Origin of the sequence: Sphingobium sp. ZW T5_29, assembly GCF_044987515.1 — a bacterium.
Classification (GTDB): domain Bacteria; phylum Pseudomonadota; class Alphaproteobacteria; order Sphingomonadales; family Sphingomonadaceae; genus Sphingobium.
Genome location: NZ_JBJDRM010000002.1, coordinates 227,548 through 275,785 on the forward strand (window position 1 = coordinate 227,548; position 48,238 = coordinate 275,785).

General features: G+C 60.3%; 42 protein-coding genes, 1 tRNA gene and 3 pseudogenes (1 of these 46 cut by a window edge). 24 read left to right on the plus strand and 22 right to left on the minus strand.

Annotated elements, in window-relative coordinates:
• From phbB to ACI3KQ_RS02445, 4 genes are all read left to right on the plus strand, one after another.
• On the plus strand, positions 1-25 hold the end of the coding sequence (gene phbB / locus ACI3KQ_RS02430) for an acetoacetyl-CoA reductase (RefSeq protein ID WP_404954436.1). Its footprint begins 698 nt before the window's first position; 25 of the gene's 723 nt are visible here — the last part of the coding sequence; its start codon lies beyond the left edge, outside the window; its stop codon occupies positions 23-25.
• Between the two features lie 4 nt (positions 26-29).
• Positions 30-317 carry a ribbon-helix-helix domain-containing protein gene (locus tag ACI3KQ_RS02435; RefSeq protein WP_404954438.1) on the plus strand — a complete coding sequence of 96 codons (288 nt, stop codon included), beginning with the start codon at positions 30-32 and terminating at the stop codon, positions 315-317.
• Between the two features lie 68 nt (positions 318-385).
• Complete coding sequence (locus tag ACI3KQ_RS02440; protein WP_404954439.1) at positions 386-2,830, plus strand: TonB-dependent receptor; 2,445 nt, start codon at positions 386-388, stop codon at positions 2,828-2,830.
• 287 nt (positions 2,831-3,117) lie between these two features.
• Positions 3,118-3,786 carry a TonB family protein gene (locus tag ACI3KQ_RS02445; protein WP_404954441.1) on the plus strand — a complete coding sequence of 223 codons (669 nt, stop codon included), beginning with the start codon at positions 3,118-3,120 and terminating at the stop codon, positions 3,784-3,786.
• A gap of 33 nt (positions 3,787-3,819) precedes the next feature.
• Here the strand turns inward: ACI3KQ_RS02445 and ACI3KQ_RS02450 are convergent, their stop codons facing one another.
• The 6 genes from ACI3KQ_RS02450 to ACI3KQ_RS02475 form a co-directional block, all read right to left on the minus strand.
• Complete coding sequence (locus ACI3KQ_RS02450) at positions 3,820-4,692, minus strand: FAD:protein FMN transferase (protein WP_404954442.1); 873 nt, start codon at positions 4,690-4,692, stop codon at positions 3,820-3,822.
• A 95-nt stretch (positions 4,693-4,787) separates the two neighbouring features.
• A complete protein-coding gene (locus ACI3KQ_RS02455; RefSeq protein WP_404954444.1) occupies positions 4,788-5,660 on the minus strand; it encodes a DUF4198 domain-containing protein in 873 nt (290 codons plus the stop codon).
• A gap of 10 nt (positions 5,661-5,670) precedes the next feature.
• The gene (locus ACI3KQ_RS02460) at positions 5,671-6,207 is read right to left on the minus strand and encodes a DUF2271 domain-containing protein (protein ID WP_404954446.1); all 537 of its coding nucleotides are present in this window, start codon (positions 6,205-6,207) and stop codon (positions 5,671-5,673) included.
• Positions 6,208-6,219: 12 nt separating this feature from the next.
• The gene (locus tag ACI3KQ_RS02465; RefSeq protein ID WP_404954448.1) at positions 6,220-6,864 is read right to left on the minus strand and encodes a PepSY-associated TM helix domain-containing protein; all 645 of its coding nucleotides are present in this window, start codon (positions 6,862-6,864) and stop codon (positions 6,220-6,222) included.
• Positions 6,865-6,987: 123 nt separating this feature from the next.
• Positions 6,988-11,649 (minus strand): NAD-glutamate dehydrogenase, encoded by a 4,662-nt coding sequence (locus ACI3KQ_RS02470; protein WP_404954449.1) that lies wholly within the window; start codon positions 11,647-11,649, stop codon positions 6,988-6,990.
• A 175-nt stretch (positions 11,650-11,824) separates the two neighbouring features.
• The gene (locus tag ACI3KQ_RS02475; RefSeq protein ID WP_404954451.1) at positions 11,825-13,102 is read right to left on the minus strand and encodes a hypothetical protein; all 1,278 of its coding nucleotides are present in this window, start codon (positions 13,100-13,102) and stop codon (positions 11,825-11,827) included.
• A 184-nt stretch (positions 13,103-13,286) separates the two neighbouring features.
• Here ACI3KQ_RS02475 and ACI3KQ_RS02480 point away from each other — a divergent pair.
• A tRNA-Thr gene (locus ACI3KQ_RS02480) sits at positions 13,287-13,362 on the plus strand.
• Here ACI3KQ_RS02480 and ACI3KQ_RS02485 read toward each other — a convergent pair.
• The 6 genes from ACI3KQ_RS02485 to ACI3KQ_RS02510 all read right to left on the minus strand — a co-directional run bounded on the left by ACI3KQ_RS02485 (position 13,333) and on the right by ACI3KQ_RS02510 (position 19,895).
• Positions 13,333-14,964, minus strand: coding sequence for a recombinase family protein (locus ACI3KQ_RS02485; protein WP_404954453.1), 1,632 nt, complete (start codon positions 14,962-14,964; stop codon positions 13,333-13,335). The two genes, ACI3KQ_RS02480 and ACI3KQ_RS02485, sit on opposite strands and share 30 nt — an antisense overlap.
• Positions 14,961-15,161, minus strand: coding sequence for a hypothetical protein (locus tag ACI3KQ_RS02490; RefSeq protein ID WP_404954454.1), 201 nt, complete (start codon positions 15,159-15,161; stop codon positions 14,961-14,963). The genes ACI3KQ_RS02485 and ACI3KQ_RS02490 overlap by 4 nt, the downstream gene beginning before the upstream one ends.
• A gap of 31 nt (positions 15,162-15,192) precedes the next feature.
• On the minus strand, positions 15,193-16,299 hold the full coding sequence (locus ACI3KQ_RS02495; RefSeq protein ID WP_404954456.1) for a hypothetical protein: 1,107 nt from the start codon (positions 16,297-16,299) through the stop codon (positions 15,193-15,195).
• A gap of 112 nt (positions 16,300-16,411) precedes the next feature.
• A complete protein-coding gene (locus ACI3KQ_RS02500) occupies positions 16,412-18,442 on the minus strand; it encodes a hypothetical protein (protein WP_404954457.1) in 2,031 nt (676 codons plus the stop codon).
• Complete coding sequence (locus tag ACI3KQ_RS02505; protein ID WP_404954459.1) at positions 18,439-19,191, minus strand: hypothetical protein; 753 nt, start codon at positions 19,189-19,191, stop codon at positions 18,439-18,441. The genes ACI3KQ_RS02500 and ACI3KQ_RS02505 overlap by 4 nt, the downstream gene beginning before the upstream one ends.
• A gap of 71 nt (positions 19,192-19,262) precedes the next feature.
• The gene (locus ACI3KQ_RS02510) at positions 19,263-19,895 is read right to left on the minus strand and encodes a hypothetical protein (protein ID WP_404954461.1); all 633 of its coding nucleotides are present in this window, start codon (positions 19,893-19,895) and stop codon (positions 19,263-19,265) included.
• A gap of 139 nt (positions 19,896-20,034) precedes the next feature.
• Between ACI3KQ_RS02510 and ACI3KQ_RS02515 the strand changes: the two genes are divergently transcribed.
• Positions 20,035-22,431: a hypothetical protein gene (locus tag ACI3KQ_RS02515; RefSeq protein WP_404954462.1), complete on the plus strand. Its 2,397-nt coding sequence runs from the start codon at positions 20,035-20,037 to the stop codon at positions 22,429-22,431.
• On the opposite strand, the gene ACI3KQ_RS02520 is transcribed toward ACI3KQ_RS02515, so the two are convergent.
• Positions 22,406-22,756, minus strand: a complete 351-nt coding sequence (locus ACI3KQ_RS02520) for a hypothetical protein (RefSeq protein WP_404954464.1) — start codon at positions 22,754-22,756, stop codon at positions 22,406-22,408. The two genes, ACI3KQ_RS02515 and ACI3KQ_RS02520, sit on opposite strands and share 26 nt — an antisense overlap.
• A 203-nt stretch (positions 22,757-22,959) precedes the next feature.
• Here ACI3KQ_RS02520 and ACI3KQ_RS02525 point away from each other — a divergent pair, with 203 nt between their 5' ends.
• The 12 genes and pseudogenes from ACI3KQ_RS02525 (at position 22,960) to ACI3KQ_RS02580 (ending at position 33,297) form a co-directional block, all read left to right on the plus strand.
• Entirely contained in the window at positions 22,960-23,769 is an 810-nt protein-coding gene (locus tag ACI3KQ_RS02525; RefSeq protein WP_404954465.1) for a hypothetical protein, read from the plus strand.
• Positions 23,770-23,868: 99 nt separating this feature from the next.
• Entirely contained in the window at positions 23,869-24,501 is a 633-nt protein-coding gene (locus ACI3KQ_RS02530; RefSeq protein WP_404954467.1) for a hypothetical protein, read from the plus strand.
• Positions 24,502-24,592: 91 nt separating this feature from the next.
• The gene (locus tag ACI3KQ_RS02535) at positions 24,593-25,129 is read left to right on the plus strand and encodes a hypothetical protein (RefSeq protein WP_404954468.1); all 537 of its coding nucleotides are present in this window, start codon (positions 24,593-24,595) and stop codon (positions 25,127-25,129) included.
• Between the two features lie 86 nt (positions 25,130-25,215).
• Positions 25,216-25,935: a MobA/MobL family protein gene (locus ACI3KQ_RS02540; protein WP_404954470.1), complete on the plus strand. Its 720-nt coding sequence runs from the start codon at positions 25,216-25,218 to the stop codon at positions 25,933-25,935.
• 151 nt (positions 25,936-26,086) lie between these two features.
• Positions 26,087-26,668, plus strand: coding sequence for a hypothetical protein (locus tag ACI3KQ_RS02545; protein ID WP_404954472.1), 582 nt, complete (start codon positions 26,087-26,089; stop codon positions 26,666-26,668).
• A 119-nt stretch (positions 26,669-26,787) separates the two neighbouring features.
• Positions 26,788-27,351: pseudogene (locus tag ACI3KQ_RS02550) on the plus strand (type IIL restriction-modification enzyme MmeI); the annotation flags it as partial.
• A 193-nt stretch (positions 27,352-27,544) separates the two neighbouring features.
• Positions 27,545-27,676 carry a hypothetical protein gene (locus ACI3KQ_RS02555; RefSeq protein ID WP_404954529.1) on the plus strand — a complete coding sequence of 44 codons (132 nt, stop codon included), beginning with the start codon at positions 27,545-27,547 and terminating at the stop codon, positions 27,674-27,676.
• Between the two features lie 32 nt (positions 27,677-27,708).
• Positions 27,709-28,440: a TetR/AcrR family transcriptional regulator gene (locus ACI3KQ_RS02560; RefSeq protein ID WP_404954474.1), complete on the plus strand. Its 732-nt coding sequence runs from the start codon at positions 27,709-27,711 to the stop codon at positions 28,438-28,440.
• A 740-nt stretch (positions 28,441-29,180) separates the two neighbouring features.
• Positions 29,181-29,975, plus strand: coding sequence for a phytanoyl-CoA dioxygenase family protein (locus ACI3KQ_RS02565; protein WP_404954476.1), 795 nt, complete (start codon positions 29,181-29,183; stop codon positions 29,973-29,975).
• Between the two features lie 87 nt (positions 29,976-30,062).
• The gene (locus ACI3KQ_RS02570; RefSeq protein ID WP_404954478.1) at positions 30,063-30,923 is read left to right on the plus strand and encodes an NAD(P)H-binding protein; all 861 of its coding nucleotides are present in this window, start codon (positions 30,063-30,065) and stop codon (positions 30,921-30,923) included.
• A gap of 299 nt (positions 30,924-31,222) precedes the next feature.
• On the plus strand, positions 31,223-31,951 hold the full coding sequence (locus ACI3KQ_RS02575; RefSeq protein ID WP_404954480.1) for a hypothetical protein: 729 nt from the start codon (positions 31,223-31,225) through the stop codon (positions 31,949-31,951).
• Between the two features lie 41 nt (positions 31,952-31,992).
• Entirely contained in the window at positions 31,993-33,297 is a 1,305-nt protein-coding gene (locus tag ACI3KQ_RS02580; protein ID WP_404954482.1) for an NtaA/DmoA family FMN-dependent monooxygenase, read from the plus strand.
• Positions 33,298-33,608: 311 nt separating this feature from the next.
• On the opposite strand, the pseudogene tnpC reads toward ACI3KQ_RS02580, so the two are convergent.
• A pseudogene (gene tnpC, locus ACI3KQ_RS02585) lies at positions 33,609-34,262 on the minus strand (IS66 family transposase); the annotation flags it as partial.
• 1 nt (position 34,263) lies between these two features.
• Positions 34,264-34,374 (minus strand): IS66 family insertion sequence element accessory protein TnpB, encoded by a 111-nt coding sequence (gene tnpB / locus ACI3KQ_RS02590; protein WP_404954530.1) that lies wholly within the window; start codon positions 34,372-34,374, stop codon positions 34,264-34,266.
• A 98-nt stretch (positions 34,375-34,472) separates the two neighbouring features.
• Here tnpB and ACI3KQ_RS02595 point away from each other — a divergent pair, with 98 nt between their 5' ends.
• Positions 34,473-34,700 (plus strand): hypothetical protein, encoded by a 228-nt coding sequence (locus ACI3KQ_RS02595; RefSeq protein ID WP_404954484.1) that lies wholly within the window; start codon positions 34,473-34,475, stop codon positions 34,698-34,700.
• Between the two features lie 5 nt (positions 34,701-34,705).
• On the opposite strand, the gene ACI3KQ_RS02600 is transcribed toward ACI3KQ_RS02595, so the two are convergent.
• Positions 34,706-35,728: a phytanoyl-CoA dioxygenase family protein gene (locus ACI3KQ_RS02600; protein WP_404954486.1), complete on the minus strand. Its 1,023-nt coding sequence runs from the start codon at positions 35,726-35,728 to the stop codon at positions 34,706-34,708.
• Between the two features lie 357 nt (positions 35,729-36,085).
• Here ACI3KQ_RS02600 and ACI3KQ_RS02605 point away from each other — a divergent pair, with 357 nt between their 5' ends.
• Entirely contained in the window at positions 36,086-38,524 is a 2,439-nt protein-coding gene (locus ACI3KQ_RS02605; protein WP_404954488.1) for a TonB-dependent receptor, read from the plus strand.
• Positions 38,525-39,552: 1,028 nt separating this feature from the next.
• Here ACI3KQ_RS02605 and ACI3KQ_RS02610 read toward each other — a convergent pair.
• The 3 genes from ACI3KQ_RS02610 to ACI3KQ_RS02620 are packed head-to-tail and all read right to left on the minus strand — an operon-like array spanning position 39,553 to position 42,174.
• On the minus strand, positions 39,553-41,214 hold the full coding sequence (locus ACI3KQ_RS02610) for a recombinase family protein (protein WP_404954490.1): 1,662 nt from the start codon (positions 41,212-41,214) through the stop codon (positions 39,553-39,555).
• The gene (locus ACI3KQ_RS02615) at positions 41,198-41,653 is read right to left on the minus strand and encodes a DUF2924 domain-containing protein (RefSeq protein WP_404954491.1); all 456 of its coding nucleotides are present in this window, start codon (positions 41,651-41,653) and stop codon (positions 41,198-41,200) included. Before ACI3KQ_RS02615 ends, ACI3KQ_RS02610 begins: the two co-directional genes overlap by 17 nt.
• Positions 41,653-42,174, minus strand: coding sequence for a DUF3489 domain-containing protein (locus ACI3KQ_RS02620; protein ID WP_404954492.1), 522 nt, complete (start codon positions 42,172-42,174; stop codon positions 41,653-41,655). Before ACI3KQ_RS02620 ends, ACI3KQ_RS02615 begins: the two co-directional genes overlap by 1 nt.
• 299 nt (positions 42,175-42,473) lie before the next feature.
• Here ACI3KQ_RS02620 and ACI3KQ_RS02625 point away from each other — a divergent pair, with 299 nt between their 5' ends.
• Together ACI3KQ_RS02625 and ACI3KQ_RS02630 are read left to right on the plus strand one after the other, a co-directional pair.
• Positions 42,474-42,713, plus strand: a complete 240-nt coding sequence (locus ACI3KQ_RS02625; RefSeq protein WP_404954493.1) for a TIGR02391 family protein — start codon at positions 42,474-42,476, stop codon at positions 42,711-42,713.
• Positions 42,714-42,874: 161 nt separating this feature from the next.
• Positions 42,875-43,471: a sce7726 family protein gene (locus ACI3KQ_RS02630; RefSeq protein WP_404954494.1), complete on the plus strand. Its 597-nt coding sequence runs from the start codon at positions 42,875-42,877 to the stop codon at positions 43,469-43,471.
• Here ACI3KQ_RS02630 and ACI3KQ_RS02635 read toward each other — a convergent pair.
• The 3 genes from ACI3KQ_RS02635 to ACI3KQ_RS02645 are packed head-to-tail and all read right to left on the minus strand — an operon-like array spanning position 43,428 to position 46,210.
• A complete protein-coding gene (locus ACI3KQ_RS02635; protein ID WP_404954496.1) occupies positions 43,428-44,513 on the minus strand; it encodes a beta family protein in 1,086 nt (361 codons plus the stop codon). The two genes, ACI3KQ_RS02630 and ACI3KQ_RS02635, sit on opposite strands and share 44 nt — an antisense overlap.
• A 12-nt stretch (positions 44,514-44,525) precedes the next feature.
• Positions 44,526-45,791, minus strand: coding sequence for a helix-turn-helix domain-containing protein (locus ACI3KQ_RS02640; protein ID WP_404954498.1), 1,266 nt, complete (start codon positions 45,789-45,791; stop codon positions 44,526-44,528).
• On the minus strand, positions 45,788-46,210 hold the full coding sequence (locus ACI3KQ_RS02645; RefSeq protein ID WP_404954500.1) for a DUF6932 family protein: 423 nt from the start codon (positions 46,208-46,210) through the stop codon (positions 45,788-45,790). Before ACI3KQ_RS02645 ends, ACI3KQ_RS02640 begins: the two co-directional genes overlap by 4 nt.
• Before the next feature lie 434 nt (positions 46,211-46,644).
• On the opposite strand from ACI3KQ_RS02645, the gene ACI3KQ_RS02650 reads away from it, so the two are divergent.
• Together ACI3KQ_RS02650 and ACI3KQ_RS02655 are read left to right on the plus strand one after the other, a co-directional pair.
• The gene (locus ACI3KQ_RS02650; protein ID WP_404954502.1) at positions 46,645-47,568 is read left to right on the plus strand and encodes a hypothetical protein; all 924 of its coding nucleotides are present in this window, start codon (positions 46,645-46,647) and stop codon (positions 47,566-47,568) included.
• A gap of 331 nt (positions 47,569-47,899) precedes the next feature.
• Positions 47,900-48,109: pseudogene (locus ACI3KQ_RS02655) on the plus strand (integrase); the annotation flags it as partial.
• Between the last annotated feature and the right edge of the window lie 129 nt (positions 48,110-48,238).

Here is a 48,238-nt window from a genome sequence, read left to right on the forward strand (position 1 = left end):
CAATGGCGGGCAGCATATGTACTGATCGCATGACCGCGAATGGAGACTTAGATGGTGATGCGCCGCCGCCTGCGTCCCCCTTCGCGGCGCCGGTGAAGCGCAGCATCACCATCGCGGGCCACCAGACGGCTATCAGTCTGGAGCCCATTTTCTGGGATGCCCTCCGCGTCCGCGCGGCGTCGGAGGGCTTGCCTATAAACGCGCTGATCGCCCGGATCGATGTTGCGCGTCTGGCGGTATTTGATCCGCCCAACCTGGCAAGCGCCGTTCGATGCTGGCTGTTCAGCTTGAAAGAAGATAAGAATAGTTCGCAATAGCGTTGACTCTGCGACCTACTATCAATAGCAGGCCCCTCAAGCCACATCAGAAAGGGGTTTCTGTTTCCATGTCCAGTTCCAAGTCTGCACCTTCATTCCTGGCGCTTAGTTGCGTCGGCGCTCTGGCATTTGCATCGGCGGCCCATGGTCAGGATGCGGCGCAAGGCCCCAATCTGGGTGGCATGACGGTTACGGACACGGCGATCGATGAATCGGCGGTGAAGGTGGAGCGGGCCGAATCGCCCAAATATGTCCGCCCGCTGCTCGACACGCCCCAGACCATCACGGTGATCAGCAAGGAAACCATTCAGCAGCAGAATCTGCTGACCTTGCGCGACGTTCTGTCCACGGTTCCGGGGATTACCTTTGGCGCGGGCGAGGGCGGCTTTGGCTATGGCGACCGCATCATCCTGCGCGGTCAGGACGCGAAGAATGACGTTACCGTCGATGGTGTACGTTCCGGCGCATTCCTGAACCGCAACGAAGTTTATAATATCGAACAGGTGGAAGTCACCAACGGCGCCAATTCGGTCATGAACGGCGGCGGATCTGTCGCGGGCACGATCAATCTGGTGACCAAGCGGCCGCTGGCTGATGATCAGACCATATTGAATGCGGGCATCGGCACCGACAATTATTACCGCGCGACGGTGGATGCGAACAAGCGGATCAATGACCTGGTCGCCGTCCGCCTTAACGCCGTCTATCATGAAAATGACGTGCCGGGCCGCGACGTCGAATATTACAAGCGCTGGGGCATCGCGCCCGCCATCTCCATCGGCATCGACGGACCGACCAGCCTGACGTTGCAGGGCGAATATCTGGACGACGATGCGATGCCGCAATATGGGCTGCGCTATTATCCCGCGCAGGGCGGCATCCTCGACGAGTTCGACCGGTCGGGCTATTATGGCTTTGCCAATGTCGACAAGCAGGACAGCAAGACCAAGTCGCTGCAGGCGATTTTCAGCCATGCGTTCAGCGATAGCCTGAAGATTCGCAACCTGACGCGCTATGAACATATCCGTCAGAACACGATCACGAGCCAGCCATCGGGGGACTTCTGTTTGTCGTCCGGGGTGCAGCCTGATGGCAGCGCCTGCGCGGCCACCGTTCCGCCCGGCTTCTTCATGCCTAACCGTGGCAATGGACGCGGCAACACGCGCTTCATCAATAACGAAACCGCTTACAACCAGATCGATCTGAGCGCCGATTTCGCGACTGGCGGCATCGAACATACGCTGGTCCTGGGTGCGTCGGCCCTGTGGGAAAAATATAATCAGCTGGGCGGCAACAGCCTGCGTGAAGCCGATGGCACCAACCCGTTTGAAACCGCCTATCCGCTGGTCAGCATTTCCAACCCCGGTCAAGTTGTTCAGGGTCCGGCAGGCTTCGTCTATGGCAGCAACAATTATGTTGGTCCCATCAACTTCATCCGGTCGGCGCGGAATTTGGGCGAGCAGACCAGCTATGCTGCCTATCTGTTCGATGCGATGAAGTTCACCGACTGGCTCGAACTCAACGGTGGCGTTCGCTACGAAAAGGTGAAGGGGTGGAACCGGACGTTCAATTATGAAGTGACTGGCCCCAATCGAGGACAGTTGGCTGTCCCGGTCGCAGGAACCAGCAATCCGACCTATACGTCGATCGACGACAACCTCTTCTCATACCGGGTCGGACTGGTCGTGAAGCCTACGCCTAACACCAGCCTGTATGTCGCCTATGGCAACTCCAAACTGCCCTCCAAGGCATCGGTCGATGGCTCGTGCACGGCGAACAACGAATTTGGTGGCAGCGGCACCTGCAACGTGAAGCCGGAAACGACCAAGAACTACGAAATCGGCGTCAAGGCGGACCTGTTCGATGCCAAGCTGCTGCTGACTGCGGCGATGTTCCGCAATGACCGTAACCAGATCAAGGTCCTGTCGGGCGATCCCCTGCTGCCCGACCGGGCTGCCGATGGTCGCCAGCGGGTCGAAGGCATATCGCTCGGCGCGTCGGGCAATATCACCAGCAACTGGACGATTTCAGCCAACTACATGTATCTGAAGAGCAAGATCAAGCAGGGCGTGTCGGACTATTGCCTGGAGAACCCAGGATCGACTGACCCGGCAGCGGGCGATTGCGCCAACAGCGTTCTGTTCCCCGATCCCACGCGTGGTTATGCGCTCACCAATACCCCCAAGCATTCGGGCAGCCTGTTCACCACCTATCGCTTCGGCTTCGGTTTGGAACTGGGCTATGGGATCACTTATCAGGGCAAATTCCTGCTGAACCAGCCCAATGCCGCGCAGCTCGCTGCCGGGACTTATGTGGGTTATAATGTGCCGAGCTACACCATCCACCGGTTGATGGTGAATTATCCCATCACCGAAAATCTGAACGCGCAGCTGAATGTCCAGAACTTCACCAACGAGAAGTATGTGACGACGGTGCGCAATAATGTGAACAATAGCTGGGCCATGCCTGCGCCGACCCGTTCGGCCGTGTTGAGCCTGAACTACAGCTTCTAAAAACGACCTTATCCCCGGCATTCGTCCCATGCCGGGGTGACGGGCGAGCGGCAGTATTCCCTCCTCCTCGGGCTGTCGCTCGCCCAACCTTTTTCGGACTGGCACATGGCTGGATCAAAAATGCAATTGTATCGCATTATGACTTGCGCCATGAGTCCGGCGATGGCGGTAGCCAGAAAGGGGATCGGTGCATGTTACGTGTAGCGGACAGGCTCATGGATCAGGAAGAAGAGGATGTTCTTCTTCACGCCCCCGAGTCTCCAATGCCCAGACCGGCGTCGATCCAAATGGCGAACATTGCCCCGCCGTCACGCTATGGGCAGTCGAAATCGCCCAACTGGGTGATCATCGCGCTGATCCTGGCGGTTCACGCCGTGCTGATCACCGCCATCATGCACGTGCGTCATCAGGTTCAAAGGCGTGAAGAGCTGCGCTTGTCGGTCGTCAACCTGACGCCGCCCGCGCCTCCACCTCCGCAGGACGCGCCGCCCCCGCCACCTTCAAAGCCGCAGATCGTGGCGCCTGCCCCGGTCGTTCGGCTGGCCACCCCGTCGCCGCAGATCGCCACTACGCCCATCGCGCAGCCGGTCGCGGTCAGCGCGCCGACGGCGATCGCGCCGGCACCCACCGTCGCTCTCGCCGCCCCGTCGCCTCCCAGCACGGTGCAGGGCGGCGATCTGAGCACCCAGATGGTGTCCGGCAAGCCGCCCCGATATCCCATTGAAAGCCGCCGCAAGCATGAGCAGGGGACCGTCGTCCTGGCTCTGACGCTGGGCACAGATGGCGCGGTAGAGGCAATCGCGGTCACGCGTAGTAGCGGCTTTGCCCGCCTGGACGATGCGGCGCGGGATGCTGTGCGCAAATGGCGTTGGCGTCCGATGGTTCAGCAGGGTCGGGCCGTCAAGGTCAAGGGCGTGGTTGAAATCCCGTTCGTTCTTCGACCCACATCAGCGTAAACTGGGTAGGGGCGCGCCGCTTTCTGCACCTTTTCAGTCCAGCATCGCGGCGAGGGCGGGCGTCATATATTCCTGCCCTCCATCATCTTCCCTGCGGATCAGCCGCGCGGCAATGCCATGCCGGGTTGCGAGCGCCATGCCGCCTTCATGACCCAGCACCGTGATAGCGGTCGCCCAGGCATCGGCCATCATCGCGCTTTGGTGCAGAACCGAAACGGATGCGACATCGTTCCCGATCGGCATGCCGGTGGCGGGATCGATGCTGTGGGACAGCCGCCTGTCGTCATCGACCCGGAACCGCCGATAGTCGCCTGACGTAGCGACAGACAGGCCGCAAAGCGCGATCCTGAGCGTCGGCAGGCCAAGGCCGGGCGGCGATTCCACATCGACCCACCAGGGTTGGCCATCGGGCCGGACGCCATCCCCCCGCAGTTCGCCGCCTATTTCGACAAGGAAATGGCGCGCGCCCAGATCGCGCAGGCGCCGGGCAACGGCGTCAACCGCGAAGCCCTTGGCTATCCCGGAAAAATCCAGCGTCACGTCGGCTGTGCGACGGGCCTGTTGCTGGTCGATCTCCAAAGCTGTCCAGGGTGAGGGGTGACTGGGCCGTGCAGATGAAGCGTAGGTGCCGGATGGTCCAAAGCCCCAATGGTCGACCAGCCTGCCGACAGCAGGATCGAACGCGCCGCCGGACAGCTTTGCCACGTCCAGTCCTGCGCGAAGCACCGTCATCATCTCTGGGGGCAGGGGGGTCCATAGGCCGATGCGTGAGAGGTTGAATCGGCTGATGTCGGACGCCGCTTCCCAATTGCTCATCTGGGTGATGATGCGGGCCAGCACGTCCGTGATTTCGTCTTCGCACGACGCAGGCGCATCGACGATATGGGCCGACCAGGTTGTTCCCATGGTCGGCCCGGACAGGTCGGTGACATACGCCCCCCGTTGCCGCCCGGTAAAATCATCGGGCGACAGGCTGGTAGGGATGGCGACGCGGACGCCGGTCAGGGCGCGAGCACTTCCAGTGTGGTCACATAGGATGCACGGCGCTGCGGCGGACCAGCGGGGCGTTGGGGCTTTTGAGCCGCCGAATCGGCCGCAGCAGGCGCACCCATGCCCTCGCCACCTTCACGACCGCCGCCGGTGCTGGCATTCAGCCAATACATGCCCGGTTGTGGCCAGGTGATCGTCAGCTTGCCATCCTTGTCGGTGACGAGATCCATCTGGCCCAGCGAGTCACGATAGCGGATTCCGCCCGGAATGGCCGTGACCTTCAGGCCAGCGGCAGGCTTGCCATCCAACAGGAACTGGAAGGTGGCAGCTTCGCCCGATACCAGGTCATTGGGATGCGTGACCGGCACCAGTTCGATGCCTGTGCCCGTGGGTTTGAAGATGGAGGCCGTCGGCGCGCCCAGCGTCACGAAGATTTCGTTGCGGTTGGACGCTTCGGTCGTCTGCACATTGGTCGCGCCTGCGGGGATGGCCGCCGCCAGATTGTCCTTCGTGGTGCCGCGCGGCAGGCGCTTCTGCTCGCCATTCAACGTGTAGCTGCCCATGACGCCCGTGGAAACGCTAGCGATCCGGTAGGTGCCGGGCTGTGTCAGGTGGACGTCAAAAGTCGACCGATATTTGCCGGTAGCGCCATTTTCGATCTTGCCTTCCGACCCGTCGGGCTGCGTCACCCTGACATTGTCGATGCGCATCGCATTATGTTCGAAATAGAAAAGGTCGTTGGATACGGCAGCATCCACCGTCACCCAGCTTTCGTTGCCGGACAGGGTGGTGGACGACGGCAGCATCCATTGGCGATGCGCCTGCGCCGCGCCGGAAAGAAGCAGCGCGCCAACTGCGCCCGCGATAATATGTCTGGCCTTCATGACATTTCCCCTATTTGCTGAAGGAGACGCTGACCGCGCCCAATTCGCTTTTACCCTTGGTCCGTACCGTCGCGCCCGGCTTGGGCGGCCAGCTGAACGGCAGGCGCAGCAGTTCGCGCCCGCCGACTTCGCGGGCTGCTTCCACGACCAGCGTGTAGTTGCCCGCGCCGAGCCGTCCCAAAGGCCCCTTGCCGTTGATGAAGCCGACTTTATGTTCGCCCGGTGCGCGGGTCGCGCCCGTCACGCCGTCCGCCGGAAAGCTCATCGTCCGGCCCGACACGCGCCACCACTGACGCATGTCGCGCAGCCACTTCGCGCCTTCGCCCTTCGCCTTGTCCACATCATACCAGACCGACAGGGTGCGCGGGGCCGCGCCTTCCTTTTCCAGCCAGATGGCGACATAGGGCCGGTGATATTCGGCGACCGACAGGCGGGGAATGGTGACGGTGACGTTCATCGTTTCGGCCTGCGCCGCGCCCGCGCCCGCGCCCGCCGCCGTGCCGATGGCGACGCCGCCCCCCAGGATCAGTTTATAGCCCCTCTGCATGACGTCGTTCCCTTAGTGGATGAAGATGATGGCGAGCACCGCCGGAATAGCCAGGCCCGCGGCCACCAAAGGCCAGGTGCTAGGCCGCTTGGCCGCATGAAGCTGCAACAGTAGCAGCCCGGTCAGCGCAAACAGAAAGCAGGCGACGGCGAAAATGTCGATGAACCATTTCCACGCGGTGCCGGTGTTGCGCCCCTTGTGAAGGTCGTTGAGATAGCTGACCCATCCCCGGCTGGTCGCTTCGCTGGATACCGCGCCGCTGTGCCGGTCAATGGAGATCCAGCCGTCGCCGCCGGGCCGGGGAAGGGGCAGGTAGATTTCATCGCTCGACCATTCCGCCTCACCTTCGCCGCTTAGCCCGATTTCCTTTTCGACCCACGCGGCGACATCAGACGGCAGCGGCTTCTTGCTGTCCGGCGCATCGTCGGCGGTGACGCGGTTTAACAATACCGGGGGCAGTTGTGCCGTTCTTTCGACCGTCTGGGGAGAAGCTTCAACGTCGGCGGCGTGGTTGAGCGTAATGCCGGTGAACGCAAAAAGCAGCAGGCCGATCAGGCTGATCGCCGAACTGATCCAGTGCCAGCTATGCAATTGTTTGAGCCAGAAGGTCTTGTGACCCTTCTTTTTCTTAGGCTGGGCGCGGACGGGGGCGTGCATGGGAGTGGATGCGGTCCTGATGAGAAGTGCGGCCTAGTAACGCGAACGACTCGCAATTGCAAACAGGGCTGTGTGGAAAATTATATTAAAATATATGCGGTCAGGCTGGAAAAGGGTGCCACCTCAGCGCCCCAGAAGGCCGCGCGCCTGGCCTGCAACCTCCGCCAGCATCGCGACATTTGCGAGCGGTGCGGAGCGGGCGCGCCGCACCAGTCCGCGGAACTGCGCGACCCGTGAGGCTTTTTCGGTCAACCAGCGTTCGACATGAGCGCTAATATCGTTCGTGCTCGCCTGCGCCAGAAATTCCAGCCGCACCTGCTGCATGTCGCGCGCGACGCCGGAAATCAGCAGCCGTTCCCATGGGTCGGAAGGGGTCATCCGGGCGGCGGTCGATTGCACCCAATCGATACCGAGCGCTTCGCCCAGATGGGTGAAAGCGCGGGTGAGGTCGACTTCATCGACTTTCAGGCGGCGCGCCAACGCGGCGATGCCGACTGCGCCGTCCAGTTTGAACAGGCCGACAGTCCGCCGCACCAGCGCATCGGGTGCGCCACGAGCCAGCAGATGATCCGCCACGGCGCTGGCGCGGCGCACCGCCTCACTGGTCAGCAATTCATCGACTCTGTTGGCCAATTTGCCCACGCCGTCGGCCAGGATCGCGTGGCCCTGGCCGGGCAGGGTGCCCGACGCTACGCTGCGCAATATGTCGGCGATCTGCGCCCGCATGCCGTTGGCGACTTCGCCGAACAAGCCAAGGCGTGCGCCTTCGGCCATCTCCGCTGCGTCTATGTCGGCCCACAGGCTGCCAATGTCATAGAGCCGCTCCGCGATCAGGAAGGCGTTGGCCAGATCGGCCAAGGAACAGCCTTCCTCCTCCGCCAGCTCGAACGGGTGGATCAGGCCCAGCCGGTTGATGACGCGATTGGCGACTTTGGTCGCGATGATCTCCTTGCGCAATGCATGGGCCGCGATCGCATCGGCTTCCTTCTTTTGCATCGCGGGCGGAAAGGCGGCGGCCAGTTCGTCCGCCATGCTGGGATCAGCCGCCAGGCCGCCATGCTCAATCGCGTCCTGCAACGTCAGCTTGGCGGTCGACAGCAATATAGCGAGTTCGGGTCGGGTCATCCCCAGTCCGTCCTGTCCCCGCCGCAACAACTGGTCGTTGGCCGCTAGCCCCTCTACCCGCCGGTCCAGCCGACCATCTTCCTCGAACGTTTCGATCAGGCGCACATAGCTTGCCAGTTCGGCAGCCCCGCCTGCTTCGGCGATGGATAGGCCCAGCGCCTGCAAGCGGTTATCTTCCAGAACGATGTCAGCCACGGCATCCGTCATGCTTTCCAGCAGCTTGTTGCGGGCGGCGAAGGAAAGGCGGCCCTCAGCCATTTCCTTGTTCAGCCCGATCTTGATATTGACCTCATTATCCGAACAATCGACGCCCGCGCTATTGTCGATGAAGTCGGCATTGATACGGCCGCCGCGCAGGGAAAAGGCGATGCGGGCCGCCTGAGTGACACCCAGGTTCGCCCCTTCGCCGACCACCTTGATCCGAAGATCCTCCGCGTCGATGCGCAGCCGGTCATTGGCCGGATCGCCCACATCGACATGGCTTTGTGAAGCCGATTTTACATAAGTGCCGATGCCACCGAACCACAGCAGGTCATTGGGGCTTTTCAGGATGGCCGCGATCAGCGCCGTCGGCTCCATTTCAGGCTCCGTCACGCCCAGCATCGCCTGTGCCTGCGGGCTTAGCGTTATGCGCTTGAGCGTGCGGGGGTAGACGCCGCCGCCTGGGGAGATGATCGACTTGTCATAATCATCCCAGCTTGATCGCGGCAGTGCGAACAGCCTTGCCCGCTCTTCCCATGATTTTGCGGGATCGGGGTCGGGGTCCAGGAAGATGTGACGGTGGTCAAAGGCCGCGACCAGTTTGATGGATTTAGAAAGCAGCATGCCGTTGCCAAACACGTCGCCCGACATGTCGCCGCATCCGACCACAGTCACCGGCTCGCTCTGCACGTCCACGCCCAGTTCGGCGAAGTGCCGCCTGACGCTGATCCACGCGCCGCGCGCCGTGATGCCCATCGCCTTATGGTCATAGCCATGGGAACCGCCGCTGGCGAAGGCATCGCCCAGCCAGAAATTGCGTTCCAGCGCGATGCTGTTGGCGACATCGCTGAACGTCGCTGTCCCCTTGTCGGCTGCGACGACGAAATATGGATCATTGCCGTCATGGATGCGGACGTGGGGCGGGTGGGTGACTTTTTGCGCGACGATATTGTCGGTGATGGACAGCAGCGCGCGGATGAAGATGCGGTAGCTTTCCGTGCCTTCCGCCATCCACCCTTCGCGGTTACGCTGCGGGTCGGGAAGCTGCTTGGGGTAAAATCCGCCTTTCGCTCCGGTCGGCACAATGACGGCGTTCTTGACCCGCTGCGCCTTCATCAGGCCCAATATTTCGGTGCGGAAATCGTCGCGTCGGTCGGACCAGCGCAGTCCGCCCCGCGCGACCGGACCAGCGCGCAGGTGGATGCCTTCGACACGCGGAGAATAGACCCAGATGTCGCGCCACGGCAGCGGAGCGGGCAGCCCCGGAACCTGGGCGCTGTCCAGCTTGAACGCCAGCGCTTCCTGGGCGGCGTCGCTGAAGAAATTGGTCCGCAGGGTCGCCGTGATGACGGCACGGAGCAGGCGAAGCACCCGGTCCTCGTCAATGGCCTTCACCTTTTCCAGGCCCGCGTCGATAGCTGCCTGCGCCTTGGCTGCGCGGTCGGCCCCATCCTTGATAGCAGGGTCGTGCAACGCTTCGAACAGCGTCACCAGATCATGCGCGACCGCCTGTTCCCGCCGCAATGTTTCGGCAAAGGTCGCCATGCTGTAAGCCATGCCGGTCTGGCGCAGATAGCGAAATAGCGCACGGAACAGGACGACCGCGCGCGGCGCCAGCCCCGCGGTGACGATGAGTTCATTGAACCGGTCGTTTTCCGCCCGGCCTTCCAGCACCTGGGCGATGGCTTCGGTGACGACCGATGCGCGGGCGATCACCGGATCCGCATCGCTGCCCGCAGGCAGTTCCAGGACGAAACGCTGGACATGGCCCAGTGCCCCGCCATCCACGGCGGTCGTCATCTCGTCGATCACGCGGAACCCGAAATTTTCGAAGGCGGGCACAACTTCGGACAGGGCGATCACGTCATGGCTGTAGAGTTTGAGACGCAGCCTTTCCGCTTCATCCTCGCCATTGCGATAGATGCGGATCGACTTGTCGCCCGGGCCTGACAACCCGTGTAGCAAACGGATGTCGATTGCCGCTTCGGCGGGGCCTGCGCCATTGCGATAGGCCAGCGGAAATCCCGCCGCGAAACGTTGCGCCAGAGCAGCGGCGCGACCCGGCTCCTCCATCTCGGCGAGCGCCTCCTCAACAGCGGGCAGCCAGCCGCGCACCATCTGTTTCAACTGCCGGTCCAGCGGCAGTTCGTCCGGCACCACGCCCCCGTCGCGCAGGTCGAGCGTGATGCGCAGCAGCGCCAGCCCGCTTTCCTCCAGCGCGATCGACCAACTGAGGACCGGCCCATTCGCCGCTTGCGACAGCATGTCCTGCACGGCCAGCCGCCGCGCCGTCGTCAATTCTTCGCGTGGGAGCCAGGCAAAGGCGTAGAGATGCCGCGCCAGCGCGCTGGTCCCCAGCGCCAATTTGGGGCGCGGCCGGTCGGTCAGCGACATGAAGGTCAGCGCCAGCCGCTCCAGCGTGTCATGGTCGAAGCCGATCAATATGTCGTGGGGCAGGGCGGTCAACGCGTGGGCCAGCACCTTGCCCGCATGGCCTGCCGGATCAAATCCGAACTTGTCCATCAGTTCCGAAAGGGCGGATCGCAGCAGCGGCACTTTGTCAGGCGTCGCGGCCAGCGCGGCGCTGGTCCACATGCCCGCGTGGATGGACAGTGCTACGACCCGCTTCCCTTCCCTAACCGGGACGATGATCAGATCCAGCAGGATGGGCCGGTGCACCCGCGACACATGGTTCGATTTGATGATGAGCGGGCTGCGCTTGCCTTCTTCGAACCAGGTGAAAGCTGCATCCCGCGATGCCGCCGCCAACAAGGGGGTGTCCTGCCGCGCGCATATGCCCAAGGGCGCCTGGGCGGAGCCGTCGCGCAGCCGCAGTTCATGCCCGATCTGCGTGAAATGACGCGCCAGAAACCATCGCAGCAAGGCCGCGCCTTCGCCATCGGGGACGGTGTCAGCGTCATGGGCCATCGCCTCCCGCATCCGGGGCCAATCGGTGACTGCCGCGCGGACATCGGTCAAAGTTTCGCGCAACTGCTTTTCCAGTTTGCGGCGACCCTTCGCATCGACGCGGTCTGCTTCGATATAGATCATCGATTCCCGGCGCGCGCCCGGTTCGTCATCATCCAAGACGGCGCTCAACTGGCCCTTTTCATCGCGCTCCACCGACAGGACGGGGTGCAGCAGCCGATAGATAGTGATGTCAAGCATCGCGAGGGCGTTGGCGATGGAATCCACCAGGAACGGCATATCGTCGTTGATTATGGCGATGCGCATATAGCGCCCGGTCGCGCCTTCTCCCAAGGTTTCGACCGCTAGAGCGAGTTGGCCGGGTTTGCGAAATTGTGCCGCGCGCGCCAGGAAATCCGCTGCGGCGGCTGCGATCTCAGGGCTGAAATCCTCACCCTCGCCGGGGATCGTTCCCTTGGCCAGGGCGGCCTTGAGCGCATCAAGGATGGAACGATTTACCTGCTTGGACCTGGAGTCTGCCAACGCCGTCATTCACAACCTCTTCCCGGCGGGTCTGGCCCGCTTATGTTGGAACGGAGAAGATTTGCGGATGCCGCGCTGCCTCCTCCGGCAAGCGGCAATATGCGTCAGCCGGGCTGGAGGCTCAACCCGGCATGGCAATAAAGTTGCCTGTGGCTAGAATAAAGATGCGGCTTGCGCGGCCTGTTCAGGCTGCTGCGGCCATGATGACACGCTGGCCGAGGTCGGAACCGTCCGGCAAGACTCCCACGATGGCGAGTGTGCCGTCCGCCTCGCGACGCGTGATTACCACCGCCAGCCCATCGACATCAGTGGCGATGGCGACCGGGTCGATAACAGCAGCCGCCTTCATCGCGGCGCGTGCTGTTGCTTTGCGGTCGGGACGAGCGGGTGCACTGCTGCGGCGCTGGCTGCGTTCGTCGCGGATCAGCGCCTTAAGGCCGCCGTCATAGCGGGCCAGATAGTCGGCGAAGGTGCCAACAGCGAGTTGAGCAGCCTTTGCATGATCCAGCGCGGCGGCGTATTCGGTAAGCCTGGTCTTGTCATAGGTCGCGCCAAAGACCAGCTTGACCACCGCCGTCAGAGGGCTGCGCGCCTGGACCTTGATCCCGGCGTCGCTCAATATTTCGGCATAATCGTCCGGCGATGCTTCAGCCGCCAGCGCGAAGTCGTAGGCGAGCCCGATGGCGCGATAGAGTGCCGTATGGCTGCGAGTTTCGCTGGTGCGCGCTTGCTCCACGCCGTCGCGGGCCAGTGCCAGCCAGTCGGCCAACGGCGCGTCGGCGGCAGGGCTTTCCATTCCTGCAAGGTCCAGCGTGCCGCCGTCATCCTCATCTGCGGCTGGCCCGTCCGCCCAGATCGGCGTCACCGCGCCGGGGGCAGCGGAAGTGCGCAACGCTGCGTCCACTTCGCGCCCAATCTCGTCGGTAACTTCGTTGCTGGCCAATTCCTTCCAGCTGATCACGCCGAAGACGAAATCGATCGTTTCATCGTCCGACGAAAAGGGCATCAATATGCCGCGGTATAATATGTCTGCCCCACGCTGGTTGACGAAGCCGGCTTCAAATCCGATCGGCGCGGCGTTCGCGATGATCTGGAGATAATGGTCGGTCAGCCGCGACACGAGCGACCGGGGAGGCACGTCGTTGATGAACTGAATGGGCCCTGTAATCGCGCATTCCCGGCGCAGTGCCGTGCCCAGATATACGATGGCGGGATTGTCGATTCCGGCGCTGAAATCCAGCAATACGCTGTTCGGACCGAAATCCTCCAACTCCGCGGGCGACAAATCCTCTATCGAGGGCAAAGCCCGATCCCCCAGCAGCGACGCCCAATAATTATAGGCGCGCACCTGCATCCGGCGCTCGTCCGAACCGATGGCCGCAGGGGTTTCGATGGCTGCGTCGCCGACATGATCGAAATCGTCCGGCTCGCTGACGATGTCATGCCCTCGCAGAGTGTCCATTGGGTCGGTCCTTAGCCCAGAATAAGCTTTTCCTGAGAATCGACACTGCCATGGGATGGTAAACATGCCGTGAAGATGACCGAAGGCCTGGGACGGCGATCATTCGGCACGGCGAAAAGATGGTCCGAACGAATGCATTGCCCGCTTGTCCTGCGCATCATCCGCTGTTATCTGCCCCACCAACGCCGCTTTAGCTCAGTTGGTAGAGCATCGCATTCGTAATGCGGGGGTCACAGGTTCGAGTCCTGTAAGCGGCACCATTCCCGGTCAAAGATGGGCACCGTGCCCATCAGACGCGGGACGCCGTTGCAGATACCATTCTCCAGCACGGCCTTCGGGCCAGATATGGTGATCTGTGCATTGGAAACGGTGACCTCAGACACCAGCATCCGAAGATAGTCCTTTCGCAGCGTCGCGTCGTCGTCGCGCAATTTGGCTGACAGCAATTCGCCAAAACTACTGATCGTTGCTGGAGTAATCTTGCGCGATCCTTTCGCAAGCTGCGTCTCTAGGGTATCGATGCGCACGGTCGCCGTAGCAAGCGCTGATCGATTCTCGTCCATCCGCTTGGCGAAAATGGGATCGCGTGGCCCCATTTGCCCGGTTTCCACCAGGATGAGCAAGCGCTCAATGGCTGTCCTCAGGCGGGTCTGCTCGGCTCTGGCGTGAGAAAGTTCCTGCTCCCGCTGCACGCGCTTCTGGTCGGAGAGGTTGAGCACGTCGGCAAGAAGCGATTGCAGCCGCCCAGGCGCGAGCAACTGCTTCTCCACGGTGTCCAGCACGAGGTCGTCGAGAACTTCCCGTCGCATGCTTGGGGTAGCGCAAGTCTGTCCCTTGTTCACGCGGTTGGCGCAGACATAATAGCTGTATCGTCCACCTTTTCCGGTGCGGATCGTCATGGCGCAGGCACATCCTGCCGTTCCGCATTTCGCGATCCCGGTCAGCATTGTGGTGCCAGCAACAATATGTGGAGGGTTGCGGCGCGGATTGCGAGAGGCACGTAGCGCGTTCACACGGTCGAATCGGGCCTGATCGATAATGGGCGGGCATGGCACGGCGATCCAGTCTTCCGGATCAGGCGCATTGCCGTCATCGTCCATGGTCTTGTCGTAATAGACTCCGGTATAGGTGATGCGGCTCAGGATCCCTGCAAGATTCCCGTTAGAGAATTTGGCTCCGCGCAGCGTCGTGCCACGCGTGTTGAGCGCCTTGACGATCCAACGTCCGCCACGCCCCATGTCGGCCCAGTCAAAAATCTGATCGACCACCGCTGCCTCGGCGGGCACTGCGCGCAGCTTCATCCGCTCCTTGTCGCCGTCTTTTTTGGCGACGTACGTCTCGTAGCCAAAGGGCACCGGGCCGCCATTATAGAAACCCTGGCGCGCATTCTCCCGTCGGCTCTTGGCGGTGAAGATGGATGCCTCGACAGCACCCTGTTCGGCGACGAAAGCCGTGAAGGTCTGTCCGAGACGCTTGGCGCGTCCCTCGCCAAAATTCTCGGTGATAGAAACGACTTCGACACCCTCGTCGGCAAGACCATCCAGTGCATTGAAGAAGATGCGCATATTACGCGCCATGCGGGAAAGACGGTAGAGCAGCACGATGCCCACGGGATTGGTGCCGTCGGTTGCCTGCGCGATCATCCGATTGAAGGCTGGACGTTTATCGGACTGGCCGCTCATACCGCTGTCGACGAATTCCTCGACGATCTCGATGCCATTTCTCAGGGCATAGGCCTCGATGGCATGGCGCTGTGCTTCGATGCTCTGCGCCTTCCCATCCTCCTTGTCGACGCTCAACCGCAGGTAGACATAGGCCCGCATTTTGGCGCTGCCTCTGGATCCACGGCCACGCTTCATCATCCATCCTCCGAAAACAGGGCAGCAAGGTCAGGACCGAGTGCCGCCAGCACCATCTGAATCTCTTCGCGGGCAATAGGCAAGTCAGAAGGGAACTGGCTGTAGATCGGAATGGGACGCATCACGCCGCGCACGGATTTTCCGCGCGCGGCGGCCTTGCGGCCGGCGACCGAGCCATTCTTCTGAAGGCGCTTGTCCACGCTCCTGTCTCTGCCCAGCCTGCCTTTTCTCTTAGGCCAGGCGGAAGTGGCGACGAATTTCCACGATGAAGGCCTCGGCTGCCGCCTCACGTTCCGTCCGACCCATGCCCGCAATGTCGGGCAGGCGCAGACGCTCGATGTTGTCGGTGTGCCTTTCGCGAGCGCCGACCGGCTGCTCATCATGGCCAAGGATATCATCGCTTTCGATCGGCTTGATTGGCTTGCGCTGGGCGGTGGGAGCGCTGGCCATCGGCACGATGCCGAGCAGTTCGAGTGCTTCTGTCGGCTTGAAACGGATGCCCTCGGCGACAGCGCGCTCGGCGATATCGAGTGTCCGCCGAAGTTCCGCTTCCCCCAAGCTCCGCAGCGCCCCCTTCACGGTCACGCCATAGGAAATCGGAGCCTTGTGCGGCGCTTCGAGGAGGTCGAAGAGGATAGGAAAGTCCTGCTGGAGCCGCGCACCGATGAGCATGCGGCTGACCTTGTGCTCGTTGAGACCGGCATAGCGTTCGGCCAGCGCGATCTGACTGATGCCGCAGGCGCGCTGGAGGTTGAGCAGGCCATGGGCCATCTCCATCTTCGTGGCGACAGCCGAGCCCAGCACATCGTCGCACATGGCGACCACGGCTTCCTCCTCCGTGCCGGGAAACACGACCGCCCGGATCAGGATAGTCTCGTCGCCGGGGTGCGCGGCCTTGATAGCCTCAAGGATGTAACGCCCGTTCTTGAGGTGATAGCGGCCACCCTTCTCCACCAGTTCGACGGGGCGGAAGGACAGGGGATTATCCGCCGTGACCGCGAGCGCGGAAGCATGTTCGGCGTGCTTTGGCGAATAGGCGCGAAGATGATATTCCCAGTCGCCGATCTCGTCGATCGAGACGAGAATTTCTCCGGGCACTTCCGGGGCAGGCTTGAACTGCTCCGTGTAATTGCCAGGATCGGCGTCCTCGGCGTCCTCGGCGTTCGCTGCGGCCAGAGCGGCCGAATGCTTGGCTAGCTCGAATGCGAAGGCTTCCGCATCGGCATGCAGGGCATCCTCATCCGGCGAGGACATGGGAGCGACGTTCCCGTTCCTTCCGGTTACGCCCTCATTGTCCTTGTCGAGAAAGGACGGCTGTTTATCATTGCTGTAAGTCATCGGCCTGGTCACCCGCGAGCCGATCGCATGAGCGCGATCAGGTCGTGGGAATCCGATTGTCACTGATTCGAATCTTAAGACTCCCTGACTCAGGAACGAGGTAGGCTGCCGTTCAGCAATTCCACGCGCCTTCCACGGCGATCGCCTGCCTATATTCAGCCTTCCGTCGCCGCTCTGATCCTTTCCGTCCCATCATCTCTTCACGCCAGACCATCTCGTAGAGAAAGGGATCATCTGTCGTGGGATTGAGAGTCGGGAGCAGCGCGGCGATCTCCCGGATCAGACATTCGCGATAGAGCGTCGCGCCGTGGCGAGACGCCATGCGGTCCGGCACCTGCACCATTGTGAAATAGGGCCGAAAGAGATCCTGCACGCGCTCGAGCGGATGTTGTGCTGGAAGGCCGGTGAAACAGTCCGCCGGTGACATAAGGCGCCCGGAGGGATGCGGTACGCGGCTCATTGGCACGCTCCATGCCTTAGCCTTCAACGCCTGACCCGGATCATATTGCAGGAACCGGCTGCAACGCCGCAGGAAATGCAGTTCGGCGTCGGGTTTCCACCAGGCATCGAACCGAAAGCCCTGCGTCCAGCCGGGTTCTCCTGCCGATGGGGCACAGTGGCGGGCGCGCTCGCGCGCACCGCCATACGCGCTCTTGAAGCGGTCGGCGAATTGCTCATCCGTCGGATCGACGGACTTGCTGGCCTTCTCGCCGGTCGCCATCCGCCGGTCCATATCATCCCATTGCTCGTCTTGGTCGAAATCCGCCTGATTGAGCGAAGGAGAGAGGAGACTGTGGACAATTTCCCGCGTCCACCGAACGTCATCCTGCGATCCAGCGCCTCCCGCTATGGCGCGGGCGCTGGGCAGGCAGATCGGGATGGCCATGATCGTGGCGAGGCTCATCACGTCGGATGATCGCTGATCCGGAATGCGGTAGGCCTTGCCCGCATTTTTGGGCACGCCGCGCATCCAGAAAGACCCCTCATGAGCCGCCATGGTCTCGACCATCTGGATCAGCATCACCGGCAGGATCATCGCGGGTTCCACCCCGCGATAGAACCGGATGGGACGACCGTTGCGGCCATTGCCATGCCGCACGCGGGGGTTTCGCCCGGTAAAAAGCGCACTATGCGTAAAGGCGCTGTCCACCTGTGCATGGGTGCGATCGCGATCAACCTTCGGCGCCTCCTTGTTCATCGTTGGGTGAAGGACGCGGGCGTGTGCGGCGGCGCCTGCTACAAATTTCGAGGTAGCATCCGGTGAGGACCGGACCTGGCTCATCGACGAAGAGGATCGCAAAGCTTGCCGGACGGAATTGTGCGATACGCCAAGGTCGGCGCGGAGGGCAAAGAGCAGATCGAAGCCGCGTTCATATTCGTTCATGATGCCGCAGGAGATACGCAGGCAGATCGCCCTGTTCCTGATGCGGCTGCGCTCATAACAGGGCGGCAGATCTTTCTGAGCGATTTGCCGGATCAGCATGTCCGCTCTGTCAATCTGGCGAAGCCAGATAGCGACGAAGAGATCGAAGCACTGTTTCTGCAACCAGATCATGCATTCGAGATAGCTGCTTGTGCTGACCAGGATGATCCTCGCCTGCAACACATCGGTGGTGTGGGCACGATCATAACCGACGTCGCCGCGATAGATGCGGGCCGGATCGGCAAGCGGGCTGAAGAGCGGCCTGTATCGCAGCACGACGAAATAGCGCAGCTGCGCCTCACTGGCAGGAACAGGCACGCCATAGAGGGTGATGATATTGCCCTCCCTGCCAAAGCCCTTCATCAGCCAGAGTTTCGCTACGATTGCCGGATCAGGGGGCGGCACGACATCTGGCGCGGCGCGCAGGGCGCCGAACAGATCCGTCACCACCTTGTGCTGGCCATGCAACTCGTCCCGCAGACCCGGCCAGGTCATGCGATTCGTGTGGGTCACGCGCGCTTGCAGGCGCCGGGCCCGCTCCTGCGGTGTAACCGCCGATTGCAGATCGAGTGCGTGGAGAATGTCTATGCGGCCGATTGCTTCGAACCTTTCGACGACCTTATCGCCCGTAACCAATAGGCCATCAAAGGCATCGGAGAGGTCTATCTTCTGAGATTGAGACAGACGCTCGCCATAGTTTGGATCATAGTGTGCGGTCATGAAGTATTCCTTTTTGATCGCCAGTAAGAGGCATAGGTCTTGCACGCGGCCAGATCGCGCGAGTCAGCATCGCGATCAAACCGTTCCAGATCTGCTTTTAGGCTCGTCATCCGTTCCAAAGAAGCGATTGCCCGCTCTACTATCATGTAGAGAGCCTCGATTGTTTCGGATCGGGACAGATCTTCCCTCATTCCTTCCAGTTTCCTGAAAGTAGCGACGAGCCTCCGCTCGATAGCGAACGGGCCGCTGAGCCGGTGCGTATGACCTTCCGGGTCGATCCATACGAACCAGCCATCGCTATCCGTCCAGCTCCGATGAAATCGCGCCTGGCTGTCGATCCACGACCATGCCTGGGCCCGGGTGGGACTGATGGGGGCGTCATCGGCCTCGGCTGCATCCTGCATCACCTGTTGCTGGGTGAGGGTCGGCGGTCCTTTCAGAATGCGCCTGCGGTCATCCGGCAGATTGCTGGTATCCAGGAACAGCCTGATATGCTCCTCATGGAGCGCGACGATCAGGCAGATTTCGGCGCATGCGGAACCGAGCCTGTCGATTTCCTGCACTAGCTCTCCCGCCGCGCGCCGTGTGTCATCGGCAGCGACCGCATTCCAGCCGGCAATGTCGTCTCCGATGACGGTCAGCCTGTCGCGCCTTTCGATTATCGCTCTGCGCGCTTTGTCGCGCAGGTCACGATCGGAGCTTTCCATGCCGGAGATGAGGTCGTCGATTTCCCGCTGAATTTGCTGCATCTCATCGATGATCGGCTGATAGTGGCTGAGCTGGTGCGCTACGCCATTTCGATCGATCCAACTGGACGGGCTCATGCCATGAACTCCCTGTAGCTGAGGTTGGCGCCATGCTGTTCCAGCCAGTCGGCCGCTTCCCCACGGCACAGATCGCCCGGCAGGTCTGCGTGACGGATGCGGCAGGTGACGCGAACCAGCCAGCGCTGGTCAGCCGTCATCGGCTGCTGACGCCAGGCCCCTTCGAGACGATACTCCTCATCCCGCGCGAGCCATTCCGCGCGCTCATCAACATAGGTGGCGAGGCGCCGTTGCCAGGTAACCAACAGCCCGCGTGCTGCGAGTTCACGTTCCTGCCTGTCCAGCAGGCGGACCATGATGGTGCCGAGCGAGGCTTCGGAATCGCTGTCAATCAGTTCGTCCGCCAGGGCGAGCATATGATGGCCGACGCCGGCCAGCAGACCGGCGAGCGCATCGGCATCACAGGCCCGCATTCCGACATTCACCATCACGCCACCAAGCGTGATCTTGTGGTGCATGTCGGTAGGATTGGTCGCCACCGTCTTGAAAGCTGGCTCGATGAGGTGCCGCCGCCGCTCGGCGACGGCGGCGCGCTGTTCGGCCAGCGCGGCGATGCGGGCGTCCGCAGCGCCGAGGAGGTGGTCGATGTCCGGCGGTCCATCGGTATTATCGTAAATTTGCGATGCCATGTCTGGTGCTCCTGTCTGAATGACAGGGTGCAGAATCGCGGATCCGCCGATCGAAACACTCCCTGACTCAGGGAATGTTCGCTCGGGACGAGGGGGTAGGGTTGGGGGGCTGAAGATTAGCGCAAGAAATGTTTCACCGATGGCGAAGACTACTCCCTCCCGCACTGCGGTTCAGGCTGCCCCCCAACCAGCCAAGAAGAAGCCGCACATCTATGTGCCTGCGCTGATCAGCGACAATTTCGGACGCTTGTCGATCCTTACGGCGGACACCGCAAATCCCTTCGTTGCTAAAAAACTGGATTCTGCGTCCCGCCGGTTGCAAATCCGAGCGGAGGAAAAGCTGGGGCGCGATCAGCATCGCGATTATGTCCTCGCGGAGAGGGGCCTGACGATCGAGTTCCGGGAGGCCGAGCAGGCGCGCCGCATGGGGCGACGGCTGATTGGAACGAAGGTCCGGCCGGAGAAGATCCGGCATCGACCGCCCAAGGAGCGCCAACGTGGATGGCCCCATGCATCGCGCGCTCTGCCGAAATATAGTGGCCTTGTCCTGGACCGTAAGGGCGAACGTGGCGTGTTCGTGCGTATCCGCTATTATTCGCGCAAGACCGCAGAGGCCGGCGTGTCATCCCGCGTTGTCAAATATGTATTCAATGGCGCGGAGCTGGATGCCGCAGGTCAGCCGTATTTCGTCTCAAACGTCGGGCGCGACGTGGACGAGGCACACTGCGCCTTCGACCATCTGGAGCAGGTCAACTGGGCGGCGCAGAAGAACGCCAAGCTGCTGATGCATGCCATCATGGCGGTCGATTATCGCCAGACGCCGGACGATATGATGCGGACTGGCGTAGTCTGGGCGGAGGAAGCACTGGGGCGCTTCGGCCTGCCTTATGTCGTGACCCTTCATGCGCCGCCTGAGGACGGGGACGAGCGCAACTGGCATCTCCACATCCTTTTCAGCTTCCGCCCGCTGGCACGAGTTGGCGATCGTCAGTGGGAGGTAGGCGAGATGCTGCGCACAGATCTGGACAATCCCCAGGCGATGCGGCTCATGCGCGAGATGTACGCGTCGGTGATGACGATCACCTCGTTCGAGAGCGGTATCAACCAGCCCTATACCGCCAAGAGCAATGCCGCGCGGGGACTGGTGCACGAACCGCAGGAGCATCTTGGCGGTGCGCGAACCAACATGGTGCGAAACGGCCATCACATCGCGAAGAACGAGGAAAATTTCGAGCGGGTGATGCGCTCCGAAGCAGCTGCGCTCGACGAGGATTTGCGCCATGTCGACGAGGCGCTGGCGAGGGAGCAGGAGGTTGCTCGCGGCATCAGGCAGCGCTGGTCGAGGATAGCAGCGACACTGCCTCAGGTCCCGCAGCGGATCATGGCGTCTCTCGTCAATATCGACATGCCGGTCATTACGCCGGTGCCGCCTGCATCCGTGCCGTTCGTCGCTCCGGCTCTTGAACTCCCTGTACGGAGCGAGGTGTTCCGCTTCGCTGGTCTTGTCGACGCCGTGGTGGAACCGGTGAAGGCGGCGCCAACGAATGTCGAGCGTTACTATCCGCCGAGCATTCCGGTGCGCTCAGTCATCCTGCCAGATATGCCGCCGCTCGAAATCGCAAATTTGCGATTGCCCATGCGACAGGCTGACGCTGCGTCACCGTTGCCCGCAATAGCCAATCCGGTCGTGCGGCCGCTGGTGCCGGCGATCAGTGTCCAGATGCCGATCTCTCCTTTGCTCGCAATCGACAGCGCGCCGGATCTGCGCATGGTTTCGCCGCCCCGTGCACATGTTCCTGCGCCTGTTCCGTACATTTTCTCATCGGGCCTGCCCGCTGTGCAGAGAGTGCCGCATATGCCGCAGCGTCTGTCGGAATTGCCGGTCGCGATCAGAGGGGCGCATATGCCGCCCGCTGTTCCTATCCAGCGCCCATCGTCCGTTGCCGACACCGCTACGCTTGGCCTCTCCATTGCGCGTATCAACGACGCGCTGGAGGATCACGGCCGGCGCGAAGAGGATCGGGCTGCGGTCGACAAGGCCCGGCAGATGGCGGTTGCCAGGGCTGCCGATGAAGAGCGTCGGCGGCAGGCGCTTGACAGCCTTCTGGCGCAGATCATCGCTGAGCGGCGTGCCATCAACAGACGTGACGGCAAGCGCCGGGTTGAAGCCGAACTGCTGGCGCGCCATGGCCTTGTTCAGGATGATATCGTGACAGAGGAGGTTCAGGCCCAACTGGACAATATTGCCAGGGAGCGGGCCTTAGAGGTGGGGCAACTGGCCGAGGTTGGACGAGAGGCCGTGGTAGCCCAGGGTGCGGCACCGCCGCAGGGCGGGCATGAGGCGGATGCGCCTCGCCGACAATCGCTGGCAGGTTGGCTCAGAGCGGCGACACATGCGGATCGGATCGCGGCACTCGATGATGACGAGCACTGGCCCCGGCGCAGGCGAGAGAACGAAGGCCGCCCGGCCGGATCGCAGATCGATACCGGCCGTAAAAAGCAGCTGCCGATCACGCTTCAGGGGCCAGATCTTTAACCCGGCCGCTGGCGATTGCATAGGCGTCGCACATCGTAACGCCTGACCCTTTGCTGGGATATACAAGGTCACGGAACTCCTTGCAGAAAGCGTGCGGCACATCGTCGCGCACATACCAACGGGCGAAAGGACAGAAGCCGCACAGGGGCAAATCATCAAGTGCGATGCCCACTGTGATCGTCACCGGTCCTCGCGCATCGGGATTGGGCCTCCACAGTTCCTCGATATCGGCGGCAGTCAAATCGCTTGGGTCGAAAGTCATCATCTTCTCCTTGTGATGAGCGTGCACCGGCACGCGGCGAAACAGCGTTAGCGCTGAATTCATGAGATTGGGTTGGCCTTGCTGCGGAGACGGCATTGCCATGCGGCCGCTGTGAAAAAGGCGCCTTCGCCAGGCTTGGCACCAGATTGCGGTCCATGACGGATTATCAGTGATCGGAAGATCGTTGGGGAAAATGGCATGACGCCGCCCAGCGGCTCCGGTCCGCGACCGCCGTCCGGCGGCGCGTTCTTCATGGAGAAAACGTTATGCGTCAATGGCAACGCCAGCCGCTTCAATATCCGTATGAACATATCGTCTGCTATGATCTGGAAACCATCGTGGATCAGGAGATGGAGGATGGCAGCTTCCCGCCATGGCCCAGGCATCGCCCGGTGGCCGGGGCATTCCTGACGGCCAGATGGTCGCAGGATCGCTACAGCTTCCGGTTCGACACACTGCTGTGCCGGGAAGGGACGGAGGAAGAGTTCTATCGCAAGGTCGACAGCCTGCTCCCGCAAGACTGCCTCGGCGTTTCGCTGAATGGCCGGAATTTCGACAATATCGTTCTTCGCCTGCAGGCCGAGCGCCATGGTCTCTTCAACCTGCGCAACATCGCCCGTCAAGCGGATGCCGGGCGCTTCGATGTCGCCCATCTTGACCTGATGGATGCGTTCGGCGGTGGTCGGGGCACGTCGCTGGCGGAACTGTGCAGGGCGCTGGATATCCCGGTGAAGACCAGCGTGTCCGGGGCTGATGTCGGCGAGCTTTGGCGGGCCGGCGATGTCGCGGGGGTCAAAGCCTATGTGCAGGAGGACGTTATCGCGACCTATGTCCTCCATCTGCACGCCGCCGCCTGGCGCGGAGGCGATGATCGGCTGCTGGCCTTGCCCCTGGCTGACCTCAGCCTCTGGATCGAGAGCGAACCAAGGCTGCACCATTTGCTGCCGTTCGCGACGTGTCGCCCGGCGCTCTGGGCGCGGTCACGCGCGCCAGCGCTGCGGGCAGAGGCGGCCCTTGCCGATGCCGAGCTTCGGCTGAGGCGCGAGCAGGACGAAGCCGCGTTCGCCGCCCACTAGATCGGCTTCACCACTTCCATCCAAAACCCATTCGCGCGCGCTCATCGCTCCGGCTGCTTCCGGAGCCGATTGCGTGCGCCCGCATATCAGGACATATTCATGACCGACGAACCCGTTACCTTTGTATCCCTCGCCTTGGCGAGCATCGCCATACCGCCTACCGCGAACGCCGATTCGCCGCCCGGAACGCATCTGGTCGGGGCCGGGCTGCTGATCGCCAAGCGCTATGGCTCGCGCTGGCGGTTCAGCAGCGAGGCGGCCACCGTTTCGGCCGGAGAGAAGGAGCAGAACCTTCTGATCTGGATGGCCGACCGCCTGCCCATGGCCGACACGATGATCGGCTGGCAGATCGATCAGCATTTGGTCCCGGCCCTGATCGATGCCGCGGCTCATGCGGACCCGGCCATCGCCCATCATTTCACGCTGCGGCTTGCGCGGGCGCTTCGCAACAACGTCGTTGATCTTTCGATCGACGGCCGAGTCGCTACCGCCAGGATGGCGGAAGACGCAGCCACAGCGCCCAGCATGGCCCCGGACGCACTGCTCGCAGCTTGGGGCATTGGTCGTCTCGATGCCGTGCGCGCAGACCTGGCGACCGAGGCGCTCGGCACCTGGTTGGCGTTCGTCCGGCAGGCGAAGGCGCTGGGCATGGAAGCCGAACAGGCGACACGCGACTGGATGCACCGCAGCAGCAGCATTCGTCCGGTGGATGACAGGCAGAACATGGGCTGAGCAGGAAACAGTGAAATCGGGAACCGTGAAAGAACGGAAAAATGGAATTCCCCGGCCGACAGGCCGTCACCTGAACACATGGAGTATCTGAATGACACATCCCTATCTCGCACGCGGTCAGGCATGGGCTTTGGCACTGCGGACCCTGATGGGCTATCCGCCCTATGAGCCGACACGCCACACAATGTCCTTCTGCACCAGCGGGCCGCGCGACTTCGACGATATACTGCATCTGACCGGGCTCGCGACGGAGATGCAGAAAGATATGCTGCATTTGACCTTTGCCGAACTGGATGACCCTGAGCCGTGCCTGGTATCGTTGGTCGTGCATCAGCCGCTCTGCGTCGAATGGATGTCAGGTTGCCAACTCTATGCGGCAAGCGAGCGGGCGCCGGTCGAATTGCTGCAGGGGGACAGGCGCTGGCGCATCGATGAGCGCAACCAGCTGGTGAGCGGCAAGCTGCCGGCCCGGCATCTCCTCGCGCGTGGCGAACAGACCGCCTGGGCGCGCTGGCGCAAGGCGGCAGCAGAAATGGATGGCGTGGCGCTGACCGGCAACAAGTTCGTGCCCCAGGGGAAGCCGCTCGCCGATGCCATGCCGACAGAGGCGATCAAGGTCGTCGGCTGAGCCATCAACTCAACCCCTTCCGCGTCGTCATGACGCTTTCCAGCGCCGCCCCCTGTGGGCGGCGTTGGCGTTTTAAGGAGACTCAAATGTTCATCACCCAGGATCAACTTCGCCAAGCCCGCCGCGAACTGGTGGCCCGTCCCCGCAGCATATGCCGTATCAAATGGCCGGATTTCAAGGTCCGGCCGGTCAGCGAGGAGTGGCAATATTTCGGGCGTGTCCCGGCTTACAAGTCCGCCGTCGCCAACGTCGCCTATATCTGGCGGGACAGCGAGCCAAGCGACCGCTTCGGTTCCATGCCCGCCCGTTTTGCCGAAAGGCGGTTCGAGCTGAAAGGATCGGGGCTGCTGCTGCCGGCCAGCGCGCCGCTCTGGGCTGCCGTCGACCCTTATACCATCTGGATGGAGGCGGATGCTGTCGCAGTAGCTACAGGCGATCCCACCGCCGTGGCAGCGTGGCACGTCATGATGGAAATCCCGCTCGACGTACGGCCAGAGAACTGGCGCTGGCTGTGCGAAGGCTTTCTGCGCAGCCAGCTGGTGCAGCAGGGCGCGGCGGTGGCCTGGGCCATCCATTCCGTCGGAGGGGACGATGGGGAGTGGATCATCAAGCCTCACATGCACGCCATCGTGACCGCCCGCTACTGGCGCCATGACAAGCGCCACGGCCGACGTCACCCCAACTGGATCGGCAGCTGGGCACAGCAGAAGCGCATGGAATTTGCCTGGCGCCGCCGCTGTTCCAGCATGCGCGATCTCGCGCGAGCGGGATTCCTTGTAAATGGTTGCTGGCCTCCGGCGGCTTGATAACCGGACCTTAAAGATCTGCCGCGCATGGTCGCTCGCGGAGCGGCGCGCCGGTGGGACTTGTTTCTACACACTCATGCGTCGAACCGGGAAAATTCGGACAGCCTGTCCGAAAAAATCTGTTCTGGCGCATGAGTAGGTAGCATCAGGAATGTCAGCAGCAACTGAGCCGAAGTCCGTCCTGACGCGCGATGAGGTGCGCGAGGCGATGCTCCAGATCAAATTCAAACCAGGCAGCGAGGTTTCCAAAGCCGCCGAGCATTTCGCGCGCCTGTGCAGATCCGATGCTGATGATATGCTCAATGAGGCCGTGAAGCGGGCGCTCTCGTCCCGGCAATGCCCCACGGGCATTGACGTCGAGCAGTTCTTAAACGGTATCCTGCGCAGCATCTCCTCCAGCCGCAGCATCGCACGCACCGCCGCGAAAAATGAAGTTTACGTGCCCATCCCGGAATTGCTTGCTGCTGTGGGCCTGACCAGCATGACATCCCCACCTCCAGATGAAATATTGGAGATCGAGCGTCAGCGGGCCGTCTACGCCGAAGTGATAGAAGAACTAGCGCGTCAATCTTCCGCCATAGCCATCCTCATTGATGCGATTGATCAAGGCCTACGGGGCAAGGATATCGAGGATCTACTAAGCATCTCGACGCATGAACTGGCAGCCCTGCGCAAGACTCTGAAGCGACGGGCGGAGAAAGCGAAAGCGGAGGTGCGGCTCGACCCGCAATGACGATCGCGCTGGAAGGTGCCCGCATCATGGTAGGGCGCGTGACAAAATTATGGCCCAAAGCGGCGCAACGTATTCACAAGCCGTTGCAGATGAAGCGAAAGGCAGCTTAAGCCATCCTAATGGGGGATAATTCCGAAGCCGAATCATTCATCACCCGCTGGAGGGACACGGGCGGGTCAGAGCTTGCCAATACGCAGAGCTTCATCAACGAGCTGTGCGCGTTGATCGGCGTTTCCCCGCCAGATGGCAGCCAAGCCGACGATGCGCGCAATGATTATGTGTTCGAGCGGCGCGTGTTCCAGGACAATGGCGACGGCACGACCAGCTTTGGACGCACTGATTTATACAAGCGCGGCGCTTTCATCCTTGAGGCGAAGCAGGGCAGCGATGCCGACCGGGCCGCAGCCGAGCGTGGCGAGGACGATCTCGACCTGTTCGGCCAGACCGCTTCGGTGCGCATGAAGCGCGGCACCGCGCGGCGTGGCACGCCTGGATGGGCAAAGGCGATGGTGCAGGCGAAGGGCCAGGCCCAGCGCTACGCCAAGGCTCTGCCGGTGGATCATGGCTGGCCTCCGTTCCTGCTGGTCGCGGACATCGGCTATTGCATTGAGGTCTATGCCGACTTCACCAGCACGGGAAAGGCCTATGCACAATTTCTGGATCGGGCGCGCTACCGCATAATGCTGAAGGATCTCGTCGGTCCGGACGTGGGGAAGCGTCTGGCCGCGATCTGGACCAGCCTAAGACGCTCGACCCATGCATCGAAGCGTTACGCGCGACGTTGCCGAACTGCTCGCCACTGTATCGCGCCGACTGGAGGCGCGCGGCCATTCTGCCGAAGCGGTCAGCGCCTTCCTCTCTCGCGTTCTATTCACCATGTTCGCGGAGCACACCGGTGTGCTCTTGCCGCGCGACAGCTTCAAGACGCTGCTGCGCGGGCAGTTCGCCCATCCCGAGCATCTTCATTACCAGCTATCCGCGCTGTGGAGTACGATGGACAAGCCTTGATCGGTTGAACCTACGGGGTTTAAGGCAGCGCAATGACAAAATCCCGTGATAGCGAACTTTCGATGGATCTCGGCATTGTGCGCCCAGGGAAGTCACCCCATGGCTCAAAGACCGTTGACAGAATACTTCAGGCAGCCGTCGACGTCCTGATCGAAGAAGGATATGCTGCTTTCACCTTGCAAAGGGTTGCTGCGAAATGTGACATGAAGATAGGTAACGTCACTCGTCATTTTCCCAAGAGAGAGGTGCTCGTTCAAATTCTTTTGCAAGATATTTTAACCTCGGGCGATAAGCTTCTAAAAAAGAATGTGTACAAGCCTAAGATATCTGCAGAAGATGCATTGGCTCTTATCATTACTGGAACAATGGAGGGTGCCAAGACAAAAGGTACGACCCATTTGATGACTGAGCTTTGGGCAATGAGCAATCATAATGACTTTGTCGCACGACGTTTGGAATCGTTATATGGTCATGTTCACACGTTGATTGGCTCATTTGTGAGGCAGTTAAATGCCTCCATTAGTGCCGATGACGCTGAAGCTTTAGCGGTGTTCATCAACGCCACTATGGAGGGTGCTACGGTGCTTGCGGGATATGGCAAGCCGTGGGAGCCGAGAATGCCTTTCATGAAAGCAATGGCTGCACATTCACTGATCGCGATGGTGAAGACAATTACCCCCGATGATATACAACGGCTTATTAGCCGATCTTTGCATGCTACAGCGTCCGAGATTAGTTCCGACGTAGAACTCCTGCCTGAATGACCGGCGTCATAGTTGCATGCTGACATCGTGGCCAGAGAGCCAACCGTGCGTTATTCCGGCATGGTCAAGCAATGCAGCGTTGGTTTGCTACCCCGCCCTGTGAACGCGTTAGTTTCGTCAGCTGCGGCGTAGCCGATACCGGTTTGAGGGCGATGGTAGCCGCATTGCAGCGCTAGGTCATGGGTTCTATCGGAGCAGGAGCGCGCGGTTGCAGTTGGGCGACCGCTCAACAGGCTCGAACAATCCCGCTCCAGCGCTTAACCGTCCAACAATCGCCGCCTCCCCGGCTTGCCGCGCGGGAGCCCTAACATCGAGCCGTGTTTAGGGCGCTTTGCGTCTCGATTTGGAGACTCACTTGACATAAAGTTGATATTGTTCAACATTGCATATCAGTTGTTACACACAAACACTTTAGGCGGTCCGGAAGCGTGGCCCATTCTTCACCGAACGACGGTCCACGGCGCATGGAGGGCGAAGAGCGTGAAGCGCAGCGCACGACAAACCTTTGCACGAGCTCGTCTACGTTGGTTCGAGAGTGCTGCGATACGGTTGATGCCGAGGTCTGCCGGGCTGCGTTCCGCTCGGCTGCGTCGGCACAGCTCTTCGGCGAGCGGCAAAGCCCTCCCACCTGGTCCGAAGCTAGCATGCTGCTTCTGCTGCAGCGCCATGGATGCCGCAAGTATCGCTGGTAGTTTTCCAATTTCGAAATGCAATCACGCCATAATCCGAGGAAGATTCCAATGAAGCTGCAACACTTGCCTAACACTGCCACTGTCGAGGAAGCTGTGGCGGTAATGCGGGAGCATGGGCACGTTATCATAGATGATTTGGTTCCGGTCTCTGTTGTAGACCAGATATTGGCTGACATGCAGCCCTATATAGAGGTCACGCCATTCAGCGAAAATGAGTGGTTCGGCAACGGCTCCCAGCGCATCGGCAACTTAATTGCTCGCTCGGAGACTGGTCGCGATCTCGTCATGAATCCGCTGGTGCTGGGGGTTGTGAAAGGAGTTCTTAGTCATTCGCCTCTTGTCCAGCTCGGTGCAACCGAGATGATTTCGTTGCGGTCTGGTTGTCCGGCTCAATATATTCATCAGGATGAACTGACGTTCGACAGCTTCCCGTTCCCGGACGATTATGTCGTATCCTGCAATACATTGTGGGCCGTCACGGATTTTACGGAAGAAAATGGTGCGACACGCGTCGTTCCGGGGAGTCACGCCCGCCCGCGCGCCGAGTATACGATGGAAGACACATTGCCGGCAGAGATGACTCGCGGGTCCGTGATGATTTTCACGAGCAAGCTATGGCATGCCGGTGGCAGCAATCAATCGCAGGAAGTTCGGCGCGCGCAGGCGATCAACTATTGCGTTGGTTGGGTCCGACAGGAGGAAAACCAGTTTCTGGCCTGTCCGCAGGATATCGCAAGGACCCTTCCAGACGATCTTCTGAAGTTGATGGGGTATCAAATTGGATTTGGTTATGGACATGCCGGTGCGCAAGCAGACCCGCTTGAGGCACTTCGACAGGGATAGCGAAGAGCGATTGTCAACGAGGGCCTGGGCGATTGAATCAGCAAAAACTTCGACATGCAGATTTGGATGCTGGGATGGATATCGAGAATGAAAATCGGGGTTAGTGGCGCCAGCGGCCAGTTAGGTAAGGCCGTTCTGAAGCGGCTGGGCGAATTGCCTGGCGGATATGAGGTTGCCGGGATTTCTCGTTCGCCACACAATGTGGGCTACGCGGATGAGGCGCGCTTTGGCGACTATGACGATCAAGACAGTTTGCGGGAAGCCTATTGCGGCTTGGACAGGCTGCTGATCATACCGACTCTGGATCTAAAATATGGCGCTCGGGCCCGGCAGCTGGTTCATGCGATAGACGCTGCGCTAAGCGCTGGCGTCGAACATATAGTTCTCATTTCTGACGCCGGAACGCGTGAAGATCCTGAACCTCATATTGGAGCAGCCAGTTGGGCGGGCGAACAGCACCTCATCAAATTGGCGCCTCGCTGGACGATACTTCGCGCAAATTATTTCATGGAGTCATTTGCTCAGGAGGTGGTTCTATCAACTGTCGCGGGACGGATGGCAGAACTTGGCGAAGGGCGCGTCGGGTTTGTAAGCCGGGATGACGTGGCGGCCGCGGCGGCAGGTATCCTGGTCGGAACGGGGCACTCAGGAGCCATCTACAATGCGACGGGATCTGAAGCGCTGTCCCTGGCTGACCGGGCTCAACTCATAGAAAAGGTAGGAGGCCAGCGCATTGATATCGTCCAAATTTCTTTGGAAGAACTTTCGATTGAACTTCAGCTTGCCAAATATCCTGAAGATTATCGTGGTCTTGTCGTGGATATCAAACGGAAGACGTCGGAAGGGGGATATGATATCGTAACCGGGGATGTAGAGAGACTATCCGGTCAGCCTCCGGTTGCTCTGGGCGATGTCCTAAAAAGCTATCTTGTCCAGAGCGTCTTGTGAGATGGTAATGGAAATTCATCAGCAGCTTCGCCTATGCTGTGGTCTCAGTCTTTCTGCTGCTGTCATTTGCCAAGACCCGACACTTACCCGTCCAGTCACTCCCTACCAACTGCCAGACTGCGGTTCGGCATTGGAGGTGTTTCTTTCACTGACGACTGCATCTGCCATCGAATATAATCCGTACATAAGGCGCGGAAGGCAAACATCCCGAGGACGCCGGGAGGCAGCTGGCAGGATACTGGCTCGGGGGCGTTGATGAAAGGCAGCCTATGCATACCGCTTTCTCACTGAAGGACTCGATGTTCAGAATCGAGATAGATGGCGACGTTGCGGACAGTCGTGCCTTGCTCGACTGGCGTCCCGAAGACCGCCTCGGCGTCGTTCTTCGTTCGCCCTTGAGCGCCTTGGGTGCCAGCATGCTGATGCAGCTGGTAACCGCCGCCTATTATGATGTGCGCCCTGGCCGAAGGAAGGGGCCGCATTACGCTGACATATATCTTTTCCACTCTGGTGGACGCTATGGCGACTTCTCAAGCTTTGACGTGACACCTCACCGTGAGCTCTTTCTTCCGGCGGATGCGGGAGTGCTGATCGAGGCAATCAACGATCGCGCTATAACACATCTGGCGGTCCCAGACGGCGATCAAACGCAATCGGTATTCCCGTGGATTGAGCCGGAAGCAGCGCGCGATCGCATCCGGCACTGCTTCGCCTACTCTGCCGGGGGACGAGTGCGGGATGCGGATATCGCGATCCTGTCGTCAGCACCCGACCTGCGTCAGGACGTCGAACTGGCGCTGAACCCCATGGCGCTTGTTGATAACATCGAGCGCTACATCGATGCGGGAGATGCGGATATTCAGCTCTTCTCAAGACGGTTGGCCCAGCGCGTACGCAGCCGGGTGAACGAAGCAAGCGAAATAGAGAAAGAAATTGCAAAAGCGCATCATAATAATAGCTGGAATAATGGCATGATTCGCCAGAGTTTTCGAAGAATAAGCGTCGATGATGCTCTGTCATTGCTTTGAATAAAGCCATTACTGCATTATGATATAAGGAGATTATAGTCATGGGACATGTAAAGTTTCATCTTGGATATTTCACGAAGTTCGGTGCGACATCTTGGCCTGGTGACGGCAAGGAGTTCGGATCGAACTGGATCGATGGATCTTATCATAAAGAACTCGCCCGGATGCTGGAGGCGGCGAAGTTCGACTTCATCCTGTTCGAAGACACCACGATTGTCGGCGACAGATATGCAGGCTCCATGGAACTCGACCTGAAGAATGCGACCCTGGCGCCCAAGCTCGACCCCCTCCCGCTGCTCCCTCTGATGGCGCAGGACACGTCGCACATCGGCCTGATCGCGACGGCGTCCACCACTTTCTACCCGCCCTATCTGCTCGCCCGGCTGCTCTCGACCGTGGACTCGCTGACGGGCGGACGCGCTGGCTGGAACATGGTCACGTCGAGCGAGAAGAACGCCGCCCTGAACTTCGGGATGGACAAACTGCTGCCGCCCACCGTCCGCTATGATATTGCGGACGAGTATGTCGATCTGGTTAAGCAACTGTGGGACTCGTGGGATGAAGGCGCCCTGGTCGCGAACACCGAGACCGGCGTCTATGTCGATCATACCAAGGTCCACACCATCGATTTCGTCGGCGAGCATTTCCGCTCGCGCGGTCCGCTCAACACGGTGCGCTCGCCCCAAGGCTATCCGGTGTTTGCCCAGGCTGGCGCTTCGGAACGCGGGCGCGCGTTTTCGTCCAAGAATGCGGAAGTCGTGCTGGGCATGATGACCGGCGGTGTTCCTGGCATGAAGGCCTATCGTGAGGACATCCGCAACCGCGCCGAGGCCCAGGGTCGCAATCCGGACGATATCAAGGTGGTCTTCCTGACGCCCGTCAATATCCTTCCCGAAGGTGTCGAGCAGCAGGAGATGACCGATGCCGAAAAGCAGGCATCATTCGAGCATAACATCGTCATGGCGTCGTCGTCACTGGATGTGGACTTCTCGCTGTACGACCTCGATGGACCCGTTCCGCAGGACATCGTGGCGGGCGGACACACCAGCGCGCTCGATCACATGAAGAAGGCCGGGCGCGAGGAAGGCAAGTCCCTCAGGGATCTTTTCTCCATGGGTCAGGGCGCGAGCGGCATGGACTTTAGCGGCACGCCGCAGCAGATCGCCGAGAAGATGATGGCGGTCATGGACGAGGTTGGCGGCGACGGATTCCTGATCGAGGGATCGGGCTATAATCGTCAGCTTCCGCAGCTGATCGATGAACTAATACCGGCATTGCAGCAGGCTGGAGCCGTCCGCACGGAATATACGGGTAATACGCTGCGTGATATTTTGCGCGAGTTTTAGGGTCGGCACAATATGCAGCGTATCCAATAAGAGGTAAAACTTGCTGCTTTCATGAAGAAGCGTGTCGAAAATTTGCTTTAAAGGGAATGAACGTCAAGATTGAACTAGATTGACGTTCATTTTCCGCGCTGGATATTTGACATCCTTGCGTCCCCGCCGATCTGCTGGAGCACATCGGCCAACACTATGCGCTAGAGGCGGCGGTTCGAGACCGGCAACATCACAACCGAGGGAGAAGCAAGCAGGACCCGCTTTGCCCTTGATCGACGCACTGCCAGGCGCCTGAGTAGGCATTCGGTGAAGGCCGCAGATCAGGCGGCTTTGCGTTGATCTTCGACTGTGCGCCAGTTCCAGGGCAGCAGTTCGTGGAGACGGTTCTGGGGGATGTCTGCGATCCGCGTGAGGACGTCTGCCAGCCAGGCCTGCGCATCGATGTCGTTGAGCTTCGCTGTGCCGATCAGGCTCAGCATGAAGGCCGTGCGTTGACCACCCCGGTCTGAACCAGCGAAGAGCCACGATTTTCTTCCCAGGGCTATGCCTCTGAGCGCCCGTTCCGCCGGGTTGTTCGAGAGGCAGACACGGCCGTCGTCGAGGAAGGTGGCGAAGGTCGGCCATGCCTTAAGCATGTAATCCATGGCCTCGGCCACATCGCTGTTCTTCGAGAGTTTTGAACGGCTCTTTCGCATCCATTCTTCCAGATCGGCCACCAGCGGGGCGCTGAGCTCCTGCCGAAGGGCAAGACGCTCCTGCGCCGATTTGCCGTTGATGGCGCGCTCGATAGCGAAGATCGCGTCGATACGACGGACCGCCTCCACTGCCAGCGGCGAGATGACGGGCGCCTTGTTGCGGCGCTTCTTGAGTTGCGCGGCGACATCGGCCAGCTCGAAGAAATAGCGGCGCGCGTGGCTCCAGCATAGAGCACGCGTGAGCGGCGCCGGCAGGCGGTCGGCATGGAACAGCGCATTATTAGCCGGCATGCCAAATGATCTTGCAAAGGTCGCCGCGGCGTCCCCTGAAAATATAGAGATCCCCGGCGAAGGGATCACGTCCAAAACTCTGCTGCACCTGCAGGGCCACCAGAGCGATACGCGCCTGACGATGCAACGCGCCTTCTTTCGTCCAAGTCCGACATAGCCAAAGCGATCGCCTGCGGCCGCAAGCGCTGGATCGCGATCATGCGTTACATTGTCGCGTCCGCATGGAATGCGGAGCTACATTACATCCACCGGACCGCTGCTCAAGCCATGGAAATGCAGCGGGGCTGCCGTTGTGACCACAGCATATTCGGCAGCGCGGACGCTCTTGGGTTATCGGAGAAGGAATTCCTTCGCCAGCGGCGCTGTCATGAACGCCTCGACGCGGCTTATGGCCGCGTCGAGGCGTTCATGACAAGTGATTACTGAGCGCTTCAATACGCGATAGTCGGCGGCACGCAGAGCGAGCGGATCGACTCCGGCGCGCTCTCCCAGGGATAGTCTCCACCGTTCATCACCGAGCTATACCCAAGCAACTGGCGGAGCGTTTGCGAGGTGTCCTTCATCACCTCTGGGTCGAGGACGAGCGGAAAGTTGATCGAAGGACGGCACCAGGGCGTGGTGATGCCGAAGTTGATCGACGCGCGCTCGCGGTTCTCGGAGATGTTCGCGCCCGTGCCGTGCAACAGCATGTCGGTGTAAATGATGAGCGAGCCCGCAGGCGCCTCGGCCGGAACAGACTCGTAAGTCGTCGCGCCTGAAGGGTCGATTTCGGGGTTCCAGAGGTGGCTGCCTGGCACCACGCGCGTTGCGCCGTTTTCTTCCGCGAACTCGTCAAGGCACCAGATGAACCGCGACTGGTTCGGGGTTGCATGACCCACCCCATTGCTGGCGTCGAGATGGATGAACTGCGCGCCGCTTCCCGGCCGCGTGACATTGGCATCCACGCTATGCACCAGATAGCTCTCGTTAAGGACCGTTGGTCCGAGGATATGCTTCGTTAATTCCAGCACTACAGGATGTTCCAGAATCTGGCGGAAGACCTCGTGACGATCGGGTAAGCGATTAAGGCGACGGTTCTTGGCGTCGGGATCGACGAAGAACTTGCTCACTCGGCTTTGATCGATCGCCTCTTCACGCTTGATCTCATCCGCGAGAACCTGACGCGCCGTGCGCACTACTTCCTCCGGAAACACGTCAGTAAGGATGGCATACCCAGCCCTCTTCAGATCGGCCTTGGCCGTTTCAAGGTCGGACGTTGGTTTCGGCAGAACCAGATTGGGATCGAGCGGCACGGTCTTCTCTGCAGACGCCAAGGTCAGTTTGTATTCGTCCATAGAGAGGGAGTCGCCAACTGCCATATCAATTCTCCGCTTCGTGTCTGCCAAACCGTCCGTACGGAGGGTCTGATAATTGCCGTCGATTAGCTTGATCCGATAGTTGATAAAATTCAACATTTGTCAAGCTTAATTTCGGAGAGAGAGGGCTTCGGACACCTCTCGCGACAGGTTATATCGTCGGCGTTCAACCATGCGCGCACAAATGCCTTGACAGCAGTTGAAAAAGTTCAACAATTAGGTTCAGAAGCTTGAATGCGGTGGTAACGGGAACCGGTTGCTTTGCGGCACTCCCTGTTACACCGGTGTCAGGCGGTGCGATATCGCCCCTGCGCAACCGTATAAAAGCCAATGACAAAGTCAGATTATAACTGATGCCCGCAGCGAAAACGCGTTTGGAAATTAAAGGGGAGAAGTATGGCGTACTTGCGAGCTAAGGCCGTTCGAACAGGACTTTTCTGTGCAACATCAGTAGCCATGATGTTGGGGGGCGGGGCGATTGCGCAAACGTCGGCAGAGGCCAGCGCGCCGCCCGCGGTTGCTAACGACGGCTCTTCCGATATCGTGGTCACCGCTCAGCGTCGGGAGGAGCGCGCCCAGGACGTTCCGATTTCGATCACTGCCTTTTCCTCCGATCGTCTGCAGCAGCAGGGGATCACACAGTCCCAGGACCTTCAGGGTGCCGTGCCGTCGCTTACCGTCGGGACGAGCGGACAGGGTTCGCGCGAGGCGCAATCCTTCACGATCCGCGGCCAGGGCGCTACCTTGCAGGCGTCGCCGGGCGTCGTGGTCTATCTGAACGAAGTTCCGCTGCCGTCGCCGATCTCGGTTAACCAGCAGGGTGGCCCCGGCAATTTCGTCGATCTTCAGAGCATGCAGATTCTAAACGGACCGCAGGGAACGCTGTTCGGTCGCAACACCACGGGCGGTGCGGTGCTGCTCGTGCCGCAAAAGCCGACGGCGGACTTTGGCGGCTATGTCCAGGCCAAGATCGGCGCCTATGACAATCGCGAGTTCGAGGGCGCGATCAATGTGCCGGTCGTAGATGACAAAGTTCTGCTGCGCGTAACCGGCGCCTATCAGGATCGGGACGGCTTTACCCACGATGTCGTCTGGAACAAGGACCGGGATGACCTTCACTGGTATTCCGGGCGTGTTGGCCTGGTCCTTCGGCCCACCGAGACGTTCGAAAACTATACGATGGCCTATGGCGCCTATTCCAGCAACAACGGCACCGGTCAGGTCAATCGCGGTTTCAACATCGCCGGATTGGAGCTCTATGGTTTCTGCCAGGAAGGCCCAACCGTTCCCGGCGTGATCGCGTCTTGTGACGTCTACCGTGCCGCCGCAGCAGAGGCGGACGAACGCGGACCCCGCAAGACGGCCTACAGCACCGATACCTACCAGAAGACGAAGACGTGGGGCATCACCAACACGTCCGCGCTGGATCTGAACGACAGCCTGACGCTGCGCAACATCATCAGCTATCAGCGGTTCCAGACGCGCTTCGCGGTGGACAATGATGCGTCGATCTTCCAGCAGGACGAATATGACGCACGCCAGTTCCCGGCTTCGGGACAGGTGACGCTGCCGGGCGACGGAACGCCGGTCGAATATCTCCCGCCCGCACCGACGATCCCGCGTGATCGATTCCGCACGATAACCGAGGAACTGCAGCTTCAGGGCAAGCTGCTCGACGGCAAGCTGAACTTCACGGTTGGCGGTTTCCTGTTCGATCAACGGCCCACCGGCTCGCAGGGGGCAACGGTCTACGGCTTCTGCCCGGCCGCGTTCACCGGCTTTTGCGACTCGCAACGTCTAACCTATGCGATCACGACCAAGTCGAAGGCGCTCTACGGCCAGGCCACATTGGATATCGGCGCGTTTGCACCCAGCCTCGATGGGCTGAAGATCACCGGTGGATACCGCTATACGTGGGACACTATCAGCGGATCTGCCGCTTACTATGCACCTCTCACTCTGGCGCCCGGCAGCTTCTCCTGCTCGGACGGTTCGGTGGTGACAGACCCCACCGAGTGCCAGTTCAACGCCAGGCTCAAGACAGGCGCCCCAACCTGGACCGCGGGTATCGATTACCGGGTGTCTCCCGACCTTCTGCTCTACGGCAAGATCAGCCGTGGCTATAAGGCAGGTGGCATCAATACCAACGCCGTCTTTGAAAACACGCGGACGTTCCAGCCGGAAAAGGTCACTTCCTATGAAGGTGGCTTCAAGTCCGACTTCAATATCGCCGGGATCGGCAGCGTTCTGAACGTCAGCTATTATTATCTCGACTACAAGAACATCCAGCGTGCCGCACCGGATGTAAACGGCGCATTGCTGGGAGCCCAAATTCTGGGAGCCGTTGCGCGTGTTCAGGGTGTCGAGGTCGAAGGATCGATACGGCCGTTCCGCGGCGTCGAGATTGGCGGCAACTTCAGCTACACTGACGCCAAATATAAGAGCTATGAATATACGACCAATCTGCCGGCGGTGGATTGCAGTGGTGGTCTCGTTGCGCCGGGTGGGACGGTCGATCTGGGTTGCGTCCCCTTCACCGGCGTCGCACCCTACACATATAGCTTCCATGTATCGGCTGAACAACCGCTCGCCAATGATCTGGGGACGCTCGCGATGTTCGTGAGCTATTCCCACACATCTTCACAACATACGGCGGCGACGGCGCTTCCCGGGACAGAGCCGGGCGAGGAACTTGAAGGTTTCGGTACGCTTAGCCTCTCGATAGACTGGCGCAAGGTCGCAAACAGCAACCTCGATCTGGGTCTTTACGCAACTAACCTGACCAATAATCTCTACCGGATCGGTAATCCAAACTTGTACAACACCTATCTCTATCATTCGACCATCTATGGAGAGCCGAGGATGTACGGGGTTCGCGCCCGCTACACCTTTTAAGGCAGATCTGATCCAAACGGAGCTTCAACAGACAGGGGGCCAGTCGTTCGGCCTCCTGTCCGAGCAAACGCATTCGGCGGTAACGGCGGCCGATACAGAACTTGCGGTATGAAGTTCTATGTGAACCGGAGTTGGCTCCCAACTTCGAGAGACCGTTATAGACGGCGAACGGCGCGGGTTGGCAAAACATGGTCGTAAAGATGCGTGCTGCCTGGCTCGCTCGATCGCGCTGACGAACGTGGTTGCGACTGTAACGACGATCCCGAAGGCCTGCCGACAGCTTATGCCGAAATCGACCGGAATCTCGTCATTTTACCGCAAGGCTGACATGGCGTCCGCAGCCGCCGTTGAACTGGACAGTCGATCGTGCGGCGAGCCGCAGGGCTACGATGGATCGTGCTGATTTCCGATGTCGTGACGTAGCTGGAGCGCGAGCCAGCGGTAAAGTCGCCACTGGGGATGGAAACTGCTCATGAAAGCCGCCCCATTCTGGAGAATTCCGCGCATAAGCGGTATAGGGTCCTATGCTAGTGAAGCTGTTCTGTTTCATAGGGCGGGATGGTTATCGTTGAAGCTGGCATTACAAGCCTGATTAGAATCCGATCTGCCTTCGCGAAATGGCAGCGTTGTTGCCTCGCGCATCGGTTAAAGGCAACCGAACGGCAGCTGTCTCTGTTGGTCAGCTCCAGACCGGAAATTCGCCTATCGGCCTAAATCAGCCGCGTGCGACGGAAATTTCCCAATGATTTGAGTGCCCATCTTTGTAGTCTGTGGGGCACCACTCTCCCTGACATATGCCGGCGGTCCGGAGACGCTTCTGCCACAGTCGGATTTATGGCGGGTTTTCCGTTACTTATCGTCCTCATTTTGTGGTGCGCCAAAGCAGAGACGCTTTGCGCCCGTTGCTAAGGCGCCCCGTGGCGCGATATCTCTGAAGGGCAAGATGGTAGACCCGGGATTTTTGGGGATTCGAACGAGTAGCGGGGCCGCTTGGCCCCGCGCCTTGCGTAAGTGAGTTGCCCTGACCGTCAGCTAAATCCGAACAATGCTTCCTGCTCGCCCCAGCCTAACGGGATGCGGTTTGTCTGCACCAGTCGCTTGCGGCTAAGGTCAGCGGGCTGACGCCCTTCGAGGATGGCTTGTATGATGGATGGCGCGAGATAGCTCGTGCGTAGCAGGTCGGCGAGATATTCCCGGCCACAGCCAAGACGGCTTGCCACCTCCAGGAAGCTGCCGCCCTTATCGATCTGCGCTCTGGCGGCAAAGGCCTGCGCTATAAGCTTGAGCAACGATGGGTTGGGCAATGGCTCGCGCGAAGCTGGCGGCGGGATGACGATCTTCGCCTGACGGCCATTGCGAACGATGGCGATCGCCAACTCCCGTTGATCCGAACCTGCGAGCTGCTCGTCGATGCTGTCGAGGGACAGGGTGATGCGCAGCCTGGCTTCATCAAGATCGACGCTTTTCACAAGTTGCAGCAGTTGCTCTCGAAGAGCCGCGGGAGAAGTCTGCGCCAGCGCCTCCAGCGAGGCGCCACACCGGCCCTGGAGAAGCTGGATCGCATCACCGCTCATCTGCCCGCGTGACAGGGCGCGCCGCATCGCCTCGCTGATCGCGACCTTGACCTCCTCCAGCACCCGGGCTTCCAGCTCGGGTGCCGATACCCGCCACGCTGGCGTGGTCATGTCGGCATGACTTTCGATCTGCGATACATAATATCGATAGCGCTTCTGCTGCTTGACGGCATGCGATGGTGTCATGCGCCCGCCATGACCATCCCGGATGATGCCTGAGAGCAGGCTCGGACACGCGGCCCGACTGCCCAGCCGCTTTTCGGTACGGCCAAGAGCGATCCTTTGCTGGACCGCTTCAAAGGTTTCGATGTCGATGATTGCCGCATGCTGTCCGGGATAGACATTCTCCTTGTGGACGACCTCGCCGATGTAGAGCCGGTTCTGAAGGATGGCGTACAGCGCTCCGCGACTGATCGGCTGCCGACCATAGATCCTCCCATGCCGGTTTATCCGTTGCTTGCTGCGATGCCCATCGCGATCCAGTTCAGCAACAACCAGCCGCCCCGAACCAAGATCGAGATAGCGCCGGAAGATGTGGCGAATGAGTTCAGCCTCCTCTCGGTCAATGTGCAGCATGCGGTCTTCCAGTCGATAGCCCAGCGGAACAGGTCCGCCCATCCACATGCCCTTTGCCTTTGAAGCGGCGATCTTGTCGCGGATGCGTTCACCAGTCACTTCACGCTCGAACTGGGCGAACGAGAGCAGGACATTGAGGGTCAGCCGGCCCATGCTGCTGGTGGTGTTGAATGACTGGGTGACCGACACAAAGCTGGCCTCAGCCTTGTCGAGCACATCGACGATGCGAGCGAAATCCGCTAGACTGCGGGTCAGCCGGTCTACCTTGTAGACGACTATGACATCGATGCGACCTGCCGCCACTTCGACGAGTAGGGCCTTGAGGGCAGGGCGGTCCATGGTGCCGCCGGAATAGCCGCCATCATCATAATAGTCCGGGATCAACGTCCAGCCTTCGTGCCGTTGGCTCAGAACATAGGCCGCGCAGGCTTCGCGTTGGGCATGAAGCGAATTGAAGCTTTGCTCCAGTCCTTCCTCGGTGGATTTGCGGGTGTAGATGGCGCAGCGGATGGTTCGTGCCCCATCACGTGCTCTGGCCATCCGCCTTCTCCTTCCCTTTGGGCTTGAGGCCGAAAAAGCGTGGCCCTGACCAGTGGGTGCCGGTGATCTCGAAGGCGATGCTGGTCAGCGATCGATAGCGCTGCTCGCGATAATAATAGCCGTCGTCGAGAACCAGCACCTGGTGGCTGTCGCCTCCCCAGTCCCGCACCAGCCAGGTCCCGGTCTTGATGCGGCCTGTCGATGTCGGCGCGGCCTCGCCGGTCCGCTCGACCTCCCGCACCAGCCGCGCGATCTCGCGCTGAACGGCGGGTCCTGCCCCACCCAGCGCCCGTTCCTGCAATCGCCAGGCAAGGCCACGGCGGAGCAGGTCAGCGGTCATGTCGGGCGCCGGATGCCTGTAGAGTTGACGCCATTCAGCCCGTAGCGCGGCTGAGGACAAGGTCGTCAGCCGCGCCAGTTGAACGTCCAGGGGCTGCATCAGGCTGCTGCCTGAATACGGTAGCAGGTTGCCTCATCGCGCTTGCCCTTTGCGATGGCATGGCCTTTCTTGCGGAGACCTGTCAGGGCCGCGCGCGTCGTGTGGGGCAGCCAGCCGGTGGCTTGGACAAGTTCAGTAAGAGTCGCTCCATCCTCACGACCAAGCAGTCCGAGAAGCAGTGCGGCTTTGCTGCCGTCGCGGGGTGCCGAAGGCCGAGGACGTTGCTTCTCATCCTCCGCTGCCTTCGGGGCAACTTCGCTGTACTCTCCGCATCCGATCGCCGTTCGACCGGCGTCAGTGATGGAAACGCCAAACATTTGCCCGGCATCCTCTCGCCAGGACCGGCTGTTGTCCTGGACCGATATCTCGGCGGCGAACGCTCTTTTTATCAGACTCTCGACGGAGCGGCGGATGCGGTCTCCATAGCGGCCGAGGCTCTCGGCGGGCGGAAGGAGGCTACCGTTGGAGCGCGCGGCGGCGGTGGTCAGCAGCACGAGTTGCATGTCGGTAAGTTTTATCATGAGCGGTCTCCTTGCGAGGCGCGGCCTGATGCCGCCGCCCCACTGCCCACAGCCCCGGAGAGCGAAGCTCCGGAGCGGCATCGGCTACTGCTCGCCGACTCACGCGGACAGCAATGCTCAACGCGCGCGGGAAGTCGAATGGAATGTCGTAAAAGGGAGGCGGAGCAGCGATTTGGCAGCCGCTGAAACGGAATCTGCGGTCTGATTTTCGGCTGCCTTTGGGACTTTGCACTCTGTCCGGTCTGGATCGCTAGGAGTACATAAGCTGACGTTGCCGAGGTCTGGGGCGTCAGCTTTGAATGGCAACGGCTGGGAATTTCTGCCGTCCCAATTCGGCCGGTTCAACGGCAGATTCTGCCACGAGCAGTCATCCGGCGGCTGCTCGATGCCAGTGGCGTACCCGAACGCCGCCGATGATCACGATCAACCCACTTTCAAGCGAGAGCGAACGGGGTGAGCAGCATGGGTTCGCAAATCTCATCAATGGAACTTTCGGGATGTTCCGCAACTCAACGGCCCATGAACCTCGCATTCACTAGCCGATGTCGAAGGGTGACGCTCAGGATCTTCTGACCCTGGTCTCATTGATCCATCGCCGTCTCCATGCCAGCCATATGTGGGCCCGCGGATAGAGGTCATGGCAGGCCCGGCGTAACATTGGCCGTTGCCACTCCGCTATAACCACGGCTATCGCTTCGGGATGGCTTCGACACCGCTTCGGGACAGTGATGTAAGGAAAGCCGCCTATCGGCGGTTGCTCACGCACGCCCAGGCCTGCCCCGACACCCTGATCATCGATGAACTCGGCCTCGATCATGGCAGTTGCCGGATCGATATTGCCGTGATCAACGGCCACATTCGCGGCGTCGAAATCAAGGCAGAAGCCGACACCTTGGAGCGCTTGCCGCGGCAGGTGGCCGCCTATGGCGAAGTTGTCGACAAGGCCTTGTTGATCGTCGATCCCAAACATCTCGCATCGGCCATGACGATGGTGCCTGATTGGTGGGGCATCATGGTCGCCGAGCGCGGGGCGACCCAGGGCGTGCGGTTCCGTCGTGTCCGACCGGAACGAGCAAACAAGGGCATCGATCCACTTATTCTGGCTCGTCTGCTGTGGCGACCTGAAGCGCAGGCGATCCTGAGAAGTCTTGGCGTCTCGGAGCGAGAACTCCGCGCTCCACGCGCGACGCTCTACAAGATGTTGGTGGATAGGCTGTCGCTGCGCCGTCTCTCGCAAACTGTCCGCGAGACTCTCAAGGCCCGAACATCGTGGCGAGATCGGCCACCACTTTTGTGATGTGATGGTTCGAGCCTACCCACCGCCATGTGGACAGGCTCCCGGTGCCGGCAATCCCGTCTCGGCACTGCTCGATATAATCACTGCCGGGCGAGAAACCCGAACCCAGAAAATGGGCTGATCCTGTAACGGTGCCGCTGCATCCCCGATACTGCCCGAACCCGTTGTCACGCACGTTGACACCCTTCGCAATAATCCAGCCATCGTCACAGGCGTAGCGGATCGTTGCCGAAGGCTTCACTTTCCTCATGTCCATTTGTGAGTACCCATTGGCGGCAATGGCATAGTCAGCAAATGTCGGTTTGCGGACAGTCTCGCCCAGATTAGCCAGGAGCGCCCGGAAAAACGTCCATTCCCGCCGAGGCCAGAATTGAATGGGACCGGTCACCTCGGCCATGGAAGCGGGAAATGATGTACCCGCGAGGACGAGGCTGCGCGCAGTCGCCATGGCATTCGATGCTTGGATCGCAGCGGTGACTATGTTGATCAGCACGTCTTGAGGATCCCAGGCCGGGGCTTCGAGGTCGAGAACCACATCGCAGTCGGGGATGGTCACACCGAGTTGCTGAAGTGCTGCACCAACATTGAGGTCGAAGTCGGGATCCAGAGCTTCGTCAAGAGTACAGCGCAATATCACTCCGGTCTGCATCAATGCGCTCGCGGCTCTCACGGCCGTGCGATAGGCTGCGTTGCTGTCCAGTCTGATGACCGGAATAAGCGTGGCTCCCCGTGCGAATGCCTCCTCGCACAGGTATAGCATTGGATGCTTTCCGCCCTGCATCACCTCAGCCGGATCCAGCAGCCCGCAGTCGAGCAGCGCAAGGCGCGTTCCCCATTTGGCTCGAAAGCGAGCGGCAAACTTTGCGACGTGATCGTCGATCGACTTCGAAGGTGTCCACGTCTCGAAATCGAAATCCGGGGGTGTGATCTCGATAAGAGGAACGGTCCTGTCCTTAACGGCGTCCGGCAGGCGAAAGAGCGCTTGGTATTCGCCCTGCCGCCATTTGAGGATCGGCACGTAGTCGGTGTGCGTAATTGGCATGTCGTCGCCCCCTTAAATATCGAACTGGCGGCGAACTTCGCCATTGCCGACGAGCGTGCGGAACAGTGTGTAGTCATTCGCGTCCCGCCGGATCCGGCCAGCGATCACCGCAGGTGCCACGCCGAAGCGTTTGGCATCGGCCACGACTGCCTTGTCGTTGCGGGTGAAGCGCGACACCGCAAGGTTCCAGTTCGCCTCCGGGATCAGGGCTTCCTGCGCAAAATAGTCGGCATCCTGCTCAACCTTGTCGGCTGCCGGCGAATCGTTGTCGTCAAAGATCGCCGCGTATTCTCCCAACCGGATGTGCAGCTTCAGATGGCCGATCTCGTGGAGCAGCGTGAACCAGAAGTTGTCGAGCCGGTCGTGACGCAGGGTCATCGCGACAATGGCATGATGATCGGCTGACGCCAGCGCGGCACCGTCAAGCAATGTGCCTGGCAGGTGGCGTTCGATCACCAGCGATATGCCTACGTCGCGCAGATAGTCGGCTGCAAGGCGTGGTCCATTGTCTTCCAGACTGAGACCGACCAAGCCGCGCACCCATTCCGCGGTGAGACGGTTTCGATCAAACGCACGGTCGGGTGGATTTCGATCGGCCAGTGCCCGAACTCGCGCTTCCCAAGCGGCAATGGAGGCTTCATGGACTTGTCCACTCGACCGTACCGACTTGCGGTGAAGGGCCATCGGCGCAAACTGCGAGTGAGTACCCCGCAGGAATGCCGGGATTAGATCGCTGGCAGTCTTCTTTGCCTGTGAGAGCGTGCCCGAGAAATCCTCGAACCAGCCGCGCTTATACATTTCGGCGACCGGGAATGCCTGCCAAACCGTCGGATCGACGCTATCGAGTTTCGGGCTGCCGACCAGTTGGGCGCGCTCGACGATGCGCACGTTCAGGGCGTCGGCCACCTCCGTGAGTCGGTCGAGGCTTGCCATACGATAGCGGTCGGATTCGTAGCGCTGGATCTGCTGTTCGGCGACGCCGAGGAAATCGCCGAGATCCTTCTGGCTCATGCCGCGCGCGATGCGGGCCTGAATAAGGATATCAGGAAGATCGTGAAGGCTTTCCGCCGAGAATTCCGAAATTTTGCCCGCGCGGAGGTCCTCGTAGAAGCGCACGTCCTCCTCGAGTTCGTCGATTTGGCTGCGCAGTGCCGAGCGCTGCGCCTTCGCGAACACTTCAGGGAAGTCACTGGTCGATGTCTCAAGTGTGGCAAAGGCTCCCGCCAGCTTCTCGATCGAAGCCTTTGTCGACCTGTACTGCTTTTCGTTGGTGATCATGGCGTCGCTCCTTTCAGCGGCGCGAGCGGGATGCGGAGAATGCCCTTGGCCAGGCCGGATGACTTCTCGACCTGGAAGAAGTCGAGAAAGGGTGCGCCCGGCCCATTGGGCATTCCGGCAATGAACATCTCACCGAGGTATTTTGCTTTTTGCGCTGCTCGCTTGTTGTCGAAATCGAGAAGAACCGGATCGAGCTTGGCCGGGTCGACCCCGACATGCTCCCAGCAGCCGTCGTAGTCGCCGGGGTGCGGTTTCGCGGTCACGAAGCTGCCATCCAGATAAACATAACGGCAGCCGGCGGCCGCCAGAGCCTGAACCATGCGGACGAAGCCATCGAACAGCCACTTGCGATGGGGTGTGGTCGCGAAGCGAGCCTCTACCTCAGCAAGCGTCGTGTCGTGAATGCCGGCTGGCAACACGGCCCAAGGGCAAGGTGGCCCCAGCTCGATTAGGTCCGGTATCATGACACAACTATATCGTTGTGTTCGGTTTTGTCCAGCGATAAATGGCGTTTATGGTTAGCGAGAGCCAAGTGCCAGCGGCGTTTGACGGCGACTCTGCTGGCTGCGGCTGGCAAGGCAGGTTTGGCAATGTCGCGACTGTCAGCTTCCGAATCCGGAATCGAGGTAAGGCGACGTTCACTGCGCCTAGATTAGAAAAATTGTGGAGACGACCCATTTTCGGACATTTTGCTGACATCAAACTGATCGTGATAGCCGCGCGCTAATTGGGGGAAAAGATATGCATCAATGCGATTTTGTGCACAGCATAATAACCGGTCGCCTGCGGGGGCAATGCCCCACTCGGCTCTCAGCAGAGCGCGACGGTAAGCTTTTGCATTGGAAAAGACGCGATGAATGACGGCGTTTTGAAGTATGGTGGAGGGAGCACTGTCTCGACAGTCGCTGGAGGAGAGAATTTCGCTGGCGCAAGTTTCAACGGGCTGTCGTTTTGCTGCACACCTATTGAACTTATGGCCAACGATGGGTCGGACACCGTGCTTCACACGGCTAGTGGTTTTTTCTGGAGGCGAGATGGCCAGCCATTTCTGGTCACAAACTGGCATGTCGCATCTGGACGAAACGCGCTTACTGAAGAAATCAGCGCGAGTGGATACGTCCCGAGGCGCATTCGATTTTACGGTATGTCGGTCTCAACAACCTTGGGCGTCGTCAACATTAAGCGTATCCGCTGGACGCTAGAATGGAGCGATGAGGAGATGGCGAAGGTTCTGGAAAAGCCTCCCCAAGTCGGCGGGCAAAGCGTCGATATTTGGGGTATCCCCATTCCCTGCGGAGCCGTGATCGCACGAGACCCTAATCGCACCGGCTTTAGTGGGGCAGAGACGATGAGTTGTTTTATTAATGATCATCTGGGTACGCGCATCGTTACCAATGTCGGTGATGACTGCTTTATTTTAGGATACCCGCTGCAGAATTATGAGGGGCTGATGCTTCCCTTATGGAAGCGAGGTTCAATTGCCTCCGAGACATCAATGGGTGTAGCGGGTCGGCCCATGTTTCTGATTGATGCTGCGACGACGGCTGGTATGTCCGGTTCTCCGATCGTGCGTCGTGTGACCACTTTCACCGCGCACAATCAGGATATCGGTGCGCTTCAAGAAATGTCGCACTACGAAGTTATTGGTATATACGCAGGTCGTCTTCAATCCAGAGAATTGGCCGCCGTCAATCTCGGCTATGGATGGTATCGTACCATGATCGATGGTGCATTGGCGTTTTACAATTACTCGGCACCGACCGCAGTGCACGAGTGATCGCGACGCTCGAAAGACATTGGTGCCCGGGTGAGAGCCTAAGCCACGATGATACCATGTGACATCATAGCAAAGCAGCGAGGCAACCGCTGTCCGATACGCCGCCGATTGGCGTGAGTGCTGCTGTCGGGGACGGACACTTTCAGTGTCAGCTTTTCTCAGCCGCAAGCCTGAAAGCTGTCAGGCGGCTAGCGGCCAGTCTTGGGCGTCCAGATCGGGAAAGCGGACCGACCGAACGTCGGCGTGAGGAATTCGCTCCTGAGCGTCGGCAAAGGGTCGGCCTACTCTGAAGCGTTCTACCTGTGGCCATCATGGCCTTAGGAGACGTGTCATGGGATTGTCAGAATTTGATCCCGCCGCTCGCGAGCGAGTATCTTGGAACGCCGGACGCAAGGTGGGGGCGAAGCGCGCGCTCAAACCCCGTCAGATCTGGGCCGTCCGTTTCTTCCTCGACCAGCATGGACGCATTCGGGATCGGGCCCTCTTTGATCTCGCCATCGATAGCAAGCTGCGCGGCTGCGACCTAGTGAAGATCAGAATCAGCGTAAGCGCAAAAACCTCCCCACATTTTCGTAAGCGCTGATTTGTCTATGTTTCGCCCCTCGTCTGAGGGGTATCGTAGTGGCCGATGATGTAAGAACATTCGAAACAGGTTTCGAAAGGCAGGAGG

Excerpts from the sequence above, each read along its gene's own strand:
- ACI3KQ_RS02435 (WP_404954438.1), top strand. The coding sequence starts at position 30 with ATGACCGCGAATGGAGACTTAGATGGTGATGCGCCGCCGCCTGCGTCC.
- ACI3KQ_RS02440 (WP_404954439.1), top strand. The coding sequence starts at position 386 with ATGTCCAGTTCCAAGTCTGCACCTTCATTCCTGGCGCTTAGTTGCGTC.
- ACI3KQ_RS02445 (WP_404954441.1), top strand. The coding sequence starts at position 3,118 with ATGGCGAACATTGCCCCGCCGTCACGCTATGGGCAGTCGAAATCGCCC.
- ACI3KQ_RS02450 (WP_404954442.1), bottom strand. The coding sequence starts at position 4,692 with ATGGGAACAACCTGGTCGGCCCATATCGTCGATGCGCCTGCGTCGTGC.
- ACI3KQ_RS02455 (WP_404954444.1), bottom strand. The coding sequence starts at position 5,660 with ATGAAGGCCAGACATATTATCGCGGGCGCAGTTGGCGCGCTGCTTCTT.
- ACI3KQ_RS02460 (WP_404954446.1), bottom strand. The coding sequence starts at position 6,207 with ATGCAGAGGGGCTATAAACTGATCCTGGGGGGCGGCGTCGCCATCGGC.
- ACI3KQ_RS02465 (WP_404954448.1), bottom strand. The coding sequence starts at position 6,864 with ATGCACGCCCCCGTCCGCGCCCAGCCTAAGAAAAAGAAGGGTCACAAG.
- ACI3KQ_RS02470 (WP_404954449.1), bottom strand. The coding sequence starts at position 11,649 with ATGACGGCGTTGGCAGACTCCAGGTCCAAGCAGGTAAATCGTTCCATC.
- ACI3KQ_RS02475 (WP_404954451.1), bottom strand. The coding sequence starts at position 13,102 with ATGGACACTCTGCGAGGGCATGACATCGTCAGCGAGCCGGACGATTTC.
- ACI3KQ_RS02485 (WP_404954453.1), bottom strand. The coding sequence starts at position 14,964 with ATGATGAAGCGTGGCCGTGGATCCAGAGGCAGCGCCAAAATGCGGGCC.
- ACI3KQ_RS02495 (WP_404954456.1), bottom strand. The coding sequence starts at position 16,299 with ATGACTTACAGCAATGATAAACAGCCGTCCTTTCTCGACAAGGACAAT.
- ACI3KQ_RS02500 (WP_404954457.1), bottom strand. The coding sequence starts at position 18,442 with ATGACCGCACACTATGATCCAAACTATGGCGAGCGTCTGTCTCAATCT.
- ACI3KQ_RS02505 (WP_404954459.1), bottom strand. The coding sequence starts at position 19,191 with ATGCAGCAAATTCAGCGGGAAATCGACGACCTCATCTCCGGCATGGAA.
- ACI3KQ_RS02510 (WP_404954461.1), bottom strand. The coding sequence starts at position 19,895 with ATGGCATCGCAAATTTACGATAATACCGATGGACCGCCGGACATCGAC.
- ACI3KQ_RS02515 (WP_404954462.1), top strand. The coding sequence starts at position 20,035 with ATGGCGAAGACTACTCCCTCCCGCACTGCGGTTCAGGCTGCCCCCCAA.
- ACI3KQ_RS02520 (WP_404954464.1), bottom strand. The coding sequence starts at position 22,756 with ATGAATTCAGCGCTAACGCTGTTTCGCCGCGTGCCGGTGCACGCTCAT.
- ACI3KQ_RS02525 (WP_404954465.1), top strand. The coding sequence starts at position 22,960 with ATGCGTCAATGGCAACGCCAGCCGCTTCAATATCCGTATGAACATATC.
- ACI3KQ_RS02530 (WP_404954467.1), top strand. The coding sequence starts at position 23,869 with ATGACCGACGAACCCGTTACCTTTGTATCCCTCGCCTTGGCGAGCATC.
- ACI3KQ_RS02535 (WP_404954468.1), top strand. The coding sequence starts at position 24,593 with ATGACACATCCCTATCTCGCACGCGGTCAGGCATGGGCTTTGGCACTG.
- ACI3KQ_RS02540 (WP_404954470.1), top strand. The coding sequence starts at position 25,216 with ATGTTCATCACCCAGGATCAACTTCGCCAAGCCCGCCGCGAACTGGTG.
- ACI3KQ_RS02545 (WP_404954472.1), top strand. The coding sequence starts at position 26,087 with ATGTCAGCAGCAACTGAGCCGAAGTCCGTCCTGACGCGCGATGAGGTG.
- ACI3KQ_RS02555 (WP_404954529.1), top strand. The coding sequence starts at position 27,545 with ATGTTCGCGGAGCACACCGGTGTGCTCTTGCCGCGCGACAGCTTCAAG.
- ACI3KQ_RS02560 (WP_404954474.1), top strand. The coding sequence starts at position 27,709 with ATGACAAAATCCCGTGATAGCGAACTTTCGATGGATCTCGGCATTGTG.
- ACI3KQ_RS02565 (WP_404954476.1), top strand. The coding sequence starts at position 29,181 with ATGAAGCTGCAACACTTGCCTAACACTGCCACTGTCGAGGAAGCTGTG.
- ACI3KQ_RS02570 (WP_404954478.1), top strand. The coding sequence starts at position 30,063 with ATGAAAATCGGGGTTAGTGGCGCCAGCGGCCAGTTAGGTAAGGCCGTT.
- ACI3KQ_RS02575 (WP_404954480.1), top strand. The coding sequence starts at position 31,223 with ATGTTCAGAATCGAGATAGATGGCGACGTTGCGGACAGTCGTGCCTTG.
- ACI3KQ_RS02580 (WP_404954482.1), top strand. The coding sequence starts at position 31,993 with ATGGGACATGTAAAGTTTCATCTTGGATATTTCACGAAGTTCGGTGCG.
- ACI3KQ_RS02595 (WP_404954484.1), top strand. The coding sequence starts at position 34,473 with ATGCGTTACATTGTCGCGTCCGCATGGAATGCGGAGCTACATTACATC.
- ACI3KQ_RS02600 (WP_404954486.1), bottom strand. The coding sequence starts at position 35,728 with ATGTTGAATTTTATCAACTATCGGATCAAGCTAATCGACGGCAATTAT.
- ACI3KQ_RS02605 (WP_404954488.1), top strand. The coding sequence starts at position 36,086 with ATGATGTTGGGGGGCGGGGCGATTGCGCAAACGTCGGCAGAGGCCAGC.
- ACI3KQ_RS02610 (WP_404954490.1), bottom strand. The coding sequence starts at position 41,214 with ATGGCCAGAGCACGTGATGGGGCACGAACCATCCGCTGCGCCATCTAC.
- ACI3KQ_RS02615 (WP_404954491.1), bottom strand. The coding sequence starts at position 41,653 with ATGCAGCCCCTGGACGTTCAACTGGCGCGGCTGACGACCTTGTCCTCA.
- ACI3KQ_RS02620 (WP_404954492.1), bottom strand. The coding sequence starts at position 42,174 with ATGATAAAACTTACCGACATGCAACTCGTGCTGCTGACCACCGCCGCC.
- ACI3KQ_RS02625 (WP_404954493.1), top strand. The coding sequence starts at position 42,474 with ATGGCAACGGCTGGGAATTTCTGCCGTCCCAATTCGGCCGGTTCAACG.
- ACI3KQ_RS02630 (WP_404954494.1), top strand. The coding sequence starts at position 42,875 with ATGGCTTCGACACCGCTTCGGGACAGTGATGTAAGGAAAGCCGCCTAT.
- ACI3KQ_RS02635 (WP_404954496.1), bottom strand. The coding sequence starts at position 44,513 with ATGCCAATTACGCACACCGACTACGTGCCGATCCTCAAATGGCGGCAG.
- ACI3KQ_RS02640 (WP_404954498.1), bottom strand. The coding sequence starts at position 45,791 with ATGATCACCAACGAAAAGCAGTACAGGTCGACAAAGGCTTCGATCGAG.
- ACI3KQ_RS02650 (WP_404954502.1), top strand. The coding sequence starts at position 46,645 with ATGAATGACGGCGTTTTGAAGTATGGTGGAGGGAGCACTGTCTCGACA.